The 57,671-nt window shown below is 69.7% G+C and carries 48 protein-coding genes and 1 pseudogene (2 of these 49 only partly in view); 40 read left to right on the top strand and 9 right to left on the bottom strand.

Features of this window, described 5'->3' with window-relative positions:
- The 13 genes from IPG61_11100 to IPG61_11160 all read left to right on the top strand — a co-directional run.
- On the top strand, positions 1–464 hold the 3' portion of the coding sequence (locus tag IPG61_11100; protein ID MBK6734616.1) for a periplasmic heavy metal sensor. It extends 151 nt beyond the left edge of the window; 464 of the gene's 615 nt are visible here — the last part of the coding sequence; its start codon lies off the left edge, out of view; it ends in the stop codon at positions 462–464.
- A 175-nt stretch (positions 465–639) separates the two neighbouring features.
- Positions 640–1,905 carry a hypothetical protein gene (locus IPG61_11105; GenBank protein MBK6734617.1) on the top strand — a complete coding sequence of 422 codons (1,266 nt, stop codon included), beginning with the start codon at positions 640–642 and terminating at the stop codon, positions 1,903–1,905.
- A 315-nt stretch (positions 1,906–2,220) separates the two neighbouring features.
- A complete protein-coding gene (gene rho, locus IPG61_11110) occupies positions 2,221–3,468 on the top strand; it encodes a transcription termination factor Rho (protein ID MBK6734618.1) in 1,248 nt (415 codons plus the stop codon).
- A gap of 160 nt (positions 3,469–3,628) precedes the next feature.
- Positions 3,629–3,847: a 50S ribosomal protein L31 gene (rpmE, locus tag IPG61_11115; protein MBK6734619.1), complete on the top strand. Its 219-nt coding sequence runs from the start codon at positions 3,629–3,631 to the stop codon at positions 3,845–3,847.
- Positions 3,848–3,977: 130 nt separating this feature from the next.
- Positions 3,978–5,063, top strand: coding sequence for a DUF1385 domain-containing protein (locus tag IPG61_11120; protein MBK6734620.1), 1,086 nt, complete (start codon positions 3,978–3,980; stop codon positions 5,061–5,063).
- Positions 5,060–6,133, top strand: coding sequence for a peptide chain release factor 1 (prfA, locus tag IPG61_11125; GenBank protein MBK6734621.1), 1,074 nt, complete (start codon positions 5,060–5,062; stop codon positions 6,131–6,133). Before IPG61_11120 ends, prfA begins: the two co-directional genes overlap by 4 nt.
- Positions 6,134–6,152: 19 nt before the next feature.
- Positions 6,153–7,061, top strand: coding sequence for a peptide chain release factor N(5)-glutamine methyltransferase (prmC, locus tag IPG61_11130; GenBank protein MBK6734622.1), 909 nt, complete (start codon positions 6,153–6,155; stop codon positions 7,059–7,061).
- Entirely contained in the window at positions 7,054–8,313 is a 1,260-nt protein-coding gene (gene murA / locus IPG61_11135) for a UDP-N-acetylglucosamine 1-carboxyvinyltransferase (protein ID MBK6734623.1), read from the top strand. The genes prmC and murA overlap by 8 nt, the downstream gene beginning before the upstream one ends.
- 188 nt (positions 8,314–8,501) lie before the next feature.
- Complete coding sequence (locus IPG61_11140; GenBank protein MBK6734624.1) at positions 8,502–9,530, top strand: HNH endonuclease; 1,029 nt, start codon at positions 8,502–8,504, stop codon at positions 9,528–9,530.
- 690 nt (positions 9,531–10,220) lie between these two features.
- Complete coding sequence (locus IPG61_11145; GenBank protein MBK6734625.1) at positions 10,221–10,373, top strand: hypothetical protein; 153 nt, start codon at positions 10,221–10,223, stop codon at positions 10,371–10,373.
- Positions 10,374–10,483: 110 nt separating this feature from the next.
- Positions 10,484–12,424, top strand: a complete 1,941-nt coding sequence (selB, locus tag IPG61_11150) for a selenocysteine-specific translation elongation factor (protein MBK6734626.1) — start codon at positions 10,484–10,486, stop codon at positions 12,422–12,424.
- Positions 12,421–13,527 (top strand): flavodoxin-dependent (E)-4-hydroxy-3-methylbut-2-enyl-diphosphate synthase, encoded by a 1,107-nt coding sequence (gene ispG, locus IPG61_11155; GenBank protein ID MBK6734627.1) that lies wholly within the window; start codon positions 12,421–12,423, stop codon positions 13,525–13,527. The genes selB and ispG overlap by 4 nt, the downstream gene beginning before the upstream one ends.
- A gap of 110 nt (positions 13,528–13,637) precedes the next feature.
- The gene (locus tag IPG61_11160) at positions 13,638–14,831 is read left to right on the top strand and encodes an HD domain-containing protein (protein ID MBK6734628.1); all 1,194 of its coding nucleotides are present in this window, start codon (positions 13,638–13,640) and stop codon (positions 14,829–14,831) included.
- A gap of 9 nt (positions 14,832–14,840) precedes the next feature.
- Here IPG61_11160 and IPG61_11165 read toward each other — a convergent pair whose 3' ends face one another.
- Together IPG61_11165 and IPG61_11170 are read right to left on the bottom strand one after the other, a co-directional pair.
- On the bottom strand, positions 14,841–16,316 hold the full coding sequence (locus tag IPG61_11165; GenBank protein ID MBK6734629.1) for a DUF814 domain-containing protein: 1,476 nt from the start codon (positions 16,314–16,316) through the stop codon (positions 14,841–14,843).
- 2 nt (positions 16,317–16,318) lie between these two features.
- Positions 16,319–16,810, bottom strand: coding sequence for a hypothetical protein (locus IPG61_11170; protein ID MBK6734630.1), 492 nt, complete (start codon positions 16,808–16,810; stop codon positions 16,319–16,321).
- A 199-nt stretch (positions 16,811–17,009) separates the two neighbouring features.
- Here IPG61_11170 and IPG61_11175 point away from each other — a divergent pair, with 199 nt between their 5' ends.
- From IPG61_11175 to speA, 17 genes and pseudogenes are all read left to right on the top strand, one after another.
- The gene (locus tag IPG61_11175) at positions 17,010–17,900 is read left to right on the top strand and encodes a YicC family protein (protein MBK6734631.1); all 891 of its coding nucleotides are present in this window, start codon (positions 17,010–17,012) and stop codon (positions 17,898–17,900) included.
- 4 nt (positions 17,901–17,904) lie between these two features.
- Positions 17,905–18,483 carry a guanylate kinase gene (gene gmk / locus IPG61_11180; GenBank protein ID MBK6734632.1) on the top strand — a complete coding sequence of 193 codons (579 nt, stop codon included), beginning with the start codon at positions 17,905–17,907 and terminating at the stop codon, positions 18,481–18,483.
- A 19-nt stretch (positions 18,484–18,502) separates the two neighbouring features.
- Complete coding sequence (locus IPG61_11185; protein ID MBK6734633.1) at positions 18,503–19,063, top strand: PH domain-containing protein; 561 nt, start codon at positions 18,503–18,505, stop codon at positions 19,061–19,063.
- Entirely contained in the window at positions 19,053–20,576 is a 1,524-nt protein-coding gene (locus tag IPG61_11190; protein ID MBK6734634.1) for a PH domain-containing protein, read from the top strand. Before IPG61_11185 ends, IPG61_11190 begins: the two co-directional genes overlap by 11 nt.
- A gap of 188 nt (positions 20,577–20,764) precedes the next feature.
- Entirely contained in the window at positions 20,765–21,286 is a 522-nt protein-coding gene (locus tag IPG61_11195) for an outer membrane beta-barrel protein (protein MBK6734635.1), read from the top strand.
- Positions 21,287–21,449: 163 nt separating this feature from the next.
- Entirely contained in the window at positions 21,450–22,148 is a 699-nt protein-coding gene (locus tag IPG61_11200) for a pirin family protein (GenBank protein ID MBK6734636.1), read from the top strand.
- Positions 22,149–22,163: 15 nt separating this feature from the next.
- Complete coding sequence (locus IPG61_11205) at positions 22,164–22,757, top strand: nitroreductase family protein (GenBank protein MBK6734637.1); 594 nt, start codon at positions 22,164–22,166, stop codon at positions 22,755–22,757.
- 122 nt (positions 22,758–22,879) lie between these two features.
- Positions 22,880–23,707, top strand: coding sequence for a flagellin FliC (locus IPG61_11210; GenBank protein MBK6734638.1), 828 nt, complete (start codon positions 22,880–22,882; stop codon positions 23,705–23,707).
- 105 nt (positions 23,708–23,812) lie between these two features.
- The gene (locus IPG61_11215; GenBank protein ID MBK6734639.1) at positions 23,813–25,474 is read left to right on the top strand and encodes a hypothetical protein; all 1,662 of its coding nucleotides are present in this window, start codon (positions 23,813–23,815) and stop codon (positions 25,472–25,474) included.
- A 210-nt stretch (positions 25,475–25,684) separates the two neighbouring features.
- Positions 25,685–25,894 (top strand): hypothetical protein, encoded by a 210-nt coding sequence (locus IPG61_11220; GenBank protein MBK6734640.1) that lies wholly within the window; start codon positions 25,685–25,687, stop codon positions 25,892–25,894.
- A 3-nt stretch (positions 25,895–25,897) separates the two neighbouring features.
- Positions 25,898–27,175 (top strand): bifunctional phosphopantothenoylcysteine decarboxylase/phosphopantothenate--cysteine ligase CoaBC, encoded by a 1,278-nt coding sequence (gene coaBC, locus IPG61_11225; protein ID MBK6734641.1) that lies wholly within the window; start codon positions 25,898–25,900, stop codon positions 27,173–27,175.
- A gap of 4 nt (positions 27,176–27,179) precedes the next feature.
- On the top strand, positions 27,180–28,109 hold the full coding sequence (locus IPG61_11230) for a uracil-DNA glycosylase (protein ID MBK6734642.1): 930 nt from the start codon (positions 27,180–27,182) through the stop codon (positions 28,107–28,109).
- A gap of 88 nt (positions 28,110–28,197) precedes the next feature.
- A complete protein-coding gene (locus IPG61_11235; protein MBK6734643.1) occupies positions 28,198–31,716 on the top strand; it encodes a PD40 domain-containing protein in 3,519 nt (1,172 codons plus the stop codon).
- A gap of 11 nt (positions 31,717–31,727) precedes the next feature.
- On the top strand, positions 31,728–32,210 hold the full coding sequence (locus tag IPG61_11240) for a DUF4112 domain-containing protein (GenBank protein ID MBK6734644.1): 483 nt from the start codon (positions 31,728–31,730) through the stop codon (positions 32,208–32,210).
- A gap of 189 nt (positions 32,211–32,399) precedes the next feature.
- A complete protein-coding gene (locus IPG61_11245; GenBank protein ID MBK6734645.1) occupies positions 32,400–33,293 on the top strand; it encodes a methyltransferase domain-containing protein in 894 nt (297 codons plus the stop codon).
- An 8-nt stretch (positions 33,294–33,301) separates the two neighbouring features.
- A pseudogene (locus tag IPG61_11250) lies at positions 33,302–34,422 on the top strand (glycosyltransferase family 4 protein).
- A 186-nt stretch (positions 34,423–34,608) separates the two neighbouring features.
- Entirely contained in the window at positions 34,609–36,519 is a 1,911-nt protein-coding gene (gene speA, locus IPG61_11255; protein ID MBK6734646.1) for a biosynthetic arginine decarboxylase, read from the top strand.
- A 72-nt stretch (positions 36,520–36,591) separates the two neighbouring features.
- On the opposite strand, the gene IPG61_11260 is transcribed toward speA, so the two are convergent.
- From IPG61_11260 to IPG61_11270, 3 genes are read right to left on the bottom strand one after another with little or no spacing between them, the layout of a single operon-like run.
- Positions 36,592–37,137 (bottom strand): beta-lactamase family protein, encoded by a 546-nt coding sequence (locus IPG61_11260; protein ID MBK6734647.1) that lies wholly within the window; start codon positions 37,135–37,137, stop codon positions 36,592–36,594.
- A complete protein-coding gene (locus tag IPG61_11265; protein ID MBK6734648.1) occupies positions 37,107–37,751 on the bottom strand; it encodes a beta-lactamase family protein in 645 nt (214 codons plus the stop codon). Before IPG61_11265 ends, IPG61_11260 begins: the two co-directional genes overlap by 31 nt.
- 8 nt (positions 37,752–37,759) lie before the next feature.
- Positions 37,760–38,299, bottom strand: a complete 540-nt coding sequence (locus IPG61_11270; protein ID MBK6734649.1) for a hypothetical protein — start codon at positions 38,297–38,299, stop codon at positions 37,760–37,762.
- Positions 38,300–38,377: 78 nt separating this feature from the next.
- Between IPG61_11270 and IPG61_11275 the strand changes: the two genes are divergently transcribed.
- Positions 38,378–40,495 carry a S9 family peptidase gene (locus IPG61_11275; GenBank protein MBK6734650.1) on the top strand — a complete coding sequence of 706 codons (2,118 nt, stop codon included), beginning with the start codon at positions 38,378–38,380 and terminating at the stop codon, positions 40,493–40,495.
- A gap of 64 nt (positions 40,496–40,559) precedes the next feature.
- Here the strand turns inward: IPG61_11275 and IPG61_11280 are convergent, their stop codons facing one another.
- The 4 genes from IPG61_11280 to IPG61_11295 all read right to left on the bottom strand — a co-directional run bounded on the left by IPG61_11280 (position 40,560) and on the right by IPG61_11295 (position 47,772).
- Positions 40,560–42,626: a transglutaminase domain-containing protein gene (locus tag IPG61_11280; GenBank protein MBK6734651.1), complete on the bottom strand. Its 2,067-nt coding sequence runs from the start codon at positions 42,624–42,626 to the stop codon at positions 40,560–40,562.
- 41 nt (positions 42,627–42,667) lie between these two features.
- Entirely contained in the window at positions 42,668–44,746 is a 2,079-nt protein-coding gene (locus IPG61_11285) for a hypothetical protein (protein ID MBK6734652.1), read from the bottom strand.
- Positions 44,746–46,740, bottom strand: coding sequence for a transglutaminase domain-containing protein (locus IPG61_11290; GenBank protein ID MBK6734653.1), 1,995 nt, complete (start codon positions 46,738–46,740; stop codon positions 44,746–44,748). Before IPG61_11290 ends, IPG61_11285 begins: the two co-directional genes overlap by 1 nt.
- 144 nt (positions 46,741–46,884) lie before the next feature.
- Positions 46,885–47,772: a class I SAM-dependent methyltransferase gene (locus IPG61_11295; GenBank protein ID MBK6734654.1), complete on the bottom strand. Its 888-nt coding sequence runs from the start codon at positions 47,770–47,772 to the stop codon at positions 46,885–46,887.
- Positions 47,773–48,076: 304 nt separating this feature from the next.
- On the opposite strand from IPG61_11295, the gene dnaB reads away from it, so the two are divergent.
- From dnaB to IPG61_11340, 9 genes are all read left to right on the top strand, one after another.
- Positions 48,077–49,510, top strand: a complete 1,434-nt coding sequence (gene dnaB / locus IPG61_11300) for a replicative DNA helicase (GenBank protein ID MBK6734655.1) — start codon at positions 48,077–48,079, stop codon at positions 49,508–49,510.
- A gap of 10 nt (positions 49,511–49,520) precedes the next feature.
- Positions 49,521–50,489 carry an MBL fold metallo-hydrolase gene (locus tag IPG61_11305; protein MBK6734656.1) on the top strand — a complete coding sequence of 323 codons (969 nt, stop codon included), beginning with the start codon at positions 49,521–49,523 and terminating at the stop codon, positions 50,487–50,489.
- 83 nt (positions 50,490–50,572) lie between these two features.
- Positions 50,573–51,364, top strand: coding sequence for an ABC transporter permease (locus tag IPG61_11310; protein ID MBK6734657.1), 792 nt, complete (start codon positions 50,573–50,575; stop codon positions 51,362–51,364).
- Positions 51,365–51,366: 2 nt separating this feature from the next.
- On the top strand, positions 51,367–52,179 hold the full coding sequence (locus tag IPG61_11315; GenBank protein MBK6734658.1) for an ABC transporter ATP-binding protein: 813 nt from the start codon (positions 51,367–51,369) through the stop codon (positions 52,177–52,179).
- A gap of 49 nt (positions 52,180–52,228) precedes the next feature.
- Positions 52,229–53,122 (top strand): MCE family protein, encoded by an 894-nt coding sequence (locus tag IPG61_11320; protein ID MBK6734659.1) that lies wholly within the window; start codon positions 52,229–52,231, stop codon positions 53,120–53,122.
- Between the two features lie 83 nt (positions 53,123–53,205).
- Positions 53,206–53,721, top strand: coding sequence for a hypothetical protein (locus IPG61_11325; GenBank protein MBK6734660.1), 516 nt, complete (start codon positions 53,206–53,208; stop codon positions 53,719–53,721).
- A gap of 24 nt (positions 53,722–53,745) precedes the next feature.
- A complete protein-coding gene (locus tag IPG61_11330; protein ID MBK6734661.1) occupies positions 53,746–54,747 on the top strand; it encodes a TerC family protein in 1,002 nt (333 codons plus the stop codon).
- The gene (locus IPG61_11335) at positions 54,744–55,439 is read left to right on the top strand and encodes a VIT family protein (GenBank protein MBK6734662.1); all 696 of its coding nucleotides are present in this window, start codon (positions 54,744–54,746) and stop codon (positions 55,437–55,439) included. Before IPG61_11330 ends, IPG61_11335 begins: the two co-directional genes overlap by 4 nt.
- A 193-nt stretch (positions 55,440–55,632) precedes the next feature.
- A protein-coding gene (locus IPG61_11340) for a CHAT domain-containing protein (protein MBK6734663.1) crosses the window boundary here: on the top strand, positions 55,633–57,671 show its 5' portion. Its footprint extends 844 nt past the window's final position; the window shows 2,039 of its 2,883 coding nt (coding positions 1–2,039); the start codon lies at positions 55,633–55,635; the stop codon falls past the right edge of the window.

Consider the following 57,671-nt stretch of genomic DNA (forward strand, 5'->3'; position numbering starts at 1 on the left):
CGGCCTGGCGGCGCATGATGCACCATCGTTTGGAACGACTGTCGACCGTGCTGGACCTGGAGCCTGCGCAGGCCGAACGGCTCCAGCAGCTCCAGGTCGCCAACGGACCGGTGGTGCGCGAGCATCGCGAACGGATCGAAACCGCTCGCCTGCGCGTTCGCGAAGCGGCTGACGCCGGCGGTTTCGACACTGAGGGTGTGCGGTCCGCGCTGGTCGGGCTGCGTCACGCCCAGGCCGAACTCGATTCTCTCGCCCAGGAATTCCTCATGCAGGAGTTCGCGGTGATGACCCCGCCGCAGCGGGCGCGCTACCTGGAACTGCTGCCGCTCGATCCCTGGCGCTCGGGCCGCCCCGGCGGGCCGGGAGGGCCCGGGGGGCAGAGAGGGCCCGAAGGACCCGGCGACCTGGACGGCGAAGACGGCGGGCCCGGCGGTGAACGTGGACACCGGCGCCGGGGGGAATAAAGCGGTTGACAGCCGGTTGGCAGGTTTCATATCTATTACCAACGAATAAGGCCGCTTCTGCGCGCCTCGGCGGCCCGGCGCCTCCAGCCGCCGCGGCCCGTATCCCCACCTCCGCCAGGGCCCATCACACTCAGGATCCTGGCCGCTGCTCAGACATTCCCGAGGGGGAACCGCCTTGATGACCGGAACCGAACTGTCCCGCACGGTCTCGAGCGCACGGCCTGCCGCGCGCGTCCTGCTGCTCACGGGTCTTGTGGTCGCGATGGCGCTCGGCGGTCTTGCCGGTTGCCGATCGGCCCACACGACGAGTGCGATCCTGTACATCGACGAGCAGAACTACGACAAGGCCGTCAAGGTCATCCACGAGGGCTTCGAGTTCACGCAGGATGAACCCGACGCCTTCTACTACCTGGGCGAGGCGCACAGCCACCTGGCCGAGGAAGCCGTGTCCAAGGACGACTTCCCCGAGGCGCTGAAGAACTACGATCTGGCCTACAAGTCGTATCGCCGCGCGGTCGAGTTGAATGCGGAGGAGTGGACCGAGCAGGTGACGACCTCGCTGAACTACAACTACACGCAGCGCCTGCGCCAGGCCAAGGTCGACTGGGACGGCAAGTACTATGAGCAGGCCGAGGGGCACATGCGGCTGGCCTACGCCGCCCTGCCCGACTCCCTGACACCGGTCAAGAGCATCGCCCGCATGAAGATCCAGATGGCCGAATCCGGCGAGTTCGAGGAACAGAAGACGGCGCTGCTGGACGAGGCCCTCACGCTGCTGGACCAGGTCCTGGTCGCGAACCCGAGCGCCTATTCGCTGCAGCTGGACAAGGCCTACGTGCTGGCCACGCTGGGCCGCACCGAGGACGCCGCCCGTATCTACACGGACCTGCTGGCGGCGCACGGTGAGGAAACCGGCCTGCTGCTGCAGGTGGCCAGCCTGGCCGTCGACCAGCAGGACTACGCGCGCGCGGCCGATTTCTATGTCAGAATCGTGGATCTGTTCGAGAAGGACACGGACGCCGCCAACGACGGCGACAACATCGCCATGTTGACCAGCGCCGGTACCTGGTACGCACGGGCGGACATCGGGCGCTTCGACGACGCGATCTCGGCCCTCGACCGGGCAGCCAATCTCGAGACCTTCCCGACCGACGGGACCATGCTCGCCCGCCTGCGCACCTACTACAACTACGGCAAGTTCACGAAGGACGAGGCGACGGCCGAAGTCGATCCTGTGCGCAAGCAGGAGCTGACCGATAAGGCGAATGCGATGTTCCGGCGCGCCGTCGAGATCGGCGGCGCCATGACCAACCAGTTCGTCGCCAACCCGCAGGGCTTCCTGTACCTGAGCATGGCGCAGCTCGAACTGGGCGATTTCACGGCGTCAGAGACCAACTTCAAGACTTACGAGCAGCTCCTGTCGGGGGGCTCGCCTCAGTAGTTGGCGAGGCGGCGCCCGGCCCCTGAGGCCGGGCGCCGGCCACGCGGCAGAATGGATTTTTCACTTTCAGGCCCGGATCGTGCTATGATGGGGTGGCCCAAGAGCACATCTGCCTGACCGGGCCCATGGCCCACATCCTGGAACCCAGAGGATTCTTCACGCCCGAAGCGGGTCTTCATACCCGAAGCGGGTCCTTCAGGCCCGAAGCAGGGGCCGGCCCGCGCGCCATCAGGCACGCCGGGTCCGGGGCTGACCGCATCGCCGCACGCCGTCCCGCTTCCACACCGTCGCGAACCGTCCGGTTCGAGGAGAGACATGGATATCAAGGAATTGCAGGAGATGAACATCCACGAGCTCGTGGAAGTGGCCCGTGGCATGAACATCGAGGCGCTCAGCACGCTGCGCAAGAGCGAGTTGATCTTCAAGATCCTCGAGGGACAGACCGAGAAGAACGGCCTGATCTACGCCGAGGGCGTCCTGCAGGTTCTGGCGGAGGGCTACGGGTTCCTGCGATCGGCGAAGTACAACTACCTGCCCGGTCCGGACGATATCTACCTGTCGCCGTCACAGATCAAGAAATTCGACCTGAAGACCGGCGATACCATCAGCGGCCAGGTGCGGCCGCCGAAGGACAACGAGCGCTATTTCGCGTTGCTGAAGGTCGAGTCGGTCAACTACAAGGACCCGGACAAGGCCAAGAAGGTCACGCTCTTCGACAACCTGACTCCGCTGTACCCGGAGCAGATGCTGAACCTCGAGCACGACCCCAAGAACATGACCACGCGCCTGATCAACCTGATGGCGCCCATCGGCAAGGGGCAGCGCGGGCTCATCGTGTCGCCGCCGCGCGCCGGCAAGACCGTCATCCTGCAGAAGATCGCCAACGCCATCACGACCAATCATCCCGAGGTGCACCTGATCGTCCTGCTGATCGACGAGCGCCCGGAAGAGGTCACGGACATGGCCCGCTCGGTGAAGGGCGAGGTCGTCAGTTCGACCTTCGACGAGCCCGCCGAGCGCCACGTCCAGGTGGCCAACATGGTGCTGGCGAAGTCGCGTCGGCTGGTCGAGAACGGGATGGACGTGGTGATCCTGCTGGACTCGATCACCCGCCTGGCGCGCGCCCACAACGCCGTGGTGCCCCACTCGGGCAAGATCCTTTCGGGCGGCGTGGACTCGAACGCCCTGCAGAAGCCCAAGCGCTTCTTCGGCGCGGCGCGCAACATCGAGGACGGCGGCTCGCTGACCATCATCGCCACGGCCCTGATCGAGACCGGCAGCCGCATGGACGAGGTCATCTTCGAGGAGTTCAAGGGCACCGGCAACATGGAGCTGGTCCTGGATCGGAAGATCGCCGACCGGCGCGTCTACCCCGCCGTGGACATCTTCAAGTCGGGCACCCGCAAGGAAGACCTGCTCCTGGACCCGAAGGACCTGGCCAAGATCTGGGTCCTGCGGAAATACCTGTCGGACTACAATCCGACCGAGGCCATGGAGTTCCTGATCGATAAGTTGAGCAAAACCAAGGACAACCAGCAATTCCTGGGCGCCATGAACGCCTGATTCCGCCTTTTCAGGGCCCCCGGGAAACCCCGGGGGCTCCTGGACCAGAATTCCCTTGCATACCGTACGTTTCCTTATTTCTTTTTCCCCTCAACAGACGATCACGGTGCCAAGGCCAACAAGGCCGGGGGCGCCGGCCGGCGCAAAGGCAGCGGGAGCTATGAAAGACAACATCCATCCCAAGTACGTGGACTGCACCATCACCTGCCTGTGCGGCAACGTGATCAAGACGCGCTCCACCAAGGACAAGCTCAACGTCGAAATCTGCGCGGCATGCCACCCGTTCTTCACGGGCCAGCAGAAGATCATCGACACCGCGGGCCGCGTGGAGCGTTTCCGCAAGCGGTACGCCGACGCCAGCTACGGCCAGAAGAAGTAGTTTTCGTCGCGTGGCGGTGTTCACCCGGCCCGGCCGGGGTTGCGAATCCGACAGGGCGCCGGGTAGATTGCCCGGTGCCCTTTTTCACATCGGACCGGCCCCCGACGGGCGGCCCCACAGGAGCGTGACGATGCTGCCGAGATTCCTGCAGGCGGCCCTGGCCGTAGCGGCCGCGCCCGGCAACGAACTGGAAACGCCGGATGAGGCTGCCGCCGGCGGGGCGTCCGGCACCGGCGCCGAGGAAGCCCGCCAGATGGACCTGGCCGTGGGTGGCCAGGCCCTGATCGAGGGCGTGATGATGCGCAGCCCGCAGTACCTGGCGATGGCCGTGCGCACGCCGGACCACCGCATCGTCATCCGCAAGAAGCCCTTCCGCAGCGTCGTGAGGCGGTTGCCGTTCCTGAACGTACCGATCATCCGCGGCGGGCTGCATCTGGTCGAGAGCATGATCGTGGGTATTGACGCGCTGATGTTCTCGGCCGACCAGGCCGCCAGCGAGGAGCGCCTCGACGAGCGCAAGAGTTCGTGGCGCGACACGGCGATGACGTGGGGCACGGTGGCGTTCAGCTTCGTGCTGAGCCTGGGCCTGTTCTTCTACCTGCCCATCCTGCTGACGGACCTGATGGTCGGCGAGGATTCCGGGAGCATCGCCTGGAACGCCGTGGACGGCGTGGTGCGCGTGGTGATGTTCGTGGCCTACCTGTGGCTGGTCAGCCGCCTGAAGGACATGGCGCGCGTGTTCCAGTACCACGGGGCCGAGCACATGAGCATCCACGCCTTCGAGAACGGCAAGTCGCTCGATGCCGACGGCGCCCGCCCCTTCACGACGCTGCACCCGCGCTGCGGGACCAGCTTCCTGTTCTTCGTGATGCTTATCTCGATCGTCGTCTTCAGTTTCCTGGGCCGTCCGCAGACGGTGGGCGACCGTCTGGAGCGCCTGGCCTTCGTGCCGCTGATCGGCGGCCTGGCCTACGAAGCCATCAAGCTCTCGGGCAAGTACTGCCGCCTGTGGCTGCTCAAGCCGTTCATCATGCCGGGCCTGCTGCTGCAGCGGATCACGACGAAGCGCCCCGACGACGACCAGTTGACGGTGGCCATGTCCGCCCTGAAGGCGGTGCTGACCCCCGAGGCCGATGACTTCCGTGAGCGCGTGTACTACGATCTGCCGTCGGTGGCCCAGGCGAACGCGACGGCCGCCGGAGGGGGCGCCGCTTGAAGAAGAATGTCCTGTCCCTGCGCGAACGCTATGACGATCTCTCGGGGCGGCTCTCGGCGCCCGACGCGCTCAAGAACCAGGAAGAATACCGCAAGAACGCCCGCGACCATGCCCGCGTGCGCAAGCAGCTGGAGGCCGGCGAGGCCTGGCTGGCACTGGACCAGCAGGTGAACGACAACCACGCGCTGCTGAAGTCCGAGAAGGACCCGGACATGGTGGCGATGGTGCGCGACGAACTGGCCGGGCTCGAGCCCGCGCTGGAGAAGGCCGCCGCGGCGCTCGAGGCGGCCCTGCTGCCCCACGATCCCAACGACGACCGCGATGCGATCCTCGAGATCCGCGCCGGCACGGGCGGCGACGAGGCGGCGCTGTTCGCCGAGGAGATCGCCCGCATGTACCTGCGCTATGCCGAGACGCGGCGCTGGAAGACCGAGCTGATCGATGCCACCGCGGGCTCCCAGGGCGGCTTCCGCGAGGTGATCTATGCCGTGCGCGGCGACGGCGCCTTCGGCGTGCTGCGCTGGGAAAGCGGCGTGCACCGCGTGCAGCGCGTGCCGGCCACCGAGAGCCAGGGCCGCATCCACACCTCGGCTGTGACCGTGGCCGTGCTGCCCGAGGCCGAGGAAGTGGACGTGCACATCGACGAGAACGAGCTGCGCATCGACGTCTTCCGCGCCAGCGGGCCCGGCGGCCAGTCGGTGAACACCACCGACAGCGCCGTGCGCATCACGCACGTGCCCACGGGCCTGGTCGTGCAGTGCCAGGACGAGAAATCGCAGCACAAGAACAAGGCCAAGGCCCTGGGCGTGCTGCGTTCGCGCCTGCTCGAACGCGCGATCATGGAGCAGGAGGCGGCCGAGGCCGCCGCGCGCAAGAGCCAGGTCGGCACCGGCGACCGCTCGGCCAAGATCCGCACCTACAACTTCCCGCAGAGCCGCTTCACGGACCATCGCATCGGGCTGACCGTGCACAACCTCGACGCGATCATGAACGGCGAGCTCGACGAGGTGGTCGAGGCGATCCTCACGCACCGGCGCGAAGAGGCGCTGGCAGCGACCCGCAAGGAATGAGCCGCGGAGCGGAGTCCCGATGACGAGCACCGCAGCCAACCGCACCGTCCGCGAGCTGCTGGACCTTACCGGCGCCTGGCTCGGCGAGAAGGGCGTCACCTCGGCGCGCCTCAACGCCGAACGCCTGCTGGCCGACGTGCTGGGCATGACCCGCCTGGAGCTGTTCTGCCAGCACGACCGTCCCGTGCTGGGCCCCGAACTGGCGCGCTACCGCGAACTGGTGCGCCGCCGCGCCGCCGGCGAACCCCTGCAGCAGATCCTGGGCGAGACCGAGTTCTACTCGCGTCCGTTCAAGATGGAGCCCGGCGTCTTCATCCCCCGGCCCGAGACGGAGCGGTTGGTCGAAGCGTGCGTGCGCCTGCTGGAGCCGCTGCGGCGCGGCGACCGTACGCCGGTGGCGGTCGAGATCGGATGCGGCAGCGGCGCCATCGGCGTCTCGCTGGCCCTGGAGCTGCCGCGCCTGCAGGTGCACGCCAGCGACGTGAATCCGCGCGCGGTGGAACTCACGCTGCGCAATGCCCGCGCGCTGGGCGCCGGCGCGCGCATCCATGCCGAGCTCGGCTCGCGCTTCGATCCGTTGCCCGCCACGCTGCGCGGCCAGGTCGACCTGCTGGTGAGCAACCCTCCGTATATCCGCAGCGACGACCTGCCCGGACTGCCGGTCGAGGTGCGCGACCATGACCCGCAGGCCGCGCTCGACGGCGGGCCCGACGGGCTGAAGTTCTACCGCGCCATCGCCTCGGCCATGGCCGACTGGCTGCGCCCGGGCGGCTGTGTGGCGCTCGAGATCGGGTCGGACCAGGGCGAGGCCGTGAGAGGGATCCTGGCTGCCTCCGGCGGCCTGGACGTGACCGTGAGCCAGGACTATGCCGGACACGACCGCGTGGTGACCGCGCGCGTCGGCCGGCCGGAGGAGAACGATGGATAGGTTCGTCATCGAGGGACCCACCCGCCTGGAGGGCGAGCTGGCCGTGGGCGGCGCCAAGAACGCGGTGCTGCCGCTGATGGCTGCGGCGCTGCTGGGCCGGGGCACGACGGTCATCGAGAACGTGCCCGACCTGCACGACGTGCGCTTCTTCATGACCATCCTCGAGGGCCTGGGCGCCACCTGTTCGCTGGTCGGCAGCGAACTGCGGATCAACACCGCCGAGGCCGAGGGTCGCGAGGCTTCCTACGACCTCGTGCGCAAGATGCGCGCGAGCATCTACGTGCTGGGGCCGCTGCTGGCCTTCCAGGGCGAGGCACGCGTGTCGCTGCCCGGTGGCTGCGCCTGGGGGCCGCGCCCGGTGAACCTGCACCTGGAGGGCCTGGCCGCCCTCGGCGCCGAGATCGCGCTGGATCGCGGCTACATCCACGCGCGCGTGCCGCGCGGGGGGCTGCACGGCGGCCGCTTCCGGTTCGAGCCGGTGTCGGTGGGCGGCACCTGCAACGTGCTGATGGCCGCGGTACTGGCGCGCGGCGAGACGGTGCTGGAGAACTGCGCCGTCGAGCCCGAAGTGACGCAGCTGGCGATCGGGCTGCGCGACGCCGGCGCCGTTATCGAGGGCATCGGCACCGCGACGCTCCGCATCCAGGGGCCGGTCACGCTGAAGCCGCTGCAGCAGTCGGTGATCGCCGACCGCATCGAGGCCGGCACGTTCATGGCCGGCGTGGCCCTGGCGGGCGGCCGGGTGCGCCTGACCGGTGTCGACACCACCCATGTGGGACCCATCACCGCCGTGCTGCGCGAGATGGGCTGCGACATCACCGAGGACGGCGACACGCTGACCATCGCCGCCGACGGCCGACCGGTGGCCACCGAGATCATCACGCGGCCCTACCCGGGCTTCCCCACCGACATGCAGGCCCAGCTGATGGCCGTCTGCGCCGTGGCCGACGGCACCAGCTTCATCAGCGAGGGCATCTACGCCGACCGCTTCACCCACGTGGCCGAGATGCAGCGGCTGGGCGCGGACATCCGTGTCGACGGCGCGCGCGCCACGATCTTCGGCGTGGAGAAGCTCCAGGGAGCGCCGGTGATGGCCAGCGACCTGCGCGCCTCGGCGGCCCTGGTGCTGGCGGGCGTGGCGGCCGAGGGCACGACGACCGTGAACCGCGTGTACCACATCGATCGCGGGTACGAGCGGATCGAGCAGCGGTTGGCTGTGCTGGGGGCGCGGATCGAGAGGGTTTCGTCGTAGGGTGGGCGCTCGTCGCTGGCGTTCGGGGAGTGGGCGGCCAATGGTACCGTTGAAAGCCCGCGCAACCGGTGGGACGGCAGCGATGAGCGCAGTTTCTGCGTTATAAAATGTTTTATAGCTTGCGATTAGCCGATTTTTGACGTATCTTGAATGCTCCTCCCGATCACCACCGCGAAGGGAATCCCGCGATGTCGCACGCCATCGTTCTGCCTGCGTTTTCCCCTGAACAGCCCGCCGCCCGCGTCGATTCAGCCCTGCGCGAGGCGCTCCGCGCCTGCGACCGTGCTCGCGAGTGCGCCGTGATCTGGTTCGCCGAGGTCCAGCGGTGCGCGCTGTTCCGCGAACTCGGCTTCGCCCCGCTCGAGACCTACGCGACGCAGGCACTCGGCTTCTCGGCCAACCGCTATTGGCAGTTCAAACGGTTGGCCGACGACCTTGACCGGTTGCCCGTGCTGCGCGAGGCGGTGGCCACCGGTGAGGTGGGCTGGACGAAGGCACAGCAGGTGGCGCGGGTGGCAACGCCGCAGACACAGGCCGCGTGGGTGGCGAAGGCCGCAACGTCGGGCAGGCGCGAACTGGCGCGCGAGGTGGCCGCGGTGCGGGCGGAAGTGCGGCTGGCCGCGCGGGATCGGCAGCGGAATGGTTCTGCCATGAATCGGCAACTCGCTCTCGACTGCGGGACCTCGCCACTTGCGCCGGCGCAAGTTCCCGCGACCGGTGCAATCCCGTTCACGATCACCCTTCGCGGTGATGCGCTGCAGGTGGCGCGGTTCGAGGCGCTGGTGGGGCACGCTGATGATGCGGAGGTCGCCGACCGGTGCGCGTCCGCTGCACCTGCGGTCCAGGTCGTTGTGCAGCAATGCCCGGATTGCGCCGCGGCCGCGGCTGTTACGCAGCGCGGCGAGCTGCCACTTGCGCCGGCGCAAGTTGCGGCGCTCGGTTGCGACGCGCGGGTACGGGTTGCGAATGGCCCGAACCGCGCAACGATCCCTCCGAAGATTCGCGCTGCGGTGCTTGCGCGCGACCGTTATCGCTGCACAACGCCGGGTTGTGGCTCTACGCGGTTCCTGGAATTGCATCACGTCACGCCGCGATCACGGGGTGGCACCAACCGGGCCGAGAACCTCACCACGCTGTGCAACCGGTGCCACGGGTTTGCGCACGAACGTCCGGTTGCCATGGTCGCGGCCGGTGCTGGCAGTGTATCAGCGGACTGACGCCGGGCTATCTTGCGGTCAGGTCCGGGAACCGGCGGCCGAACATCCTGTTGAAGACAGATTGTCGTCCTGACGCCCACCGATGGGGGTTGCGCGTGCCGTTGCTGAATCGCAAGACCGGAAGTGCAGGGTGCCGCCTGAAGTTCGGCGCTGCGCTCCTGGCCCTGGGCCTGATATGGGCCGCACCTGCCAGCGCCGACGACGCGCCTGCGCCCAGCCCGCCGCAAGGCACCAGCCACAGCCACGGCGGCCTGCTGCGCCCGGCGATCATCCTCGCCGCCGGGGGCCTGGTCTCGGTCTGGTCCCACGACGAGGAGAGCCCGCAGGCGGCGCAACGCCTGCTCGACGGTTCGTCGCTCGACACCTTCGCGGATCTGGGCAACATCTACGGCGACGGCCTGGTCATCGGCGGCCTGTCGCTGGGTGTGCTGGCGGCCGGTCGACTGGGTGGTGACGGGAAGACGGCCGCCGTCGGCGGCGATCTCTGTGAGACCTTCCTGATGAGCAGCGGCACCGTGTGGGCGGCCAAGGTGGCGTTCAGCCGGCGCCGGCCTTCCGGGGGACCCCATTCATTCCCCTCGGGGCACACGGCGGTCGCGTTCAGCGTCGTGCCGGTGTTGGCGCACCATTTCGGATGGAAGGCGGCCGTGCCGGCGGTTGCTGCTGGCCTCGGCCACGGGGCTGGGGCGCATGGAGGCATTCCGCCACTTCCAGTCGGACGTCCTGGCCGGGGCCGCGCTGGGGCTGGCCTGCGGCGACATCGTGGCCGGGGCGGGCTTCCTGCCGGGTCGCGCCCAGGCCGTGGTCCTGCCCGACGGTGTCGGCGTCTCGATCCCCTTCTAGCCCGGGCTGGCCTGCCTGCCGGTGGCGCCGGACCCGTCCCGGCGTGTATAGTTGGCCTATGGGCCATCCGGCCCGGCGCGTCCTTCCACATCCGAACCCCCCGCAGGCCCATGACCGACCAGAGCCGCCATTTCATCCTCGGCGCCGCCGGGCACGTCGACCACGGCAAGACCGCCCTGGTCACGGCCCTGACGGGCACCAACACCGACCGCCTGAAGGAAGAGCAGGAGCGGGGCATCAGCATCGAGCTGGGCTTTGCCGAGCTGGACCTGGGCGACGGCGTGCACCTGGGCGTGGTCGACATGCCGGGGCACGAGAAGTTCGTCAAGCAGATGGTCTCGGGCGCCGGGGGCGTGGATCTCGCCTTCCTCGTGATTGCCGCCGACGAGGGCGTGATGCCGCAGACCATCGAGCACCTGGAAATCCTCGATGCGCTGCGCGTGCGCAGCGGGCTGGTCGTGGTCACCAAGACGGACATGGTCGACGAGGATTTTGTCGGCGTCGTGACCGAAGAGGCTGCCGACCTCGTGGCCGGCACCTTCCTTGAAGGAAAGCCCATCATCGCGGTCTCGGCCCACAAGGGTACGGGGCTGGATGACTTGCGCGCCGCCCTCAAGGCCGAGGCCCTCGCGTTGCCGCAGCGCGCCGAGCAGGGCCTGTTCCGACTGCCGGTCGATCGCGTGTTCACCATGCCCGGCGCCGGCGTCGTGGTGACGGGCACGTGCTGGAGCGGCGCCGTCGGCGAGGGCGACAAGCTGCTGGTCGAGCCGGGCGCCCTGCCCGTCCGCGTGCGCGAAGTGCAGGTGCACGGGCACGCGGCACCGCGCGGCGCCTCGGGCCAGCGTCTGGCTCTTGCGCTGCACGGGGTCAAGCGCGACGACATGGAGCGCGGGCAGCAGGTCGTGGCTCCGCGTGCGGCGGCGACGACGAAGCGCCTCGACATCCGGCTGGACCTGATGAAGCATTGCCGCCGCGCCATCAAGAACCGCCAGCGCCTGCATGTGCACCACGCCGGGCGCGAAGTACTCGCACGCATCGTGTTGCTCGATGTGCAGGAACTGGGCGGCGAGACGGCCGCGAAGGCGGGCGGCGTCCGTACGGCGCTGGCGCAGCTGCACCTGGAGGACGAACTGGTGGCCGCGTACGGCGACCGCCTGGTGCTGCGGTTCTACTCGCCGCTGGTGAGCGTGGCCGGCGGCGTCGTGCTCGATGCAGCGCCGGCGCTGCACAAGCGCTTCGACGACGAGGTGCTGGCGCAGCTGGCGGTCCTCGAGACGGGCTCGCCCGAGGAGCTCTTCCTCAAGAAGCTGGCCGATGCGGGCACGGCGGGGCTGGCTCCCGAAGCGGCCGGCACCTGGGCGGACCACCCGCTGTTGCAGGCGGTGGGTGCGCGCGTCTACCACCGCAGCGTCCTGGCACAACTGGCCGTCGCGGTCGGCGAGCAGGTGCAGGACCATGCGCGGCGCTTCCCGTTGCGCCTGGGCATCTCCAAGGAGGAGGCGCGGCGGCGCTGCGAGTTCACCGGCGGCGCCAACGAGTGGAACGCCGTCTGCTCGGCGCTGGCGGCGCCCGGGAACTGGGTCGTGGTCGGTGACCGTATTGCGGCCTCGCCCGAGGGACCGAAGCTGAACGTGCGCCTTCAGAACGCCGTCGACCAGGTGGTGGCCGAACTGGACGCTCTCGGCCTGGAGTGGCCGCGTCTGGACCACTGGGCGGCCGGCTCGCCGACCTTCCAGCGGGCGGCCGCCGATGCCGCCCTGAAGGATTTCAAGCCGGCCGAGGTGGCCCGCTGGCTGGTCGATCACGGGCGGGCGGTGCCGGTCGCCGGCGACTACCTTGTCGCGGCCGGCGCGCGCGCGGCCCTTGTGGCGAAGCTGCGGGCCCATTTCGCGCGCGAACCGGAACTGACCTTCAGCGGTTTCCGAGAGTTGAGCGGACTGACGCGCAAGCTCGGGATCCCGATGCTCGAATACCTTGACCAGTCGGGCGTGACCGAGCGCGACGGCGACCTGCGCCGCGCCGGTCCGGCCCTTGCGGATGGGCAGACATGAACGAGCCCCAGAACCTGGACCCCCGCCGCGTGGCGCCGCGCCCCGTGTGCGCGCCGCGGCGGCCGACGCGGCAGATCAACGTGGGCGGCGTACCCATGGGCGGCGGCGCCCCGGTGCGCGTGCAGAGCATGACCACGACGCGCACCGGCGACGTGCAGGCGACTCTCGAGCAGATTCGCGAGCTGGCCTCGGCCGGCGCCGAGTACGTGCGGGTGACGGTGAACGACCAGGCGGCCGCCGAAGCCATGCCGCAGCTGGTGCGCGAGGCGAACCTGCCGCTTATCGCCGACATCCACTACGACCACACGATGGCGCTCGCAGCCCTGAAGGCGGGCGTGGCCAAGCTGCGCATCAATCCCGGCAACATCGGCTCGCGCGACCACGTGCGCGAGGTGGCCCGTGCGGCGCAGGATTGCGGCGTGCCGATCCGTGTCGGGGTCAACCGCGGCAGCCTGCATCGTCGCTACGACGAGCTGGTGAAACGCGACCCTGCCGGGGCGCTGGTGCAGAGCGGCCTGGACGAGATCGAGGCCCTGGCCGCGTTCGGATTTTCCGATGTGGCCGTCAGCCTCAAGAGCAGCACGCCGGCCGAGGTTGTCGAGGCCTGCCGTCGTTTCTCCGCGCAGTGCGACGTGCCGCAGCACCTGGGCGTGACCGAAGCGGGCACGCTGCTGGCCGGTACCTCCCTGTCGGTCGCCGCGATGTCGGTGCTGCTGGGCGAGGGGATCGGCGACACGGTGCGCATCAGCCTGGCCGATGACCCGGTCTACGAGATCAAGGCGGCCTTCCACATGCTGCAGGCGCTCGGCCTGCGCGAGGGCTATGCCCGCGTGGTGGCCTGCCCGACCTGCGGCCGGGTCGAGGTCGATGTCGTGGCCCTGGCCACGCGCGTCGAGGAACTGGCGAAGGACCTGCCGCCCGACCGGGTCATTTCGGTGATGGGCTGCATCGTCAACGGCCCGGGCGAGGCGAAGACCGCCGACCTGGGCATTGCCGCCGGGCGCACCAAGGTGGCCATCTACCGCAAGGGCGAACTGCACCGCAACATCGACAAGGCCGATCTGGAACGGGTTCTGGTCGAGGAAATCGAGCGCCTGCGCTGAGTTAGGCCGGCGAAATCGGTCAAGTCGGGGCGCCGATGGCCGATCAACGCCCCGTCAGGGCATCCCTTACGCAGACGGCCCGCGGGGGCCGCAGGAACACCAGGGAACCGATGGCCGACGATACCGGATATCCCACGCTGACACGCCCCGGCCTGCCTGACCCGGCAGCCGATGGTGATGCGGGCGTGCATGTGGATCGCCTGCGCGCGCTGCAGGCGTTCAACGCGCGCCTGGTCTGCATGCCGGTGGACGAGGCCTCCTATGCCGATGTCGTGGCCGGCGCGCGCCGCGTGATCGGCTGCGATGCCTGCGCCCTGTTCCTGGTGGACCGTGCGACCGACGAGCTCGTTCTGCGCGCGGCCGACGGCTATCGCGGCCTGCAGCCGGGCCTGCGCGTGCCGGTGCGCGAGTCCGGCAGCATGCATGCCCAGGCCTTCAGCGAGGAATACCTGGTCCACGTGGCGGACGTGGCCGGGCTCGAGGGCCTGCAGCCGCTGGCCGCAGGTGTCGCCAGCGCCGTGGCGCTGCCGATCATCTCGTTCCGCGGCCCGGTCGGGGTTTTCGACTTCGGCAGCCGGAAGCCCGCGGCCTTCACGGCGACCGAGCTCGGCATGTGCACCATGCTCGTCGACCAGATGTCCTACTCGCTCGAGAACATCCGGTTGGTGAACGAGCTGAGCCGCAGCCGCGACGCCGTGATCCGCGGCATGGCTCTTCTCGCCGAGATCCGCGACACGCACATCCGCGAGCACCTGCACCGCATGTGTGCCTACGCCGGCTTCCTGGCCGGCCTGCTGGCGGACCGGCCGGCCTACCCCGAAGCCACGCCCCAGTTCGTCGACACCATCGCCCGCGCGGCCGCCCTGCACGATGTGGGGAAGGTCGGGATTCCCGACGCCATCCTCCTGAAGCCGGGCAAACTGACCGAACCCGAGTTCGCGGTGATGCGCTCCCACACCGAGATCGGCGCCGAGCTGCTCGAGGGCCTGATCAACGACTACGGCCGTTACGCGATGATCTCGATGGGCGCCGAGGTGGCGCGCTGCCACCACGAGAAGTGGGACGGCACCGGCTATCCGGCCGGGCTGAAGGGCCGCGAGATCCCGTTGTCGGCACGCATCGTAGCCATTGCCGACGTCTACGACGCCCTGACCAGCCGCCGCGTCTACAAGGATGCGTGGACGCACGAGGAGACCGCGAAGACGATGCAGGCGGAACGCGGCAAGCACTTCGATCCGGAACTGCTGGATATCTTCCTGGGGCACTCGGGTGACCTGGCCCGCATCAGGCGTGGAGCGGACTGAATCTGCCGCCTACGCCGGCTCCACACCGGCAGCGATTCCCGGCGCCACCATCACCGTCTGAGCCTGCAACGTGACCGCCAGTCCCGGCGGCGACTTGCGCGGCTTGCGAACGTACCGCTTCTCGGTCCACACCACGGGCACCAGCGACGCGTTGCGCGCCTTGCTGTGCAGCGCGGCCAGGGCGGCCGCCTTCTCGAGCGCGCCGCGCGGCACCAGTTCGGGCCGCCCGCCGGTGCGGATGACCACGTGGCTGCCGGTGGCGCCGTGGACGTGCAGCCACAGGTCGCGGCTGTGCGCGGCGCCGTGCGTCAGTTCGTCGTTCTCGCGGCTGCTGCGGCCCACCCAGACTTCCCACCGGCCGTCGATGAGATAGCGGCGGAACGGGCGCGAGGGCTCCTCATCGGCGCCGCTGCGGCGGGCGGCCCCGGCCCGGCTGCCGCCGTCGCGGGCAAGGTCGGAGCGCCCCGCCAGCCACTCCTGCAGGGCGGCCAGCTTCTGCAGGCCACCGGCGCAAGCCGGCAGGGCAGCCAGTCCGTCCAGTGCCGAGCGCAGAGCGTCCGTTTCGGCCTGCGCCTCGGACAGTTTGGCCGCGATCACTTCGCGGCCGCGATCGGCCTTGCGTGCGCGGTGGAACAGCGCCGCCAGGTTGGCTGCCGGACCCTGCGCCGGGTCCAGTTCGATGGTCACGCGGGCACCGTCGCGCGGGTCGGTGACTTCGCACGAGGATGCACCCTGCCGGATGGTGTGCAGGCTGGCGGCCAGGGCTTCGGCGCGCCGGCGGTGTTCATCGCCGGCGCCGGCGCCGGCGAGATCGGCAGTCCGGCGCTCGCAAAGGCGGCTTGCCGCGCGCAGCCGCCGGTCCAGCGCCACCGTGGCGCGACCAAGCAGCTCTTCGGCCAGCGTTGCGGCGAGGTGCCCCAGCGCGGCGTCGGATTCGGCCTCGTCGTCGTCCGGCGGTTCGCCGACTCCGGATGCTTCACCTGGGGCGCGCGCCGCCTCGGCGTAGATGCCACGCCCCGGCGCCACCGCCAGCAGGGCGTTCGGCGGGCGATGCGCCGCCCACAGGCAGCGGCTGCCGCCGTCGAGCAGCACGGTGTTGCCGGGCGAACCGAAGAGCTGGTGCAGCAGGTGCAGCGGCGAACCGTCCGGGCGAGTGAAGCGGAGACAGGCCACCCGCTCGTTCGGCAGGGCGGCCAGTCCGGTGAGCGTAGTACCGGCGAGGGCAGCCGGCAGGGGATGGTCGCGCTCGGCGGGCAGCGCCGCGGTCAGGGCCTCGGGCAGGCGACCGTGCAGGCCCACCAGCTGCGTGGCGCCCGGTACGGTGGTCAGCAGCAGGCAGAAATGCTCGTCGCCGGCCAGGTGCAGGCGCACCCAGCGCGGACCGGCGGCGGCGCGGAAGAGCGGGCGACCACCGTAACAAACGCGCCACCGCGCCAGCCTGGAGGCCAGCGCGGCGGCATCAGCGAAGGCGCCGGGTGCGCCCATCGTCAGAAGAGGTTGTAGCCGACAGTGAGCTTCAGGCCCGGGCTGTCGAGCAGGCCCGCGCGCACCTCGAAGAAGCCGTCGTGGCCGTTGGCGAAGTGGCGGGTCAGGCCGGCCAGTGCGCTGAGTCCCAGGTCGGTGTTCGCGTCGCCCAGTTCGGGGTCGACCCAGATGAGGCCCAGCGATCCGCCGGCGTACAGGCCCCAGGCACCGGTGGTCATCTCGCTGAACGACCAGGTGAGGTCGCCGTTGATCGTGGCGACGGTGAGGTTGTCACCCAGTCCCAGCTCCAGGTTCGGGGTGAACGAGATGTTCTCCATGACTTCGCCCATCGCGACGTGGGCGCCGAAGTGCATCTGGCCGACATTCTCCCACGACGTGTAGCCGGCGCGGACGCCGACCGGGTACTGCAGTTCGTAGTCGCCCTGGGCGGCGGCGGTGGCGGCGCAGAGCAGGGTGGCGACGGCGAGAACAGGCGCGAAGCGTCCACGGGTCATTTCGGGGTCCTTTCCCTGGGATCGGGGGCGGCAGGCTTGTGCACGGGGCATTCTAGCATCGTACGCCGCTGCCGCGCCACAGGTTCCCGGGCCGGCAGGACGGCAGGGGCGGCAACGCCGCCTTGCCCGCATCCGGCGGCTCGCCTACACTTCGCGCACGGGCAGGAGTGACGGGCGCCACGAACGCGGAGGGTCGGCAGTGGACATGCTGAGCATGACGGGATTCGGGACGGGCGAGGGCACGGCGGGGCCCATCACCATCACGGTGGAGTTCCGCTCGGTGAACCACCGCTTCCTCGATGTCAGCCTGAAGCTGCCCTCGCTGCTGGCGGCCTATGAACTGGATGTACGCAACTTCCTGAAGGACAACATCGCCCGCGGCCGCGTGTCGGTGAGCGTCCAGGTCGAGATCGCCCGCGGCGGCGCGGCTTCGGGTGCCGATCCCGAGCGGCTGGCGCAGGGCATCCGCATGGTGCAGACCGCGGCCGCCGAACTGTCGCGCGCCACCGGCGAGCCCGCCGAACCGGTCAAGCTGAAGCACCTGTTGATGCTGCCGGACCTGTTCCGCGTCGAGGAACCTGATCTCGAGCCCGAGGATGCGCGGGCGGCGCTGATGCTGGCACTGGCCGGGGCCGCCCGCGGCCTGCAGGAGATGAAGAAGGCCGAGGGCGCCGCACTGGTGCGCGAGATGAACGGGCGGCTGGACATCGTCGAGGCGAAGCTGGCCGATGTGCGCAAGCTGGCGCCGCTGGCTGCAGCCGAGATCCAGCGCAAGCTGAATGATCGCCTCGAGAAGCTGCTCAGCGAGCCGCTCGAGCCGCAGCGCCTGGCCCAGGAAGTGGCGCTGCTTGCCGACCGCTCCAACATCAACGAGGAATGCGAGCGGCTGGGCATCCACATCGAGCACTTCCGCGCCGCCTTCACCGAGGGCGGCCAGGTGGCCAAGCGGATCAACTTCCTGCTGCAGGAGATGCATCGCGAGGTCAACACCATGGGCAGCAAGACCAACCTGATGGACATCACGCAGGCCGTGATCGTGATGAAGGACGAGGTCGAGTCGCTGCGCGAGCAGATCCAGAACCTGGAGTAGCGGCATGATCCTGCTGATCACCGGCCCCTCGGGCGCGGGCAAGGGCACCGTGATCAACGAGTTGCTCGCGCGCGAGCCGCGCCTGGCCTTCTCGGTGTCGACCACCACGCGTCCCATCCGCGGCGGCGAGGTCGACGGCCGCGAGTACGACTTCGTCGACGATGCGACGTTTGACCGCCTGATCGCCGAGGATGCCTTCGTCGAATGGGCCCCTGTGCACCTCCACCGCTACGGGACGCGCCGCTCGCGCCTGGCGGAGATGGAGCGGGCCGGGAAGATCCCAGTGCTGGATATCGACGTCCAGGGCGGGCTCAATGTCCTGAAACAGTTCGGCGACGAACTCGTAGCGGTGTTCCTGTTCCCGCCCTCCTGGGACGAACTGGAGCGCCGGCTTCGTTCGCGGGGCACCGAGAGCGAGGAGGCCATCGCCACGAGGCTGCGCAACGCGCGGCACGAGGTCGGCCTGGCCGACCACTACGCCTACTGGGTCGTCAACGACGAGGTGGAGGCTGCCGTGGGGCGGTTGTCCGCCATCGTTGCCGCCGAAGCGTGTCGCGCGCGGGGGCGGGCGCCCCTGGGTTGACCGGACCGGAAAGGGCCCCATGACCCGCGCCGACCTGCCTGCCGAAGTGCCGCCGACCGTGTCTGTGCCCGCTGTTGCCCCGGCCCCGGGCAACGACTACCTCCAGCTTGACCCGCGTCACGTGACCCACGGTCGCATGGTCGGCGCGGTGTCGACCGGCATCATCGCGATGGTGTTGTCGATGGCCCTGGCCATCGTGTTCCTGGTCGCGGACGGCCTGGCTCCCGCCGGTCGCCTGCTGTGCGCAGGTGTCGTCGTGCTGGTCATCGCGGCTTCGGGCGCCCTGGCCTGGAGTTGGCCCGCCGCCGTGCACGCCCACACGACCTATCGCCACGGCCGTGACGGGCTGGAGATCAGCCGCGGCGTCTGGTGGCGGCGGGTGAGCCACGTCCCGCGTTCGCGGATCCAGCACACCGACGTTTCGCAGGGCCCGCTTGAGCGCCGCTTCGGGCTGGCCACACTCCGTGTCTTCACAGCCGGCACCGAGAATGCCGAGGTCGCCCTGGCTGGACTGGCCCACGAAACCGCCACGGCCATCCGCGACCAGCTCCTGGCCGGGACGGACGACGATGTCGTCTAGCCGCCGCCTGCACCGGTGGTCCCTGCTCTTCATGGCCGGCGATGCACTGCGCGGGCTGATCTTTCCCCTGGCTGCGCTCGTCTTCACGGCGCGCCAGTCACCGTGGGAACTCTGGGTGGCCTGGTTTTCCCTGCCTGTCGCCGGCTTTTCGGTCTGGCGCTATTTCACCACCTGGTACGAGCTGGCCGACGACGAGCTCATCGTGCGGACCGGCCTGCTCTTCCGCAACGTGCGGCATGTGCGCTACGCGCGTGTCCACAACATCGAGACCGTGCAGGGGCCGCTGCACCGGCTACTCGGCGTCACCGACGTGCGGGTGGAGACGGCCGGGGCCAGCGAACAGGAAGCCCGCCTGCGGGTGCTGGCACTGGCTGATGCCGAGGAGGTGCGGCGCCGCGTCGTCGAGGGCAAGCGACGGGCCGGGCTGGGGACTGAGGCAGGGACCGGCACGGTCCAGGGCGAGGCATCCGCCCCGGGCGCCATGGCGGCGCCGGCAGCACGCGAGCTGGTGCGCCTGCGGCTGCGCGACCTGCTCGTGTTCGGGTTGACGCAGAATCGCGGGGGCATTGTGCTGGGCGCCGCCCTCGGCGCGCTCTGGGAGGCGAACCTGTTCGACAGCAGCCTGGGGAAGCCGACCGACATGGTCCAGGCGTACCTCTCGCGCCTCCATGACGACGGCAGGCTGTTCACCGATCCCGACCCGGCGCTGCTGGCCGTGCTCGTGGGCGGTGCAGGAGCGGCGCTGGTCGTGATCCGCCTGCTTTCGGTGGGATGGGCCGTGGTCCAGCTCTACGGTTTCACGCTGACCCGCGTGGGCGACGAATTGCGCACCTCGCGCGGACTCTTCACCCGCGTCCACGGGACGATCCCGCTCGGGCGTGTGCAACTGGTCACGGTGCGGCAGGCGGCGCTGATGCGCCTGTTCGATCGCGTGGAGGTGCGCGTGCAGACCGCCGGCGGCGACAAGGACGCCAGTCCGGGCCGCGAGTGGCTGGCTCCGTCGCTGCCTTCGGCGCTGGTCGATGGCCTGATGGCCGAGATTCATCCCGGCATCACCCTGTCGCAGCTGGAATGGCACGCGGCTTCCCCGCAGGCGGCCTGGCGACTGCGGCGCGACCTGCTCCGCCGGCTCGGTGCGGTCCTGGCCCTGCTGGCGGTATTCCCCGCGCTGCGTATGACGGCGCTGATCATCGCGGCTCCCGCGGCAGCGCTCCTGTGGTACGTGGGCGGGCGTCAGGCCCGCTCGCTGGGCCATGTCCTGATGGCGGAGCACGTCGGTGCGCGCGGCGGCTGGTGGTGCCGCCAGACCAGCCTCGCCCGCTATGCGAAGATCCAGGTTGTGTCGTGGGGCGCCTCGCCCTTCGATCGCCGCTGGAAGATGGCCACCGTGGCCGCAGACACCGCCGGTGGCGGCGGGCACCGGTTGGCGATCCCTCTCCTCTCAGTTGAAGAAGCCGGTTCAGTCTACGCCGGCGTCCGCGATCGGGCAGCAGCCACGGGCTTCCGCTGGTAGGCAATCCACCTGGCGTCCGGCCCCGGCGTGAGTAGTATGCCGCAGCATCAGCGATGCCCATCGTGGCGTCCGGCTATCGACTTGAGGGAACAGTTCACCGGTTCGTTCGCCAGGGGCACACTGCCCGGCGGACCGGGTCGCCCGTGAGGCGGACCGCCGCCACCCAACCGCTCGACAAGGAGACAACTATGCGCAAGCTCATGTTCCTCGCCGTACTCGCCGCTTTCGCCGCGGCGCCGGCGCTCGCTCTCGACTTCGACGCCAAGCAGTTCTACGGCCAGGTCGAGGCCACCTTCCCGATGGGCGACTGGGGCGACTTCGTCAGCCTCGGCTACGGCGCCGGCCTCGGCGTCCTGGTCCCGCATTCGGAAAGCACGTCCTTCGGCCTGGAGGCCACGTACCTGATGTTCTCCACCGAGGATATGCCGGGCGCCGACGTGAGCTGGAGCATGATCCCCATCCTGTTCATCGGGCAGTACCACCTGAACAACTCGTCGGCGTACCTGCTGGGCGGCGTCGGTCTTGCGTTCGGCATGGCTGATATCGACTACGACGACTCCGACATCCCCGACTTCGACGACAGCAGCAGCGACCTGGCGATCGCCTTCGGCGCGGGCATCAACGCCACGCCGAAGATGTTCTTCGAGGGCCGCTTCAACGCGATCAGCGATGCGAACATGGTCGGCGTGCACATGGGGATCCGTTTCTAGGGCGTTCCGAAGCCCGCAGTGGATGGGAAGGGGCGCCGCGCGGCGCCCCTTCGCCGTTCCCACCGGGCGCCCGACGGGGCCGGCGCCGCGGGGAGCGCGGGCGGGTGGCGAATACCTGTTGCAACAACTATCATGGGGCGGACCCGAACCGGGGAGGCAACCCATGATCCGCAAACGACCGGCAAGCGAACGCGGCCATGCCGACCACGGCTGGCTCGATACGTGGCATACATTCTCCTTCGCCGACTACCACGATCCGGCGCACATGGGCTTCCGCACACTGCGCGTGATCAACGACGACATCGTGAAGGCCGGGCAGGGCTTCGGCATGCATGGCCACCGCGACATGGAGATCGTCACCTACCTGGTGCAGGGCGAACTCGAGCACCGCGACAGCCTGGGCACCGGCTCGGTTCTCTACCCGGGCGAAGTGCAGCGCATGAGCGCCGGGCGCGGCGTGATGCACAGCGAGTTCAACCATTCGCCCGACACCGACCTGCGACTGCTGCAGATCTGGCTGCGGCCGGCACGGGAAGGCATCGATCCCGGCTACGAGGACAAGTATTTCGCTGCCGAGGAGAAGCAGGGCCGGCTGCGCCTGATCGTCGACCCCGACGGCGCCGACGGCGCGCTGCGCATCCACACGGACGCGCGCCTGTACGCGAGCATTCTCGGACCGGGGCAGGTGGTGGTGCACGAGCCGGCGCCCGGCCGCCACGCCTGGGTGCAGGTGGTGCGTGGGCGCCTGGACATGAGCGGGCTGGAACTGGCCGGGGGCGACGGCGCCGCGATCAGCGACGAGTCGCGGCTGGTGTTCACCGGCCTGGACGAGGCCGAGTTCCTGCTCTTCGACCTGAATTGACGAAGGATGTCTGCCATGAACGAAGCGAAGAAGCCCGGTCTCGATCACGCGGTGCAGGATGCGGTCGCCGCGCGCTGGAGTCCCTACACCTGGGCTGACCGGCCGGTGCCGGCGACCGACCTCCGCGCGATCTTCGAGGCCGCGCGCTGGGCGCCCTCGGCCTTCAATGAACAGCCGTGGCGCTACCTGGTCGCCACACGCGAGGACCCTCGCGACTTCGCACGCCTGTTGGAGTGCCTGGTGGAAGGCAATCGCAAGTGGGCGCTGTACGCGCCGGTGCTCGCGCTGGGCGTGGTGTCGCTGAACCTGGCGCGCACCGGCGAGCCGAACCGGACCGCCGTGCACGACCTGGGCCTGGCGTCGGCGCAGCTCACGCTGGAAGCTGCCGCCCGCGGGCTGGGCGTGCACCAGATGGGGGGCATCCTGCCCGAGGTGGCCCGGGAGGTGTTCGCCATTCCCGCAGGGTTCGCGGCGTTCACGGGGCTGGCCATCGGCTACGCCGGCGAGCCTGTCGGCGAGTTCGCGGCCCGCGACCTGGCGCCCCGCGCGCGGCGGCCGCAGGCGGAATTCGTGTTCGGGGGCGCCTTCGGGCAGCCGTTGGCCGGCTGACCGGCGCCAAGGGGTGGGCGAGGCGAACGGTACAGTTTCCCGCCCCTCCTGCCGATAACAACCTGGGGGGAAGGATCCCGTTGCCGGCCCCGTTGCCGGCTCCCAGGAGGGGAAGCGCCCGCATGGGCCTCAGGATCGGCACCAATGTGGCGGCGATGGCGGCGCAGCGTCATCTCGCCAACGCGACCGCGCGCGTGAACCGCTCCCTGGAGCGGCTCAGCAGCGGCCTGCGCATCAACCGGGCTGCCGACGATCCGGCGGGGCTCGCCGTCTCCGAAAGGCTGCGCGGGCAGATGCGGGCCCTCGAGGTGGGCGCGCGCAATGCGGCCGATGGCATCTCGCTGCTGCAGACGGCGGACGGCGGGCTCGAGTCGATGGCCGATCTCCTCATCCGCCTGAACGAACTGACGCAGCAGGCGATGACGGGCACCGTCACCAACGAGCAGCGCGGCTTCCTGGACGCCGAGTTCCAGGCACTGGTCGACGAGATCGATCGCATCGCCGTCAGCATGGAGTTCAACGGGCGCAACCTGCTGGACGGCAGCGGAGGCAGCGCTGAGGTGCGGGTGGGATCGGGCGCGGGCATCGGCCTGGATCTCGGTGGCTCGTACACCGCCGCTTCGCTGGGGCTCGATACGCTGAGCCTCGCGGGCAATCCGGCCTCGTGGGCGGAGCAGCCGCTGTCGGCGATCGAAGAGGCCCTGCAGCGGGTCAGTTCCGGCCGCGCATCGTTCGGCGCCTCGCAGAACCGGCTCGAGAGCGTGATCCGCATGTTGCAGAACCAGAACGAGAACCTTGCCGCCGCCGACAGCCGCATCCGCGACGTCGACTACGCCGCCGAGATGAGCGAGCTGACCAGCGCGCAGATCCTGCAGCAGATGGCCGTGGCCATGCTCGCGCAGGCGCAACGCCAGCCGTCTCTCGTGCTGCGACTGCTGGGCATACGCTAGCCCGGGCGCCGTGATTCGCGCTGGCGCGCGCGGGATCCGGCGTGGTTGAATCCGCACCGGGATCGCGGTCCGAGGCACCACCCGCAACCACCAGGTTTCCTTCGCATGTCCCAGCCACGCAGGCTCCTCGCGCGCCCTGGACAGCGGCAGCGGCTCCTGCTCGCCGCCATCGTCGTGGTGTGGGCGGGCTTCGTCGCGCTGCGCGTGGGCGAGGCGCCCGTCGGTTCCATCACCGACGATGCGGTCTATGTGGAGACGGCGCGCTCGCTGGCCGAGGGACGCGGACCCGTGCTCGCGGTGGGACCGGATGCGGCACCCGCCAACCCCGGCCTGTTTCCGCCGGGATTTCCGCTGCTGCTGGCGCCGCTGGCGCTGGCCTTTCCCGCCTCTTTGGCCGCCCTGAAGATGGTGCCGCTGCTGGCGGCGGCGCTGCTGTTGCCCCTGTGCTGGCGACTGCCCGGACCGGGGGCCGCTCCGCGCGTGCGGCTGGCGCTGGTGGCACTGACGGCGCTGAACCCGTGGGTCGTGGGCTGGTCGGGGCGCGTGCTCAGCGACCTGCCGTTCACGGTGCTGTCGCTGGCGGCGTTGCTGTGGTTCGAAGACTGGCAGTGCGAAGCGCAGCCGTCGCCGCTGCGCACGGTGCGGCTCGCCGGCGTGACCGGCCTCGCCATGCTCGTGCGCAGCGTGGGCCTGGCGCTGCCCCTGGCGATGGCTGCACACCTGGCGCTGGAGCGCCGCTGGCGCCGGCTGGGGCAACTGCTGGCGGCGACCGCGGCCACGCAGGCGGTTCTGTGGCTCCCGGGCTGGTCGGGCGGCAACTGGCTCACCGAGGCCTATCGATCGCAACTTCTCGGGCACAGCGGCGCCCTGCCGGAGCGCCTGGCCTTCATGGCCGCGAATGCCTGGGGATACCTGCGGGAACTGCCGGTGGCGCTGTGGCCCTGGTTCGGCAATCCGGCTCGGCAGTGGTTCGAGGCGCGCGGCGCCGGCGCGCTCTATGACGCAGCGCAACTCGCGACCGCGTTGCTGGTCGTGATCTGCTGCGCGGCCGGCTGGCGGGCGCTGCGCGGCCAGGCGGGGGCCGTGGGCCGCGCGCGGGCGCAGCTGTGGCTGCTCTACCTGGCCTTCCAGGCGCTGGCGCTGGTGAATTTCGCGGGCTGGCCCTCCGGCGTGCAGACGCGGCTGCTGTTGCCGGTGCTGCCCCTGCTGTACCTGCTGCTGGTCGGGGGCGTGGAAGCGCTGGCGACGCGCGGTCCCCGGCGGTTGCGCGGCCGCCTGCTGCCCGCGGCCTGCGCCGTGATCCTCGCCACCTCGTGTGCGCACAACGTATGGCGCGGCACCCACCCGTTGCATGCGGCCGTCGAGGCCTCGGGGCGCGGGTTCGTCGATCCCGGCGTCGGGGCCGACTGGCTGCTGGCCAACACGGATCGCGCGGCGGTGGTGATGGCGCCGCAGCCGCTGCAGCGGCACATCCACTGCCGCCGGGCGGTCATCGCGCCCGGTGACACACTCGAGGTCGTTGCCCTGCTGCGGCGCGCCCGCACGTACGGCGCCGGCTGGGTCCTGGTCGGGCCCTCGCAACCGGACCGGGCGCGGGGCCTGCAGCCGGACGAGCAGGTGCTGCTCGCCGTGCTCGAAAGCCGGCCCGACCTGGCGCACCTGCGTTGGCACGATGCCCAGGCCGCGGTCTGGATCTTCGAGCTGGGACAGGGTGGCGGCGGGGCGGGCGATGGCGCCTCCAATGCCCCCTCAGTTGGGCGTAACTGACACGATGGGAGCAGGTTGACGATCGCGCAGGCCATCCCGCCGGCAGCCGGTCCTTGCCAGCCAGCCCGAATTGCCTATCTTATATCGCTTGTCGCCGCTCCGGAGCGCAGGGCCCCGGTATGCCCAATCCGGCCATTGTCGGCGACCGGAAACCCCAGCCGTGAGGACAGGGTGTCTATGACCTACATTCCGCGTCAAAAAGTCACAGCAATGATTCCCAACAAGTTCGCCGCCATCAAGGTGGCCGCCATGGAAGCGCGCCGGTTGAACGAGCGCGCCCGCATGTTCAATGTCGCGTTGCCCGGCAAGATCACGACGCTGGCGGTCCAGCGCCTGATGGACGGCAAGGTCGAGCATTACGACGCCAAGGAGCGCGCTCGCCTGGCCCGCCTGGAGAAGGAACCCGAGGTCGAGGTCTAGATCATGGCCGGCCCGACCGGCAGCGAGACACGGGTCCGGCTGCTGGTGACCGGCGGCATCGCCGCCTACAAGAGTTGCTATCTGGCCCGCCTGCTCGTGCAGGCGGGCTTTTCCGTGCGCTGCGGCATGACCGATGCCGCGACGCGGTTCGTCAGCCCGATGACCTTCGAGGTGCTGACCGGTGCGCCCGTGGCGATCGACCTCTGGGGCGAGCGCGGCACCGCGGCGCTGGATCACATCCAGTATGCGCGTTGGGCCGACGTTGCGGTCGTGGCCCCGGCCACGGCCAATACGATGGCCAAGGCCGCCGGCGGCCTGGCGGACAACATGGTCTCGACGCTGCTGCTGGCGTTTCCGGGTCCGGTCGTCATGGCTCCGGCGATGAACGACAACATGTGGCGGCATCCGGCCACGCGCGTCGTCCGGCAGACCCTGCTCGATCGCGGGATCCGCTTCGTCGGCCCGGGCGAGGGTTTCCTCGCCTGCGGGACCACCGATGAGGGCCGCATGTCCGAGCCTGAGGAGATCCTCACCGTGGTGCGTGAGGTGGCGGCAGCGCTGCCGCCGCGCGCCGAGCCTGCTGTCGCTGCGCCTGCAAGCGATCCCGGCCCGTGGCTGGGTCGCCGGGTGATCGTGACCGCCGGGCCCACCTGCGAGCCCATCGATCCGGTGCGCTACGTCGCCAATCGCAGCACCGGCGCCATGGGCTACGCCCTGGCGGCGGCGGCGGCCGGCGCCGGGGCCCAGGTGACCCTGGTGAGCGGGCCGGTGGCGCTGCCGGTGCCGCGCGGCCTGGCCGGAGTGGTCCAGGTCCAGACGGGGCGTGAGATGGCTGCCGCCGTCGATGCGGCGCTCGCCGACGGCGCCGACTGGCTGGTGATGTGTGCGGCCGTCGCCGACTTCACGCCGGCCGAGCCCGCTCCCGGCAAGTTGAAGAAGGACGTGCTCGGCGACACGTGGGACCTGCGGCTGGTGCGCAATCCCGACATCCTGGGCGAGATCGTGCCGCGGCATCGCGCCACGGGCGTGAAGGTCGTGGGCTTCGCGCTCGAGACCGAGGATGTGGTGGCGCGCGCGCTCGGCAAGCTGCGCGCCAAGGGCCTCGACTTCATCGTCGCCAACAATCCATCCGCGGAAGGTTCCGGCTTCGGCGATGTGCGCCATGAACTGATCCTGCTGGGTCCCGCCGGGGAGTTGTGGCGCAGCGGCTCGCAGCCCAAGGCGGCCCTGGCCCCGGCGCTGCTGGCGCAACTGGACGCCGCGACCGGATCGGCGCGGTGACGCGATGAGTGATCCCCGCGAATTGCCGCCCGCGAACGATCCCGCAGCCATCGCCGCCGACCTCCTGGCCTGGATCCGCCAGAACCGGCACACGGCGCCGGCGTGGTTCATCGACGACGGCTCGGCGGCGCCCGAACTGGCGGCCGCGGCGGCGCCTGTTGCTGCGCCCATCGCCGTGCCCGCTATCGTGCCCGCTACCGCGCCGGATGCGGCGCCGGAGGCGGTCGAAGCGCCTGCGGCTTCCGATGCGGCCTTCGCAGCCGCCTGCGCCGGCTTCGTGAAGGACACACTTGCCCTGATCGACCGCGAGGGCGTGCCTGCCGGCGGCACGCTGCCGCCCGACCCCCTGCTGGCCGCGCACGGCGGTGACAAGGCCGCGGCGCTGGCCGCCCTGTGCGCCGAGGTGCTGCCGTGCGTGAAGTGCCCGCTCCACGAGACGCGAACCCACACGGTGTTCGGGGTGGGCAACCCGGACGCCGACCTCGTCTTCATCGGCGAGGCGCCGGGCCAGGACGAGGACCTGCAGGGTGAGCCGTTCGTGGGACGCAGCGGACAGCTGCTGACGAAGATCCTCGGCGCCATCGGCTACGCGCGCCAGGACGTCTACATCTGCAACATCCTCAAGTGCCGGCCGCCGGGCAACCGCGACCCGCTGCCGGCCGAGGTCGCCCAATGTGAGCCGCACCTCAGGCGCCAGCTGGCCATCCTGCGGCCGCGCGCCATCTGCTGCCTCGGTCGCGTGGCCGGGCAGACGTTGCTGGGCACGGACGCCTCGCTGGGCAAGTTGAGGCAGGCGGTGCATTTCTACGCCGGCATCCCGGTGACGGTGACCTTCCATCCGGCGGCGCTGCTGCGCAACCCGGGCTGGAAGCGTGATACCTGGGACGACGTGCGGCGCCTGCGGGCGCTGGTCGACGCGCTCAAGGCGCGATAGGCCCGGCGCGGGTCGCCGGCGACGGTGGCGGTCCGGCGCGCCGGCGATGTATCTTCCCCCGCTCATCCCGTTCCGTTGGAGGCTTTCCATGCGTGCATTGTTCGTCGGTGCGGCCCTGTGCGTGCTGCTCACGGTACCCGCTGCCTACGCTGTCGCGGTCGACCAGGACGTGGCCGCCGACTCGGTCGCCACCTCCGCGAAATGGGACGTCGCCGACCCGCCCACCGACGGCACTGCCGGCGGCTGGGGCTGGAAGGATGTGCCGCTCGACGTCGACACCGGCACCTGGATGTCGGTCGACGTGTCGCCGGACGGACAGACCATCGTCTTCGACCTGCTCGGCGACATCTACACGATGCCGGTGACGGGCTCGACCGATGGCTCGCAGGTCACGTGCCTTGCCGAGGGACTCCAGTGGGACATGCAGCCGCGCTTCAGCCCCGACGGGCAGTGGATCGCCTTCGTCAGCGACCGGACGGGCGAGGGAGGCAGGGGCGGCGACAACATCTGGGTGATGCGCACCGACGGCTCGGAACCGCGCCAGGTGACGAAGGAGAGTTTCCGCCTGGTCACGCAGCCGGTATGGATGCCCGATTCGCAGTACATCGTCGCACGCAAGCACTTCACCTCGCGGCGCAGCCTGGGCGCCGGCGAAATGTGGCTGTACCACGCCAGCGGCAGGACCGACGGCGTGCAGCTCACCGCCAAGCAGAGCGAGCAGAAGGACACCGGCGAGCCCGCCGTGTCGCCTGACGGGCGCTACCTCTACTACAGCCTGGACGCCGCGCCGGGCGGCGGGTTCGAGTACGACAAGGACGGCAACGTCGGCATCTATGCGATCGACCGGCTGGACTTCCGCACCCAGGAAACCGAGCGGCTCATCGCCGGCCCGGGTGGCGCCTGCAGGCCGGTGCCTTCGCCGGACGGGCAGTCGGTTGCGTTCGTGCGCCGGGTACGCCACGTGTCGACGCTGTTCGTGATGGACCTGCGCAGCGGCCGGGCGCGCGCGGTGTATGCGCCGCTCGAGCGCGACAACCAGGAGACCTGGGCCGTTCACGGCGTCTATCCGGCGATGGCCTGGACCCCTGACGGCGGTTCGCTCGTGTTCTGGTCCGGTGGGAAGATCCGGCGCGTGGATGTGGCGACCTCGGTCGCGGAGACGATCCCGTTCCGCGCGACGTCGACGCGGCGCATCGCGAAGGCCGTGCGGTTCCCGGTCGAGGTGGCGCCGGCCACCTTCGACGTGAAGATGATCCAGAACGCGACGGTGTCGCCGCGCGGCGACCGGTTGGTGTTCCAGGCGCTGGGCCACCTCTACACGGCGCCGCTGGCGGACGGTGTCGTCGGCGAGCCCCGGCGGCTGACCTCCGCAACCGACGAGTTCGAGTACTTCCCGGCGTGGTCGCGCGACGGCCGCCTGCTCACGTACGTGGCCTGGAACGACGAGCGCCTGGCCGCCGTGCGGGTCATCGACGCGAAGGGCGGCAAGCCGCGCGCGCTGACGACCGAACCGGGGCACTACCTGAATCCGGCCTTCAGCCCCGATGGGAATCTCGTCGTGTTCGAGAAGACGGGCGGCGGCTACCTGACCAGCCCGCTGTGGGGGCGCGATCCGGGTGTCTACGCGGTGTGGGCCGGCAAGGCCGATCCCAGGGCGCGCTTCGACGGGACGCCGCGGCGCATCGCCGTGCGCGGCGGCACGCCGCAGTTCGGGGCGGGCAATGACCGTGTCTTCCTGACCGTGCGCGACGGCGGCAAGGACAGCGACGGCGTGTCGCTGGTCAGCGTGCCCCTGGCGGGCGCCACGCCCGGCGACGGCGAGCGCACGCACTTCACCAGCGACTGGGCCACCGAGATGCGCGTGAGCCCGGACGGGCGCCGGGTCGCGTTCGCCGAGCGCTACAATGTGTACGTGGCGCCCTTTATCGATGCAGGCAAGCCGCTCGCCGTGGCGCCCAAGGGCACGAACCTGCCCATCGTCAAGCTGAGCCGCGACGCCGGCAATTTCCTGCACTGGTCGGGCGACGGCAGCGCGCTGCACTGGACGCTGGGGCCCGAACTGTCGACGCTGGCCGTCGACGAGGCCCTGGCGGCTTCGACCTTCGGCGGGGCGGCAGCCGACGCCGAGCCGGCAGTCGCGGCGACGACCACCATCCGGATGTCCGCTGCGTCGGACCTGCCGCGGCGCGCCGACGGCGCCGAGAGCGTGATCGCGCTGACGAACGTGAAGATCCTGACCATGGAGAACGTGGGCGGTGCCGACGGCGCCCGTGAAGGGCGCACGCGCGGCGCCGAGGTGATCGAGCGGGGCGTCATCGTCGTGAAGGGCAACCGCATCGCCGCCGTGGGCGCCGAGGGCAGCGTGGCCATTCCGGCCGGCGCCACCGTGATCGACGGCAAGGGCGGCGTTGTGACGCCGGGTCTGGTCGACGCGCACGCGCACGGCGGACAGGGCGAGAACGGCTTCACGCCGCAGGACAACTGGAGCGCACAGGCCAACCTGGCCTTCGGTGTGACCACCGTGCACGACCCGAGCAACGACACCGAGTCCGTGTTCGCGGCCGCAGAACTGGCGAGGACCGGCGCCGTGCTGACGCCGCGCATCTTCTCGACCGGCACCATCCTCTACGGTGCGCAGGGCGCCTACAAGGCGGAGGTCGAGTCGCTCGACGATGCCCTGTTCCACCTGAAGCGCATGAAGGCCGCGGGCGCCTTCAGCGTCAAGAGCTACAACCAGCCGCGCCGCGACCAGCGCCAGATGGTGCTCGAGGCCGCGCGGCGGCTCGGGATGATGGTGGTGCCGGAAGGCGGCGCCCTCTACCAGCACAACATGACGATGGTTGTCGACGGCCATACGACAGTGGAGCACACGCTTCCCATCGCGCGGATCTACGACGACGTGACCGGGATGTGGGGCCGCAGCGACGTGGGCTACACGCCGACCCTGGTGGTGGCCTATGGCGGCCTGGGCGGCGAGAACTACTGGTACGCGAAGACGCAGGTCTGGGCCGACGAGCACCTGATGAAGTTCGTGCCGCGGTACGTGGTGGACCCGCGCTCGCGACGGCCCTTCGACGCGCCGGACGAGGAGTGGAACCACTTCGAGGAAAGCCGGCTGGCGAAGGCCGTGCTCGATGCCAAGCAGGCCGGCATCGTGGCCGAGACCGGGCGTGCCAGCGGGCCCGGGCTGGGAGCGCATGGCCAGATGGCCGGCATCGGCCCGCACTGGGAACTGTGGATGCTGGCGCAGGGCGGCCTGTCGCCGCTCGAGGCACTGCGTGCGGCGACCATCGACGGAGCCTCGCAGCTGGGGCTGGACGGCGACATCGGCTCGCTGCGCGCCGGGAAGCTCGCCGACCTGCTGCTGTTCCGCGACGACCCTTCACAGGACATCCGCAACAGCGGGAGCATCGCCATGGTGATGCTGAATGGTCGCCTGTACGAAGCCGGCACCCTGGCGCAGGTGGCCCCGCTCGCGAAGCCGGGACCGCACTACTTCTTTGAAGACCTGCAGAAGGGTGCCGGAACGCCGCTGGCCGTCGAGGCGATCATGCGCAAGGCGGCCGAGAACGGCGCCACCTGCGCCGGCTGCTGTGACCGGCATTGACGGTGCCGATCGTGACCACTCCGCGGCAGGAAGCCGACCTCCGGCGCTTCCGGCGCCTGGCCGACTTGTTCGACAGTGCCTTCCGCGTGCCCGGGACGCGCTGGCGCTTCGGGCTCGACGCCTTGCTCGGCCTGGTGCCGGTGGCAGGTGACGTCGCCGGCGCCGCCTTCGCGCTCTACGGCGTGTGGACGGCGCGCAGGATCGGGGCGCCCGCGGTCGTCCTGGCGCACATGCTCGTCAACGTCGCCCTGGACCTGCTGGTGGGGTTGGTGCCGGTGGCCGGCGACGTGTCGGATTTCTTCTTCCAGTCGCATGCGCGCAATCGACGCCTGCTCGAGGCCTGGCTGGCCGACCCCCGGCGCGCCACCCGCCGATCGCGCGGCGTGGTGATCGGCGTCCCGCTCGGAGCACTGGTGCTGCTCCTGGCAGCGGTCGCCGCCGCGGTGTGGGCATTCGTGCTGTTCGCGCGCTGGCTGGCCGGGGTCTGGACGTAGGCCAAGGTTCGACGTGGGCCATTGCTCGACGTAGGCCAAGGCTCGACGTAGGCCAAGGCTCGACGTATGCCAAGGCTCGACGAACCCGGGACCGGGAGGTTATCATGCCGGGCACGCACTGCCGGCGACCGCCGGCCGGTCCACCGCTGTCCGACCGGGCTCCAGCGCCCGTCTGGTGAGCACTGCCGCATGGGTCTCTCCGCACTCAAGTCGCGCCTGCCCTGGTGGTCGAAGATCGCCAGCAAGCTGGTGTTGTCGCGCCTGCCCGCGCGCTATCACCTCTGGCAGCGGCTGGACCTGTTCAAGCACGGCAGCATGGAGGATCCCGCCTACGCCTGGGACGTGTTCGCGCACCACTGGGAGCGCAGCGATTTCGTCGGCAAGGGCCAGCCCGGCTTCACCTGCCTGGAGGCGGGGCCCGGCGACACGCTGTCGTCGTGCCTGCTGGCCCACGTGCACGGCGCGGCGACCTGCCACCTGGTCGATGTCGGCCCGTTCGCACGCGCGGACATGGCGCCCTACCGGCAGCTCGAGGCGTGGCTGTCGGAGCGCGGCTCGCCGTTGCCGCCGGCCGCCTGTGACGGCGACCTGGACACCATGCTCCGGACCGTGGGCGGCCGCTACGCCACGCAGGGACTGGCGTCGTTGCGCGCGATCCCCGACGGCAGCGTTCACTTCATCTGGTCGCAGGCGGTGCTCGAGCACGTGCGACTGGGCGAGTTCCTGCCGTTCCAGAAGGAACTGCGGCGCATCCTGCATCCCGGCGGCATCTGCTCGCACACCATCGACCTGAAGGATCACCTGGGCGGCGCCCTCAACAACCTCCGCTTCCGCGAGAAGACGTGGGAAGCGCCGTGGATGTCGGAGTCGGGGTTCTACACCAATCGCATCCGTTTCGGGCAGATGTGCCGCCTGTTCGAGGAGGCCGGGTTCGCGGTCGAGGTGGTGCAGCGGGATACGTGGCCGGCGTTGCCCACGCCGCGGGCGCGGCTGGCCGAACCGTTCCGCGGCCTCGACGAGGCCGAGTTGCTGGTCAAGGGGTTCCAGGTCCTGCTGAGGCCCGCCGCCGGGCCCGGCCGTTGAGGCGATCGATGGCTGCGCCGACCAGGCTGCTGTTCGTGGTGACCGAAGACTGGTACTTCTGTTCGCACCGCCTGACCCTGGGTGGGGCGGCGCGCGAGGCCGGCTATGACGTGGCCGTGGCCACGCGCGTGCGCGATCACGGCGACCAGATCACGGCCCGCGGCCTGCGCCTGCTGCCCTTCCCGATGACCAGGCGCGGCGCCAACCCCTGACCGAGCTGGCGACCCTGGTGCGGCTGGTGCGCCTGTACCGGCGCGAGCGGCCGGACATCGTGCACCATGTCGCGCTGAAGCCGGTGGTGTACGGGTCACTGGCGGCGCGACTGGCCGGCGTGCCGGTCGTCGTCAACGCCGTGGCGGGCACAGGCTGGCTGTTCAATGCGACCGGCGGCGCGCGGCGACTGCTGCGGCCGGTGATGCGGCGCGTGCTGGGCGCCGTCCTGGCGGGTACGCAGGTCATCGTCCAGAATCCCGACGATGCCGAGGTCATGGCCGGCATCGACCTGCAGCACGTGCACCTGATCCGCGGCGCCGGCGTGGATACCCGCGAGTTCGCGCCCCGCGACGAGGCGCCGGGGCCGATCGTGGTGCTGCTCGCCTCGCGCCTGCTCTGGACCAAGGGAGTGGGCGACTTCGCCGTCGCCGCGCGCCTGCTGCGCGAGCGCGGCGTGGCCGTTCGCTGCGTGCTGGTGGGCACGCCCGACCCGGACAACCCGGACTTCGTGCCCGAGGGCGCCATCCGCGCCTGGGAGGCCGAGGGCAGCCTGGAATGGTGGGGCCACCGGGGCAACATGGCCGACGTCTTCGCGGCGGCCCACATCGTCTGCCTGCCGTCGTACTACGGTGAAGGCGTGCCGAAGGCCCTGATCGAGGCGGCAGCCTGCGGCAGGCCGATCGTGACGACCGACATGCCGGGCTGCCGGGAGATCGTGCGCCAGAGGGAGAACGGGCTGCTGGTGCCGCCGCGGGATCCGGCGCGCCTGGCCGACGCGCTGCAGGAACTGGCCGGCGATGCCGACCTGCGCCGGCGCCTCGGCGCCGAGGGGCGCCGGCGGGTCGAGTCCGAGTTCTCCGAGCAGCAGGTCATCGCGGCGACCCTCGCCGTGTACCGGCGGAAGCCGGCGCCCTGAGGACGCCTGCCCCGGTCGGCGAGCCCGCGTGAGGCAGGGGTTTGTCATCGCGGCCCCAAGGCGCTACATTGCGCGGGCCGGCGCCCTTCGGGGGCGCCGTCTTTCCGTAGGGCGCGGGCCGCGGCCGGTCCTGTCTGGGTCTCACTCAAGGCCGGGTTCAATCCCGGCGTGTCGCGGAGGGCCGCCATGCTGCCTGGATCCCCTTGGACCATTGCCAAGAGCGAACACCTGTACGGCTTCGAGTACTGGGGCGCCGGCTATTTCGGCGTCAACGGGCAGGGCAATGCCTGCATCCGGCCCGAAGGCCCGGGCGGCCCCGAGTTCGACCTCAACGAACTGGTCGAAGCGGCGCGCCAGCGCGATATCCGCCTGCCGATCCTCTTCCGCTTCAGCGGCATCCTGCGCCACCGGCTGCGGACGCTGCACAACGCCTTCACGGCGGCGATGGCCGAGTACGATTTCAAGGGCGCCTACCGTCCCGTCTATCCCATCAAGGTGAACCAGCAGCGCCACGTGGTGACGGAGCTGATCCGCGCCGGTCGCGACCTGAGCCTGGGCCTCGAGGTGGGCAGCAAGCCCGAGCTGGTGGCGGCGCTGGCGCTGCCCGACAACCAGAACGCGCTCCTGATCTGCAACGGCTACAAGGACCGCCAGTACCTGGAACTGGCGATGATGGCGCAGCGCGTCGGTCGCGAGGTCATCGTCGTCATCGAGAAGCCCTCCGAGGTGGACCTGCTGCTGGACATCAGCCGCGAGCAGAAGCTGGAGCCGAACATCGGCTTCCGGCTGCGGCTGGCCGGTCGCGGCGCCGGGCGCTGGGAGCGCAGCGGCGGAGAGCGCGCCAAGTTCGGCCTGAACGTGGCGGAGATCGTGGCGGCCATCAAGCTGCTGACCGAGCACGGCAAGCAGGACTGGGTGCGCCTGGTGCATTTCCACAACGGCAGCCAGTTGACGAACATCTCTTCGCTGAAGCAGGCGGTGCGCGAGGCGGCTCAGGTGTACGTGCAGGTGGCGCGGTTCTGCCCGAAGATCCGCTATTTCGACGCAGGCGGCGGCCTGGCCGTGGACTATGACGGCTCCAAGACGGCATTCGAGTCGTCGATGAACTACACGGTCGAGGAATACGCCCGCGACGTGGTGTGGATCCTCAAGGACGCCTGCGACAACGCCGGCGTGGAGCACCCCATGGTGGTGACCGAGTGCGGTCGCGCGATGGTGGCGTACGCTTCGGTGCTCGTGACCGAGGTGCTCAGCCTGGCCAACACCTTCACGACCACGGTCGACGTGACCGAGGTGCCGAAGCAGACCGAGGAGGACACCGTCCTCAACATGGCGCTGATGCTGCAGTCGTTGACGTCCAAGAACTGCCAGGAAACGCTGCACGATGCAGTCGAGCTGCGCCAGACAATGCTGCAGCAGTTCAGCCTTGGGCAGATGTCCATCGAGGACCGCGCCCTGGGCGACCAGTGCTACTGGGCGCTGCTGAATGCGATCAACGCGGCCACCCAGGAACTGCACTACGTGCCCGAGGACCTGCGCCGCCTGCCGGCCCTGCTGACGGACACCTACTTCTGCAACCTGTCCATCTTCCAGTCCATGCCGGACAGCTGGGCCATCGACCAGATCTTCCCGATCACGCCGATCTCGCGCATGGCCGAGGAGCCCAGGCGGCGCGTCGTTCTGGCCGACATCACCTGTGATTCGGACGGCAAGGTCGAGCGCTTCGCCGACCTGCGCGACATCAAGCACTACCTGCCGGCGCACGAGTTGAAGCAGGGCGAACGCTACTGCTTCGCGGTGTTCCTGGTCGGCGCCTACCAGGAGATCCTGGGCGACCTGCACAACCTGTTCGGCGACACGAACGCCGTGCATGTCGACGTCTCGCCCGACGGCCGCATGGTCTTCGCCAACGTGCTGCGCGGCGACACGGTGGGACAGGTGCTGCGCTATGTGGCGTACGAGAAGGCCGACCTGATGGAACGCTGGCGGCACGCACTGGAGGCCGCGGTGCATGCGGGGCGCATCACCGCGCCCGAGTCGGCGGTGCTGCAGCGGCAGTACGACGAGGTGTTCGGGGACTACACGTACCTTCAGTAGCCGGTACGTGCGCAGAGGCGTCCCGGGAACCGGGGCGGTCTCCGCGGAGTTGAACCGGGACGGCGGGCGACTTCAGTCGCCCGCCGTTTCTGTTGTAGCCGGCATCGCGGCAGCCAGGCAGGCGGCAAGCCGCGCCGCAAGGATGCGCCCGTTGGCGGCGTCGTGGCTGAGGATGCTGCCGGCCACCGTGGCGTCGAGCGACGGCAGGTGGAAGGCGAACGTGTTCCAGAAGCCCTGGTGGCCGAAGCCCAGGTGTCCGTCCAGGTCGGTCACCATCAGCCCCAGTCGGTAGGGGGCCGTGCCGGCGCCGGTCATCGCGGCCAGCGATGCCTCCCGCCCCAGCACGTCCCCTTCGAGCAGCGCCCGCATGAACCGGCCCAGGTCGCGGACGTCGGTCACCAGGCCGCCGCCGCCGTAGAGGTCGAAACTCGGGTCCCAGGCGGTCACGTCGTGCGTGTCGATGTACTGGTGGGCGCGCGGGCCGGCGCCGGCAGGCACGGGTTCGGCGTTCTCCCACCAGGTGGCGCCCAGGCCCAGGCGAGCGAACCCCAGCTGCTCGCGCACTGCTGCCGCCAGGGGCTTCCCGGTCAACCGCTCGACGATGCCTCCCAGCAGCACGTAGCCGGTGTCGGAGTAGCGGTACGGCGCGGGGCCGGACCGATCGGGTCGAACAGTGCGGCGCAGCGCTGCACCTGCTCTTCGCGCGTCCAGGCGTGTGCAGGGTCGGCAATGATCGCCTCACCGTAGCGATCGTCCCCCGAGTGGTCGGCAAGCCCGGCGGTGTGGCTCAACACCTGGCGCACCGTCATCGCCCCGAGCGCGTAGCCGTCGGCCGCCAGCACGGTCGCCAGGTCCGGCGGCAGCAGGTCCGCGAGCGGTGCCTCGAGCGCAAGCCGGCCCTCCTCGGCCAGGCGCAGGACGGTCGCTGCCACATAGGTCTTGGTGTTGCTGGCGATGCGGAAGGTATGGGCCGGTGTCAGCGGGCGGGTGTCGTTGCGGGCAACCGTCCCTGCCGCGCCGGACCACTCCAGGTCCAGCGGCGGGCACAGCACCCAGGCGGTGAGTCCCGGCGCCTGGGGGTTCTCGGCCAGGAAAGCATCGAGGACGCGCTGCAGCGCGGCGGTGGTCCCGGCTGGCGGCCCTGCGACAGCGCGAGCAGGCAATCCGGCAATGCAGGCCACAAACAGGGGGATTGCGGCCAGGAGAGCGCGACGCAGGCGACGGGTCGGCATACGGCACCTCACAGGGAATCGCGCAGCGCCTTCAGCAGCGTGCGCACGCTCTCGATGGTGTAGGGATCGTCGGGGGCAGGCGGGCGGCCGTTCGCCTCGAAGCGGGGACGCTCATCGTAGTCGCGCCCCCAGCGGGCGTCGACCTCGCGGACCAGGTCGGCCAGCGACGTGGGACTGGCCAGGGCACGGTCGAGCAGTTCAGCCAGCGCCGCAGCGGGGGCGCCGCGGTGCCGGTCCTGCAGGTTGGGGTCATCTTCCAGGCGAGCCCCCAGGACGCGGACCAGGGATCCCTCGGAGTCGGGCAGGCGGGCCGCGAGCAGGGCCGTGACGGCCAGGACCAGCTGGCGTGCGGCAGGCACCGGCGAGGCGCCCTTGAGGTTGCCGGCGCCGGCGCGGGCGATGGCCGTCGCCAGGTCGAAGGCGCGGTGGCGGAGGGCATCGCGCTCGGCGTCTTGTTGCCCGGCGTCTTGTCGCCCGGCGTCGTCCGCCCGGGGCTCGACCGGGGAGTGGTTCCCCGCCTTGTCGCGCTCTTGATTGTCGTCGCTCATGAGTCCACAATACACGCCGTGCCGTCGAAAGGAAACCGCGACCGCCCTGCCGGCCGCGCCTTCCCGAAAGGAACCCCCATGGCCAAGCGTGCAGCTTTCCGGCTCCTGCCGCTGCTGCTGGTGACGTTCGCCGCCGGCGCCCTGGCGCAGGCGCCGACACCTCCGGTGGCGCGGACCGTTCCACACGAGATGACCATCCACGGTCATACGCGCAGCGACGAGTACTACTGGCTGCGGCAGCGCGAGAACCCGGAGGTGATCGCGTACCTCGAGGCCGAGAACGCCTACTCCGAGGCGATGCTGGCGGGCTCGGCCGCGTTGCGCGACACGCTGCTGGCCGAGATGAAGGGACGCATCAAGAAGGACGATTCGACGGCTCCGTACGAACTGAACGGCTACTGGTATTATCTCCGCTTCGTCGAGGGTGGCGAGTATCCGCTGTGGTGCCGCCGGCCGGGCGGCCCTGAAGGGCCCGAGCAGGTCATGTTCGACGGCAACGCCATGGCCGTCGGCGCCGGCTACTTCTCCCTGGCGAACGTCGAGGTCAGTCCCGACGGTCGCCTGGCCGTTTTCGCCGTCGACACGGTGGGACGTCGTTTCTACACGCTGCGCGTGAAGGACCTCGAGACGGGTCGCCTGCTGGACGACATCATTCCCGACGTGACCGGCGGCGCCACCTGGGCCCTGGACAACCGGACGCTCTTCTACTCGAAGCAGGACCCGGAAACGCTGCGATCATGGCAGGTGTGGCGCCACGTGCTGGGCACGCCCATGGCGGCCGATGTGCTGGTCTACCAGGAGGACGACGTCACGTTCGAGTGCGATGTCATGCGCTCGAAGTCGGACCGCTACCTGATGATCTCCAGTTCGCAGACCCTCAGTGACGAGTGGCGCGTGCTCGAGGCGGACAATCCGACCGGCACGTTTCGCCTCTTCCAGCCCCGGCGGCGCGACCTGGAGTACTCGATCGAGCACCAGGGCGACCGCTTCCTGGTGCGCACGAACCTCGGCGCGGAGAATTTCCGCCTGATGGAATGCCCGCTCGATCGCACCGGCCAGGACGCCTGGCGGGACGTGATCCCCGCACGCCAGGAGGTCCTGCTGGAGGACTTTGAGGTCTTCACGAATTGGCTGGTCGTGGCTGAGCGCTACGATGGATTGACTCACGTGCGCGTCATCCCGACGGGCGGCGGGCCCGACCACACGCTGGCCTTCGCGGACCCGACCTGGGCCGTGGGCACCGAGGCGAATCCGGAGATGGACACGGACGTGCTGCGCTACATGTACACGTCGCCGACCACGCCGCCCACCGTGTACGCCTTCGACATGCGCAGCCATACGCAGGAACTGCTGAAGCGGCAGGAGGTCCTCGGCGGCTTCGATCCTGCTGACTACACGGCGGAATACCTGCGCGTACCCGCCCGCGACGGCACCCTGGTGCCCGTTTCGCTCGTGCGGCGGAAGGACACGCCGCTCGACGGCTCGGCGCCGTTGCTGCTCTACGGTTACGGCTCGTACGGCTACAGCCAGAGCGCGCGATTCAACGCGAGCGCGCTCTCCCTGCTCGACCGCGGCTTCGTCTACGCCATCGCCCATGTGCGGGGCGGACAGGAAATGGGGCGTCGCTGGTACGAGGACGGCAAGCTGCTGAGGAAGATGAATACCTTCACCGACTTCATCGACTGCGGGCAAGCCCTGGTCGAGCGGAAGTATACATCCCGCGACCGGCTGTTCGCGATGGGTGGCTCGGCCGGGGGCCTGCTGGTGGGTGCGGTGGTCAACCTGGCGCCCGATCTGTGGCGCGGCGCCGTCGCGCAGGTGCCGTTCGTCGATGTGGTCACGACGATGCTGGACGAGTCCATCCCGTTGACGACCGGCGAGTACGACGAATGGGGCAATCCCAACGACAAGGCGTACTACGACTACATGCTCGCGTATTCGCCGTACGACCAGGTGCAGGCAAAGGCCTACCCGGCCCTGCTGGTGGGTACCGGTCTGCACGACAGCCAGGTGCAGTACTGGGAGCCGGCGAAGTGGGTGGCCCGGCTGCGCGCGATGAAGACCGACAGGAACCCGCTGCTGCTGAGGACGAACATGGACGCCGGGCACGGCGGACGGTCGGGGCGGTTCCGGGCGCTGGAGGAAAAGGCGGTGGAGTTCGCGTTCATCCTGGGGCTGGTGCCTGCAGGGCGCTAGCACGGGCAACGGCGTGGTGTTGCGGGCCGGGGCGGCAGTGCGCCCCGGCCCGCCTGTGTCCCGTTCAGCGCGAGGCGGCTGCCGTCGTCCTGACCAGAAGGAGCGGTGCCAGTTCGTAGTCGCGGACCCGGGCAACCGCGGCCTCCAGTTCCGCCAGCCCGGATGTCGGCGTGATGCCGCGCCGGAATTCGACCTCGCGCAGCACCAGCAGCGCGCCGTCGATGACGCCAACCCGCTCCCGCGCCCGGAAGCGCGGATTGTTGACGACGAGCTCCGGCGGCACGGCGGCCAGTCTCCAGCCTGCGGGGAGCAGCAGGCGCCAGGTGCGGGTCATGGTGCGCGTCGCGGTGATGTGGAAGAGGCCCGCGCCGGGGCCGTCCCAGTCCGCCAGGAACGGGGCGCCGAAGACGGCTTCCCCTGGCACCAGCCAGGTGTCGCCTGCCGGTTCGCCGAGGTCGCATCGCAGGCTGCCGGCTATCGCCTCCCGGCCGGCCCCGGGCATCGCGCCCAGCGGTTCGGCAGCCGGGAATGCCGATGTGCAGTACTGGTGGAATCGCAGCTGCACGTCATCAAGGGCGGCTTCGCCCTCCGGGTAGCCTCTGCCGCTGATCCTGACCTCGATCGCCAGCGTGTCACTTCCCGCCTTCCCGGTGACGGTTTCGCGGACAGCGCCCGTCAGGAGCGCCGCGTTGCCCGGCAGGTTGAACATGGTCTGCCACGGCAGCCGCGAGACGCGGTCCTGGTAGACGGCAATAAGCCTGCCGACGTTCGTGTCGACCGAGGAGAAGACTTCCTCGACCACGGCGCGTGATTTCGCCTCGAGGTCCGGCGCCAGCACCAGCGCGGTGGCGCCGAGCAGGTCGTCGGGCAGCGTCCCCGGCCGGCAGTCGGGGCGACCAGGCACGCAGTAGCTGCCCGGCGCCGCGAGGTCCTCGACGATGAGGTCGCTGAACTGCTGGAGGCTGGGGTTGCCGTTGTCGATGGGACCCAGATCCAGGCTGCGGGCGAACACCGCGCGCACGTCGAGGCCGGCAGCCTGGGCCATGGCGTGGAGCAGCACGCCCGCCTCGAACGAGCTGGCGGTCCGCGAGGCAAAGACCTCGTGAGCCGGCCGGTCCTCGGCACGCATTTCGTCCCCGGACACGGCGACGATCTCCCGCTGGACGAATTCGTGGAGGGCATGCAGCCGTTCCGTGGGCGATTCCCCCTTCGCGACCAGTTCCAGCGCCTTCGCGGTGAGTGCCTTGTCGCCCTGCGTCAGGTCAGCCAGCTGGCTTTCGAACCAGACGGCAGCCTCGCTCCACGAAGCGAGGAAGAGCCAACTGCCGATGGAAGTATCGAGCAGGCCGCGCCAGGTGATGTCGATGGTGGGGGCGACGGACCACACCGGCGGCGCATAGGGCCCGTCCGTCATCGGCGTGATATCGCGGATCTCGGCCAGGATGCTGGTCTCGGTGCCGTTGCGCCGCTCGAGGACATCGACGTCGAAGGACCCGGGCACCAGATTGCGCCCGAGGATCCGATAGGCGACATAGCCGTCGGAAAGGAGGCGCACGCGCGTCAGCTTCACGGGGAACCGCTCCGGCAGCGCCATGGTCAGCCCTGGATGGACGCGGTTCTCGCCCCGGCGGATCGACCAGCCGACCACATCGCCGTCGCGCACGTCGGGAATGGCCAGGATCACCTCGGTGGGGCGCTCGGCGCCGCCCTTGATGATGGTGATCATCTCACGGGGACAGCGGGTCACCCTGCCGTCACGGATGACCCAGGCAGTCGCCTGCTCGATGCGGCTGCGCGCGGGGAAGCGGAAATGTCGCGTTGCCAGGCCGCTGTTCTCGGCGTCCGCAACGCGATACACGGCGTTCTCGGTGATGTGGTGCCGGTTGCGCTCGAACTCGAGGGTGCGCTCGCGGACCAGGCACACGGCGTCCGCGATGAGCATCTGTTCCGCAACGCCGGGTGCGTCGAGGGCGTCGAGCCCGCCGACGAGGGCGAGCAGTTCCTCGTCGCTGGAGTTGCCCAGGAGCCAGTCCTTGTCGGCCGCCTTCGCCTCGGCGATACCCAGGCAGGCGACTACCGGCAGGAGCCTCAGCATCCACGCGCAGCGACCGCGGCTTTGATTCGGTCTCATGTCGATTCGCACCTTCATGGTTCGCGGATTCCCGCAGCCGGTCAACCGCCGGACGCGTTGCGGATCAGGAGCAGGGGCGTCTGTTCGAACTCGCGCAGCGCCTTGACGGCCTGATCAAGGGGTAGTCGCGCATCGCGCAGTGTGATCCCACGCCGCCATTGCCATTCGCGGACGATCACCAGTTCCCGGTCGATGACGGCAACCTGCGCGGACAGGGCCAGGCGGGGGTTCGTCACCGACACCGGTCGCGGTGCCGACGCCAGCGTCCAGCCCTCGGGAAGGGACATGCGCCAGACACGGCGGGAATTCCTGGTCGCCGGGCAGTAGAGCTGGTCGGGCAGCGGTTCCTGCCATTCGGGCAGGAACGCGCTTCCGTAGACGAAGGCGGCCGGAAGCGACCAGGTGTCGCCCTCAGCCTGTGGCGCCGGGCTCATCAGGTGACCCCGCAAGGTGTCGGTCCCCGCGTTCGCGACCGACTCCCGGCAGGTGCTGCCGGGAAAGCGCCATTCGGCATAGCGCGCCAGCCCGTCGGCTAAAGTGACGGCGCCCGGCGACAGGTCCAGGCGGTCGGCGTGCCCGGTGGCTGCCAGTTCGATGACCAGGGTGTCGGTGCCCGCGGCCCAGGTGATCGTCTCGCGCACGGAGCCCTGGACCGCATTGGGATTGCCGGGCAGCGTGAACATCGTGTGCCAACGGGCGGCCTCCATGCGTTCGCGGTACTCCTCGAAGTAGCGCTCGAAGGACTCGGAGCGACCGGCCTCCCAGGCGGCGTTGTCGAGCGCTTCCTCCTTCTTGTCGAGGTTAGGTTCGATGCACATCGCCCGCGCGCCCATCAGGTCGTAGGGCAGTTCGCCGATCGCTCCCGGCGAGCCGGCCACTGCGAAATAGGTGCCCGGATGGTCGAGCGATTCCACCACGATGTCCGTGAACTGCATGAGGGCGCGCAGGTCCTCGTCGAACGGACCTGCTTCGAGGCTGCGCGCGAGGACCGGGCGCACATTCAGGCGAAGCTCGGCGGCGAGTGCGTACAGCAGCGCGCCGGCCTCGAGTCGAGTCGCGTTGCGTGTGCGCAGCACCTCGGCGGCCGAACGGTCGCTGTCGCGCGCCTCCCAGGGCTCGATGAGCACGATCTTATCGCGCACGAACGCCCGCAGCGCCTCAAGGCGCTCCAGCGGACCGGTCCTGCCGTCGGTCACGCGCACGGCCACTTTCCGTACTTCCAGGTCGGAAGCGAACATCGACTTGAACCAGGCATCGACCCACAGTGCCAGCGTGTTCCAGTTCTCGATCGTCAGCCAGCGTCCCCGGTACTTGTTGAAGGTACCCGACCAGCTGACCTGGACCGCGGGCACGACAGCCAGCGGCGGCGCGGCGAGAGGACCCGGATCGAGGCGTCCGACATCGTGCATGGTCCACCGCACGATTTTCTCGACGCCCTTGTCCCGCTTGAGTATCTCGCAGGACCAGGCGTCCCGTCGCAGGTTGCAGCCGAAGGTCCTGTAGGCGATGAGGCCGTCGGTGACGACCAGGATGCTGGCGAAGCGGACCGGCACCACGTCGGCGACGACCAGGTTTCCGCCGAAGTACGTCGTGGGCCGGCTGTACCGGATCGACCACCCGACGACGTCGCCGGGCCGTACGTCGTGCACGGCGATCACGATCTCGGTGGGAACGTTGTCGTTGCCGGGCACGATCGTGGCGGTGTCGGCGGCATGGCGAATCACGGCACCGTCGCGCAGCGTCCAGGTGACGGCGGCTTCCACCTTCGTGGTCGACGACAACTGGATGCGGCGCGACGCCGCCGGGCTCGCTTCCGGTTCGTCGACGCGGTAGACCATGTTCTCGGTGATCGTATGCGAACTGATCCGCAGCTGGAGGATGCGCTCGAAGCCGAGGCAGGTCGTGCCGTGCCCGCCGGCATCGACGTCGGGGGCCGGCTCCGCTTCCAGCCTGGCCACATGGGCGATGATGGCGGCGTCGCTGCGTTTCGGCAGGAAGGGGTTCTCTCCATCCTTGCCCGCCCGCGCTGACGTACCGGCCAGGATCGCCGCCAACATGGTCACGGTGAAGGCGGCACGGATGGTGCCATTCGGGTGCGGGCGGCGGTGGCAAGGGGCCATTACGGAACCTTCCTCTTCAGTTGCAGCGGTGAGCGCTCGCGGGCAGCGGCTTCGGCCAGGGCCTGATCGAGCAGGACCGCCTGCGCCGGCGACAGGGTCGAGTCGCCCCAGTCGAGGCGGCGTTCCAGCATCAGGTGACGCCCGTCCTGTCGGACGGTGCGTTCCCAGACCAGCCCCGGCGCCGTCCGCGAGAAGCTGTCGGGCGCCGCCAGGTGCCAGCCGTCAGGCAGTTCCAGCCGCCATGTCTCGAGGCGATCGGGGTGGCGCCGCGGATCGACCGGTTCGCGGTCGCCGCCCCGGGCCAGTTCAGGTACGCAGGCGATCTCGGCGGCAAGGAACAGGCGGTTCGCGTCGCCGGGAAGCGGCTGGCCGGCCTGGAACGCGCGGCTCCAGGTCAGCGGCGGCGCGTTCGAGTCCGCTGCCGCCGCAGGCAGGGCCGATGCGCGCAACGGCGGCGCCAGCAGCAGTTCCCGCGACTGCGCGTCGCGGCTGCGCGCGTCCCTGGCGTCGTCCAGGTAGAGTGCGAGCAGCGCGCCGCCCGGACCTTCGGCCGTGAGCGTCACCGTCCCCTGCAGGCGCAGCGCCGGATCGATGGCACCGCTGACTTCGACGCGTCGCAGTCCCGGGTCCCACGCCGCGCGCGGGATGCGGCACAGTCCCTCGAAACCGGGACGCGTCAGCATGACGGGCTGGAGTCCGTCGACGGGCGCCAGGACGCCGGCCGGAAAATCCTCGAGCGTGGGATCGATCCAGCAGCCGCCCTGGCCGTCATTTGCCCAGGCGATGAAATGGTTGAACTGCGTGAGGTTGGGCTGGCCTGCGGCCAGTTCCCGGTCCTCGTCAGCCAGCACGAGCACCGGCCAGGCCTCAAGGTCGACGGCCCGGCACAGGGCGATGAAATACGACGACAGGCCCTTGCAGTCGCCGAAGCCGGCCTGCTGCGTGGCCTCCGGCAGCGCGGGGATGATGCCGCCGCGGCCGTTGAACAGGCCCAGGTAGCGCGTGGTCGCCTGTACATGTTCGTAGAGGGCGGCGATGCGTTCGGCAGGCGTCTCCAGTCCCTCCACGACGGACCGGGCCGTGGTTGCCACTGCCGGCGTCGGTTCGAGCAGGGGCATGATGTGTTCCCGATACGCGGCCGCGGCGCCGGCCCAGGTGTCGGCGCCGACGAAGGCCACTGCCGTCCTCATGGCGTCGGTCACGGCCAGGTGGGGCACCAGGGTCAAGGTTCCGCCCTTGCGCCGGGCGAGCACCAGGTCGGCCGTGCGCTCGTCGCGCGCCGTCCAGGTCAGGTGTTGGCGGCCGCCGGCTGACGTCCGCCTCTCGTGTATGCAGGCCGCCAGGCTGTCCGGGCCGACATAGGCGTAGCCGAGATGCTGGTCCACCGGGGCCTGCAGGCTGATCGTGGTGAGGACGGGCCCGTTGCCTTCGTGGACCAGGTCGTTGATGGGCAGGCCGTGAAACCGCGTCCACTCCCAGCGCCAGGTCACGCGCAGCCGATCGCCGATCCTCAGCCCGGGAATCACCGCCATGTAGTCGGTGACGTCGAGACGCATCACGCCGGCGCCGGCGTCCATCTGCCCGCGCCAGCCGAGCTCCGAGTCCGCAACGGTGCGGACCTTGCCTGTGGCCGGCGACCAGATCTCGATGTAGACGCCGCGGCAGCGGCTCTGTGGGCCCTCCGACTTCCCGATGCGGGCGCTCTCGGCCAGTGATTTCGAGTCGCGCAGCCAGAAGTCGACGCCGTACGTCAACGTGCCGTGGATACCGTCGGATTTCGGGTCATAGCGCAGGTCCGCTTCCTGCCAGTGCTCGAGCCAGTTGCCGTCCCGGCCGCACAGCGCGGTGAGGCTGTCGGCGGGGAGCGTGAGCGGAAACGCCCACGCATGAACGGGCGTTGTGGCGGCGTGCGTCGTCGTCGAGGCGCCTCCGGCCAGGAGCGCGGTGAGAAGTGCCGGCAGCAGGCGGGACCGGTGGCAGCGTACGGTGGACATCCGGGACATATCACTTTCGCGGAAGGTGTACAATCCGAAGCGCCGCGGCACCATCCCGATCTATAAGCGCGAAATGTCGCGCGATCCGGCAAGCCGATGACCACGACCGTCGGCGCGGCCCTCATCGCGGACCGTGTCGCCGGCTCAGTCCTTTCGTCCCACCAGCACCGGGAACTCGAACTGCTCGTCCACTCCGGTGATCGGCTCGTGCGCTTCGAGATCGCCGATGCCAGCCGCGGCCAGCGCCGCCGCCAGGTCCGCGTCCTCCCAGGCCTGGTTGCATTGCGCGAAGCGGCGGACTGCGCCGCCGTCGGCATCGATGATCCAGTGCACGTGGATCTCGGCCTGGGCACTCTCGTCCCAGGCAAACTCCTCGAGCCACAGGTGCGGTCGCGAGCTGAATGGTGAACTGTCGACCGCCGACCAGGTGGTCGCGTCCTCCTTCACGAACAGGTCCCAGGGCTGGAACTCCAGGACGAACAGGCCGCCCTGCCGCAACAGCCCGGCCAGCTGCGGCAGGAAGGCGCGCGCCTGCTCCGGCCGGAAGGCATGGAATTCGCCGAACCAGAAGGTGACGGCGTCGAAGGGGGCGCCGGCCTGGGCGGCGAAATCGACCGGCAGGGCCGTGAGGTCGGTCTCGAGGAAGCGGATGTCGAACCCGTTGGCCGCGGCGTGGTCGCGGGCCCAGCGCAGGGGCTCGGGCGCGAAGTCGAAGCCGCAGCCGCCGTGGCCCCTCAGCGCCAGTTCGTGCAGGTAGAGCCCGGGGCCGCAGCCGACGTCCAGTACGCGCCAGGGCGCCGGGCGGCCGGACCGCCTGGCGAGCTCGCCCAGCAGCCAGTCCACGTGGGCGCGCACGACGCCCGGCGCGCGCGTGGCCATGTTGGTGCCGGGGTCCAGGTGCACCTCCAGCATACGGCGGCTGAAGGCGGGATCGGACCAGGGCAACTGGTCCCCATCCTGCCAGGGACGGGCCGGGCGGGTGGCCTCGAGGATGGCGCGCAGGTCGACAGGGGGCCTGGAAGTGTCACACACGGCAGTCGGCTTTCGCGGCGGGTTGTCCCCGGGGTTGTGGATAACCTCCCCGGCGGTGCGCCTATCGCCAGCCGGGTCGGGCGGGACCGATTATCCCTGCTCCGGGGTCGGACAGCCAGCACGAAGGCGGCGTTCTCCCCGGGTTATCCCCCGCGCCGTGAGGGCTGTACCCCGGCTTGTCCGCAGCCTGTCCCCCGGGATTGAGGGCCGCGACCCAGCCCGGATTTGGGGGCACGGCGCAGGCATGGTACTATGGGCGGGATCCGTATCCTCCCTGAACTGTCAAGGGTGCCCAGCAATGGAAATGAAGCCCGAGCGCGCCGCCGGACAGGCGTCGGCCTCCCGATCGTCCTTCGGTTACGACCGCCTTCCCGGCGACCGTCGCCCGCCCTTTTCCGAGGAGGCGGAGCAGGCCGTGCTGGGCGCCGCGCTGGTCGACAAGGAAGCGGTCGGCCTGGCCCGCGAGCGCATCGACCACGGCGACTTCTACCGGCTGGAGCACCAGCTCATCTTCCGCGCCATGTGCCGTCTCTACGAGAACGACCAGGCCGTCGATCCCATCACCATTGCCGACCTGCTCGAGAAGTCGGCCGAGCAGTTCCTGGACAAGGCGCAATTGAAGGCCCTTGGCGGGCGCAGCCTGCTCGAGCTGGTGGGCGGCATGGACTTCCTGATCGACCTCGCGGGGATGATGGGTACGGCCGCGAACGTGGTGCACCACGCGGGCATCGTGCGCGAGAAATCGGTGTTGCGGCGGCTCATCAGCGTGTCGGGCGCCATCGCCAGCGAGGCCTACGAGGGCGCCGACGAGGCCTCGGCCATCCTCGATCGCGCCCAGGGCCGCATCTTCGACGTCAGCGAGGAATCGCGCACCGGCGGCTTTGCCGCGGTCGAGTCGATCGTGCCGGGCACGTTCAAGGCGATCGAGGAGGCATTCCAGAGCGGCGACGACGTGACCGGCCTGCGGACCGGCTTCCGCGAGCTGGACCGGCGCACCGGCGGCCTGCAGAAGGGCGACCTGATCATCCTGGCCGCGCGACCGTCGATGGGCAAGACGTCGCTCGCGCTGAACCTGGCCTACCATGTGGCGGTGCACGAGAAGCAGCCGGTGGGCGTGTTCTCGCTGGAAATGTCGCGTGAGCAGCTGGTCATGCGCATGCTCGGCAGCAGCGGCTCGTTCAATCTGCACAACCTGCGGCGCGGCAAGCTGCGCGCCGAGGACTGGCCGCGGCTCACGCAGGCGTGCGAGCAGTTGTCGCGGGCGCCGATCTTCATCGACGACAACAGCGGCATCTCCGTGCTCGAGATGAAGGCCAAGGCGCGGCGGCTGAAGCAGCAGCACGGGCTGGGCCTGATCGTGATCGACTACCTGCAGCTCATGAGCGGTGGCGGTCGCATCGAGAACCGCCAGCAGGAGATCTCGCAGATCAGCCGCAACCTGAAGGGCCTGGCCAAGGACCTCGGCGTGCCGGTGATCGCGCTCAGCCAGTTGTCGCGCGGCGTCGAGGCGCGCGGCGACCACAAGCCGATGCTGAGCGACCTGCGTGAATCCGGCGCCATCGAGCAGGACGCCGACGTGGTGATGTTCATCTTCCGCGAGGAAGTCTACAAGCCGGATGACGAATCGGTGCACAACATGGCGACGCTGATCATCGGCAAGCAGCGCAACGGCCCCATCGGCCAGTTCGACCTGCACTTCCATAAGGAATTCACGCGCTTCTCGGACCTGGCGCGCTGAGGCGCCGGGCGTGGAACAGGCGGGACTCCACCTGATCGACCTGGACCAGCCGCTGGTGGGACAGCGGCGGTTCATCTCGTGCTGGGCGCGGGTGGACGGGCCCGTGACGTATGTGGTCGACCCGGGCCCGCCGCGCACGGCCGATTTCCTGATCGCCGTGCTGCGTGAGCTGGGCCTGCAGAAGCTCGACCTCATCCTTCTGACCCACGTCCACCTCGACCACGGCGGCTGCACGGCGCGCCTGCTCGAGGCCTGGCCCGGGGCGAAGGTGATCTGCCATCCGGCCGGCCGGCCGCACCTGGTCGACCCGGCGAAGCTGTGGGCGGGTTCACGACAGGTCCTGGGCGCCAAGGCCGAGGTGTATGGCGAACCACAGCCGGTGCCCGCTGCGGCGCTGGCCGAAGTTGCGTTGTCCGATGTAGAGTCGGCGGCCGCGTTCGGGCTCGTGGTGATCCCCACGCCGGGTCACGCCCCGCACCATGTGGCCTTCCGGGACGGCGACGACCTGTTCGTGGGCGAGGCCGCCGGCACTTTCTCCACCCTGGGCAGGGGTCCCCGCAGCGAAGCCTACTACCTGCGGCCGGCCACGCCGCCGCGGTTCCACCCGCGCGTAGCGCAGGCCTCGCTGGACCGGCTCCTGGCCCTCGATCCGCTGCCGCAACGTCTGCGTTTCGCCCACCACGGCTGGTTCGAAGGTGATGTCCGGGGACTGCTGCTGGCGGCCCGCGGGCAGGTCGACCTTTGGCTGGAGGCCTGCCGGCAGGCCCTGGCCGCCCGTCGGGGGCTGCCGCACACTGAACCCGGCAGCGAAGACGAGCTGTTCGCCGACATCACCGAACGGGCGCGCGTGACGGACGTCCATTTCGCCCGCGGCGGGGAATTACCGGCGGATATCCGTGAACGCGAGCGGGATTTCGCCCGCCAGTCCCTGCGCGGGATGCTAGGGCACCTGCTCGCAGAGGCCGACGGAACTCCCTGAAGGTGGACCGGGCCGCCCCCGGGGCCCGTTCCGCCGCGCGGTGTGTAGACTTCCCCACCGGCTGATCCTATATTGGCGCGACCATGACGGCAATTTTGGCGAGCATCGGCAGGGTCGTGAACGACGGCCTCAGCGGAGCGGGCAGGGGCCTGCTCCTCCTGCGCGCCATCATCCTGCAGACCCCGCACGCCTGGCGGATGCGCCGCGAGATCCTCGAGCAGATGCAGGTCGTGGCGATCGGCTCGCTGCCGCTGGTCATCGTCACCTCCATATTCGTCGGCGCCGTGACGGCCGTGCAGGCCGTGTACCAGATGCAGGCCTATGTGCCGATGAAGTTCCTCGGCACCGTCATCTCCAAGTCGGTCTTCATCGAGCTCGGGCCGGTGCTGATGGCGCTGGTGGTCGGCAGTCGACTGTGCGCCAACTACGCAGCCGAACTGGGCACCATGAAGGTGACCGAGCAGCTCGATGCCATGACCATCATGGCCATCGACCCCACGCGGTACCTGGCCATGCCCCGGTTCTGGGCCTCCGTGCTGATGATCCCGGTGGTGACCATCTTCTGCGACGCGATCGCCATCATCGGCGGCTACGTGGCGTCGGTGATGACCCTCGACGTCTCGAGCGGCGTCTTCGTCGAGGGCCTGCAGATGTTCTACAAGCACTCGGACCTGCTCGGCGGGCTGATCAAGTCGTTCGTCTTCGGCGGCATCATCGCCATGAGCGGCATCTACTTCGGATTCAATACGAAGGGCGGCGCCGAGGGTGTCGGGCGCGCGACGATGACCGCCGTCGTCGGCAGTTGCCTGAGCGTGCTGGTGGCCGACTACCTGTTGGCCATCGTGTTGTTCCAGATCGTGTTCGAGAAGACGTGAGCATGCAGCAGGAATGGGACATCCCGCCACCGCCCGACCAGAGCGTCGCCGACCCGTCGACGTTCAGCGGCATCGTCGTGCAGGGCGTCAGCAAGAGCTTCGGGCCGAAGAAGGTGCTCGACAGTGCGGACCTGCTGATCCACAAGGGCGAGACGCTGGTCATCATCGGGCGCAGCGGCGAGGGCAAGTCCGTATTGCTGAAGCACATCGTCCGGCTGCTGGAGCCCGATGCGGGGCATATCTGGGTCGAGGGCCAGGACGTGTCGTCACTGGAACTGGGACCATTGATGGAGATGCGGAAGAAGTTCGGCTTCCTGTTCCAGGGCGCGGCGCTGTTCGACTCGATGACGATCTGCAAGAACATCGGGCTGGCGCTGGAAGAGCACACCGACTGGCCGACCGCGAAGATCCGTGCCCGCGCCTGCGAGTGCCTCGCCCAGGTGGGCCTGGTCGGCGTCGAGGACAAGGTGCCCAGCGAACTGTCCGGCGGCATGAAGAAGCGGGCTGCGCTGGCGCGGGCCATCGTCATGGAGCCGCAGTACATCCTGTACGACGAACCGACGACCGGGCTGGACCCGATCACCTCGGATGCCATCAACGACCTCATCATCCAGCTGCAGAAGGAGCTGGGGGTCACCAGCATCGTCGTCACGCACGACATGCCGAGCGCGTTCAAGATCGCCAACCGCATGGCGATGCTGAGCAAGGGGCGCATCGTTTTCACCGGGACTGTCGAGGAAGTGCGGACGACGCCGCACCCGATGGTCCGGCAGTTCATCGAAGGCCGCTCCCAGGGACCGTTGGGGGCGTTTTGACCGCAGCAGGGGCCGTGGCGTCGCCCGCCATCGCCCCGGGGGGATGCCGATGAGAGGCAGACTGAACGAGATCCAGGTTGGCCTGGTGACCATCATCGCGATCGTGGTGCTGGTCGGAGGCATGCTCTGGCTGAAGAACATCGACCTGCGCAAGGGCACGAGCATGTACCAGGCGGACTTCGCCAAGGTCGAGGGCCTGCGGGTGGGCGACAAGGTGCAGGTGCGCGGCATCCGGATGGGCGAGGTCACGGGCATGGCGATCATGCCGCAGGCCGTGCGCGTGCAGTTGCAGCTGGACGACTCGGCGCGGCTCTGCGACGACGCGATGGTCATCCTGGGCGAGAAGGGCATCGTCGGCGAGGTGGTCATCGAGATCGACCCCGGCACCGGAGCGCCGGTGCAGGAGGGGCACATCTTCGCGGGGCGCTCGGCCGGGACGATCGCCGCCATGACCGACGCCGCCGGCGCGGCCCTGGCCGAGATGCGCGTGCTGACCGGCAAGGTCACGGCGCTGCTCGAGGAAGTGCGCAGGGAAGGCAAGGTGATCGAGACGCTGTCGCAGGCCAACACGACCCTGAACAAGGTCGACCGCATGGTCGAGCAGAACCACGAGGACGTCACGGTCATCCTCGACGACCTGCGCGCGACGACCACGGCCCTGCGGAAGCTGATGGACTCCGGTCGCGTGGACCAGACATTGGCCGGGGCTTCGTCCGCGGCCGCCAGCGCCGATACGCTCATGGCGGGGCTGGGCCGGACTACCGCGCGCTTCAACGCGCTGCTCGACAAGCTCGAGAACGGGACGGGCTCGGCGGGCATGCTGCTGAACGACCCGGCCCTCTACACGCGCACGGATTCGACGCTGACGTCGGTGCAGCGGCTGCTGGACGACCTGCGCCGCAACCCGAAGAAGTACTTCAAGGTGAGCATCATCGATTTCTAGGCGACCGAAGCCGGGCGACTGGACGCAGAAGATTGGCGGCAACTGGTGGCCGGAAAGCCGGCTCGACGAACGGGAGGAACGGGATGAACGAGGCCCAGAGGAAGGACGCGCTGCTCAAGGCCATCAAGGACGCCGTGATGGTCGAGGTCAAGGGGCAGCAGTTGTACAGCCACGCGGCCGAGCAGGCCACCGATGCGGCCGCTCGCGCCATGTTCCAGATGCTGGCGCGCGACGAGGACGACCATGTGCGCATCCTCACGACGCAGTACCGGCACCTTCTGGCTGACGGTCACCTGAACCTGGCCGGCCTGAACCCGGCCGAACTGGATCACGGGTCGCAGACCGTCATCACCGACGATTTCAAGCGCTCCGTCCGCAAGGGCAGCTTCGAGATGGCAGTCATCAGCATCGGCTGCGACCTGGAGAACAAGGCCATCGCCTACTACCGCGACCACGCGGCCAGGACCGAGGACGCCGACCTCAAGCAGCTCTTCACGTGGCTGCTCGAATGGGAAGACGGCCACCTGACGCAGCTGCTCGAGCTGGAGAAGATCTACCAGGACGCGTACTGGTCGGAGCAGGGCTTTTCCCCGATGTAGTCGCGGCATGGAAGCGGTGACGGCTTGATCGTCTGGATCCTGTTCCTGGCCCTGATCGTCGCACTGCTGGCGCTGGATCTGGGCGTCTTCCACCGGCGTGCGCACGTCATCGCCGTACCCGAGGCGTTGCGCTGGTCGGCATTGTGGATCGGGCTGGGGCTCGCTTTCGGCATCGTCGTCTACTTTCTCTACGACCGGCACTGGCTGGGTGTGGGCGTGACGGTGGGCGATCCGCTGACGGGCTCGCAGGCCGCGCTCCAGTACCTGACCGGATACGTCGTCGAGAAGTCGCTGAGCCTCGACAACATCTTCGTCATCGCCATGATCTTCCGGTATTTCCGGCTGCCGGCGGTGCTCCAGCATCGGGCCCTTTACTGGGGCATCCTCGGGGCGATGGTGCTGCGCGGGGCAATGATCGCGGCGGGCGTGGCCCTGATCCGCAATTTCGCGTGGGTGACGTTCGTGTTCGGGGCCATCCTGCTGTGGACGGCGCTGCGCTTCCTGCGCCACGACGACACCGAGCCCCACCTCGAACGCAACCCGGTGCTGCGGCTCGCGCGACGGTTCATGCCCATTACCGCCGACTATCACGGGCAGAGCTTCGTCATCCGCGAAGGCGGTCGTCTGCTGGCCACGCCGCTGGTCCCTCTGCTGCTCGTGGTCGAGACAAGTGATGTCGTATTCGCCGTCGACTCCATCCCGGCGGTGTTCGCCGTCACCCGCGATCCGTTCATCGTCTTCACGTCCAACATCTTCGCGATCCTCGGCCTGCGCGCGCTGTATTTCGCGCTGATCGGCTTCCTGGACAGGCTCCGCTACCTGAAGCCGAGCCTGGCGCTGGTCCTGGGTTTCGTCGGCGCCAAGATGCTGGCCGCCGAGTGGGTGCACGTGCCGGCGCTGTGGTCGCTCGCGGTCATCGCGGGTATCCTGACCGTGGGTGCCGTGGCGTCGTTGCTGTCCCGCGAGGCGACGACCGCGCCATCCGGAACCGCCCCCGGCGACGACGCTGCGAAAGGACCCGAATGAAGTCGCACCATCGCGAACGTCACGTGGGCGACCGCATCGGTTGGCTGCGGGCATCCGTGCTCGGCGCCAACGACGGCATCGTCTCCACCGCGAGCCTGATCGTCGGCGTGGCTGCCGGCGGCGCCTCGCGCGGCACCGTGCTGCTGGCCGGGTTCGCCGGACTGGCCGCCGGCGCGCTGTCGATGGCCGCCGGCGAATATGTCTCGGTCAGTTCACAGTCGGATGCCGAGCAGGCCGACCTGGCCCGGGAGCGCCGCGAACTTGAGGACGACCTCGAGCACGAGCAGGAGGAACTGGCGGCGATCTACCGCTCGCGCGGGCTGGACGCGGACCTGGCGCGCCGTGTGGCCCTGCAACTGATGGACCACGACGCGCTGGGTGCACACGCGCGTGACGAGCTGGGCCTGTCCGACCTGCACGCTGCGCGCCCGCTGCAGGCGGCGCTGGCCTCCGCCGCCTCGTTCGCCGTGGGGGCGGCCCTGCCGGTGGCAACGGCCGCCTTCAGTCCAACCGAACTGCGCGTGCCGCTGGTCGCTGCCGGCGCCCTGGTCCTGCTGGCTCTCCTCGGCGGCCTCGGTGCCCGTGCCGGCGGCGCCCCGATGTTGGTGGCGGCCGGCCGGGTGACCTTCTGGGGCGCCCTGGCCATGGTGGCGACCGCGGCCGTGGGACGGATCTTCCACATCGCTGCCTGACGCCCGAGGTGCCGACAGCGATCCCCGGCGACGGAACTCGACGACCCGTGCTATCATGGCATCGCCCACGCGACCGACACCGGTCTTGATGCAGTCCGGAAGCGCATCCGGGTGGACCGGATCCGCAGCCGTCACCCTGGCCCCCCAACCATGACGAGGACCGAACGTGCGAGGCCTGGCGCCGCGTAGGGCGATGAACCTGCTGCTGCTCCTGTCGATCCCCGTGATGGCCTCGGCAGCGGCGCTGTCGCCATTGCCAGGCCCTGTCGCGTACCGGCCGCTGGCATTCGCGCTGTCCGATACCGCCGCCGTGAATGCGCTGTTCGATCGTGCCGACCGGCACCTGCGCGCCGGTGCCCCCGATTCGGTGCTGGTACTGGTGGATCCCCTGGCAGCCAGGGCCGTCGTGGACGGGGACCTGCGGAACGAACTGCGGGCGCGCCTTCACCAGGCCGGCGCGCTGGCGTTGAGCGGTCGCCTCCGCGAAGCCGAGTCGCAGGCCCGGCGCGCCCTCGATCTATCGGCACGCCTTGAGTCCCCGGTTGCGCAGCGCATGGCCCGACGCTGGTTCGGCTATTCGCTCCTCGGCCAGGGCCTGGCCGCCGAGGCTGCCGATGCCTACACGCTGCTGAAGCAGGAAGCGATCGCGGCGGGCGACCGGCGCGAGGAGGCCTACGCCCGCATGGGGCTGGCCTATCAGGCCCTGGGCCGCGGCGAGGCGGCATCGGCACGCGCCGACTACGAGGTCGCGGCAACCCTTTTCGCCGCAGTCGGCGAGCCAGTCGTGGGACTCGACGCGCAGATCGGCCTGGCCAGGGCGCTGGGCGCCGAAGGCCGCTACCAGGACATGCGCCGCATCTACGAACGCATCCTGCGCGAGGGCGAGAGCGGCGGCCCGCCGCGCATCATGGGCTATGCCCTCAACAACCTCGGCAGCTACGAGTACCAGGCCGGTGATCCAGGGCGCGCGGTCGAATACTGGGAGCGCGCCCTTGCGATCAAGCGGACCGGAGCCGACCCCGTGTCCCTGATCACGCCGATGCTGAACCTGTCCCTGGCGCGCATGTCCCTGGGCGCATTCGAGGATGCACGGGCCACGTTGGCGGAACTGCTCGAACGTTGCCGCGCCGGCGGCTATCGCGAGCAGGAAGCGCAGGTCCTGGAGAGGCTCGCCACGTTCGAGCAGGCCCACGGACGGCATGCCGAAGCGCGCGCCTTGTGGCGCCAGATCATGGCCATCGGCGCCGCGGCGGCGCAGGACGCGCCCGAGGCCGGGATCGACCTGGTGAAATCCCTGGCCGCCGGCGGCCGCGCTGCCGAAGCGTTGGCCATCGCCGATTCGATGGTCACCGTCGTGCCACACGACGAGTCCTATATGTACGCCTGCCTGTTGCTGGCACGTGCCGAGGCCCTTTCAGCCGCAGGTCGGCATGCCGAGGCCGGTGCCTCGGCCGCCTCCGCGCACCGTCGCCTGAAGGCCGGAGGCTTCGGGCTCGACGAGCTGGCAGCGCTGATCGAGATCAGCACCAGCCACCGCGGTCTGGCGGCTTCGGACCCGGCACATGCCGACAGCGCGCTGGCCACCCTGCTTGAGGCGCGCCGCGTCTGGGAGGAAGTGCGGGCGGTGCCGCGCGATCCCCAGTGGCGGGAACGACGCGGTGTGCTGGCGACGACCATCCATATGGACCTGGCCCAACTGTACCTGGCGCCACGCAGGGGCGATGCGCCGGAAGCCCCGGCGCGGCGCGCCTTCGACGCCCTGCAGGGCTACAAGGCGCGCAACCTGCTCGAGCGGCGCCTGGGACCGGACGCCTTCACGGCGGGCGCAGGCCAGGCCGAGGCGGCGGTGTCGCTGGAGCGCCTGCAGCGCGACATCCTGCGCCCGGGCGAGGTGCTGCTCGACTATTACCTCGGTGAGCGCGCCTCGCTGGTCTTCGTGGTCAGTGACACGGGTTGTCGTGCCGCAGTGCTGCCCGGCGCCCTCGCCCTGCGGGACCTGACCGGGCTGTTCCTGGAACTGGTCTCCGCGCCCGCTCCCGCGCACGGACTGCCCGGCCCGGGCTACGAGCCGGCCGCTCGCCGCCTGGCCCAGGAGCTGTTGACGCCCTGTGTGCCGGAACTGGCGGTCGCGAAGCGCGTGCTGATCGCCGCCGACGGATTCCTGAACCGCCTGCCGTTCGAACTGCTGCCGGTGGCGGCACGCGGGGACGAGCGGCTCGGTTCAGCCTGCGC

The sequence above is a fragment of the bacterium genome, assembly GCA_016703265.1.
Classification (GTDB): domain Bacteria; phylum Krumholzibacteriota; class Krumholzibacteriia; order LZORAL124-64-63; family LZORAL124-64-63; genus CAINDZ01.

Excerpts from the sequence above, each read along its gene's own strand:
- rho (MBK6734618.1), top strand. The coding sequence starts at position 2,221 with ATGGATATCAAGGAATTGCAGGAGATGAACATCCACGAGCTCGTGGAA.
- rpmE (MBK6734619.1), top strand. The coding sequence starts at position 3,629 with ATGAAAGACAACATCCATCCCAAGTACGTGGACTGCACCATCACCTGC.
- IPG61_11120 (MBK6734620.1), top strand. The coding sequence starts at position 3,978 with ATGCTGCCGAGATTCCTGCAGGCGGCCCTGGCCGTAGCGGCCGCGCCC.
- prmC (MBK6734622.1), top strand. The coding sequence starts at position 6,153 with ATGACGAGCACCGCAGCCAACCGCACCGTCCGCGAGCTGCTGGACCTT.
- murA (MBK6734623.1), top strand. The coding sequence starts at position 7,054 with ATGGATAGGTTCGTCATCGAGGGACCCACCCGCCTGGAGGGCGAGCTG.
- IPG61_11140 (MBK6734624.1), top strand. The coding sequence starts at position 8,502 with ATGTCGCACGCCATCGTTCTGCCTGCGTTTTCCCCTGAACAGCCCGCC.
- IPG61_11145 (MBK6734625.1), top strand. The coding sequence starts at position 10,221 with ATGGAGGCATTCCGCCACTTCCAGTCGGACGTCCTGGCCGGGGCCGCG.
- selB (MBK6734626.1), top strand. The coding sequence starts at position 10,484 with ATGACCGACCAGAGCCGCCATTTCATCCTCGGCGCCGCCGGGCACGTC.
- ispG (MBK6734627.1), top strand. The coding sequence starts at position 12,421 with ATGAACGAGCCCCAGAACCTGGACCCCCGCCGCGTGGCGCCGCGCCCC.
- IPG61_11160 (MBK6734628.1), top strand. The coding sequence starts at position 13,638 with ATGGCCGACGATACCGGATATCCCACGCTGACACGCCCCGGCCTGCCT.
- IPG61_11165 (MBK6734629.1), bottom strand. The coding sequence starts at position 16,316 with ATGGGCGCACCCGGCGCCTTCGCTGATGCCGCCGCGCTGGCCTCCAGG.
- IPG61_11170 (MBK6734630.1), bottom strand. The coding sequence starts at position 16,810 with ATGACCCGTGGACGCTTCGCGCCTGTTCTCGCCGTCGCCACCCTGCTC.
- gmk (MBK6734632.1), top strand. The coding sequence starts at position 17,905 with ATGATCCTGCTGATCACCGGCCCCTCGGGCGCGGGCAAGGGCACCGTG.
- IPG61_11185 (MBK6734633.1), top strand. The coding sequence starts at position 18,503 with ATGACCCGCGCCGACCTGCCTGCCGAAGTGCCGCCGACCGTGTCTGTG.
- IPG61_11190 (MBK6734634.1), top strand. The coding sequence starts at position 19,053 with ATGTCGTCTAGCCGCCGCCTGCACCGGTGGTCCCTGCTCTTCATGGCC.
- IPG61_11195 (MBK6734635.1), top strand. The coding sequence starts at position 20,765 with ATGCGCAAGCTCATGTTCCTCGCCGTACTCGCCGCTTTCGCCGCGGCG.
- IPG61_11200 (MBK6734636.1), top strand. The coding sequence starts at position 21,450 with ATGATCCGCAAACGACCGGCAAGCGAACGCGGCCATGCCGACCACGGC.
- IPG61_11205 (MBK6734637.1), top strand. The coding sequence starts at position 22,164 with ATGAACGAAGCGAAGAAGCCCGGTCTCGATCACGCGGTGCAGGATGCG.
- IPG61_11210 (MBK6734638.1), top strand. The coding sequence starts at position 22,880 with ATGGGCCTCAGGATCGGCACCAATGTGGCGGCGATGGCGGCGCAGCGT.
- IPG61_11215 (MBK6734639.1), top strand. The coding sequence starts at position 23,813 with ATGTCCCAGCCACGCAGGCTCCTCGCGCGCCCTGGACAGCGGCAGCGG.
- IPG61_11220 (MBK6734640.1), top strand. The coding sequence starts at position 25,685 with ATGATTCCCAACAAGTTCGCCGCCATCAAGGTGGCCGCCATGGAAGCG.
- coaBC (MBK6734641.1), top strand. The coding sequence starts at position 25,898 with ATGGCCGGCCCGACCGGCAGCGAGACACGGGTCCGGCTGCTGGTGACC.
- IPG61_11230 (MBK6734642.1), top strand. The coding sequence starts at position 27,180 with ATGAGTGATCCCCGCGAATTGCCGCCCGCGAACGATCCCGCAGCCATC.
- IPG61_11235 (MBK6734643.1), top strand. The coding sequence starts at position 28,198 with ATGCGTGCATTGTTCGTCGGTGCGGCCCTGTGCGTGCTGCTCACGGTA.
- IPG61_11245 (MBK6734645.1), top strand. The coding sequence starts at position 32,400 with ATGGGTCTCTCCGCACTCAAGTCGCGCCTGCCCTGGTGGTCGAAGATC.
- speA (MBK6734646.1), top strand. The coding sequence starts at position 34,609 with ATGCTGCCTGGATCCCCTTGGACCATTGCCAAGAGCGAACACCTGTAC.
- IPG61_11265 (MBK6734648.1), bottom strand. The coding sequence starts at position 37,751 with ATGCCGACCCGTCGCCTGCGTCGCGCTCTCCTGGCCGCAATCCCCCTG.
- IPG61_11270 (MBK6734649.1), bottom strand. The coding sequence starts at position 38,299 with ATGAGCGACGACAATCAAGAGCGCGACAAGGCGGGGAACCACTCCCCG.
- IPG61_11275 (MBK6734650.1), top strand. The coding sequence starts at position 38,378 with ATGGCCAAGCGTGCAGCTTTCCGGCTCCTGCCGCTGCTGCTGGTGACG.
- IPG61_11280 (MBK6734651.1), bottom strand. The coding sequence starts at position 42,626 with ATGAGACCGAATCAAAGCCGCGGTCGCTGCGCGTGGATGCTGAGGCTC.
- IPG61_11285 (MBK6734652.1), bottom strand. The coding sequence starts at position 44,746 with ATGGCCCCTTGCCACCGCCGCCCGCACCCGAATGGCACCATCCGTGCC.
- IPG61_11290 (MBK6734653.1), bottom strand. The coding sequence starts at position 46,740 with ATGTCCACCGTACGCTGCCACCGGTCCCGCCTGCTGCCGGCACTTCTC.
- dnaB (MBK6734655.1), top strand. The coding sequence starts at position 48,077 with ATGAAGCCCGAGCGCGCCGCCGGACAGGCGTCGGCCTCCCGATCGTCC.
- IPG61_11310 (MBK6734657.1), top strand. The coding sequence starts at position 50,573 with ATGACGGCAATTTTGGCGAGCATCGGCAGGGTCGTGAACGACGGCCTC.
- IPG61_11315 (MBK6734658.1), top strand. The coding sequence starts at position 51,367 with ATGCAGCAGGAATGGGACATCCCGCCACCGCCCGACCAGAGCGTCGCC.
- IPG61_11320 (MBK6734659.1), top strand. The coding sequence starts at position 52,229 with ATGAGAGGCAGACTGAACGAGATCCAGGTTGGCCTGGTGACCATCATC.
- IPG61_11325 (MBK6734660.1), top strand. The coding sequence starts at position 53,206 with ATGAACGAGGCCCAGAGGAAGGACGCGCTGCTCAAGGCCATCAAGGAC.
- IPG61_11335 (MBK6734662.1), top strand. The coding sequence starts at position 54,744 with ATGAAGTCGCACCATCGCGAACGTCACGTGGGCGACCGCATCGGTTGG.